General features: G+C 57.2%; 45 protein-coding genes (1 of these 45 running past the window's edge). 23 read left to right on the plus strand and 22 right to left on the minus strand.

The window, feature by feature from the left end:
* Together A9Q02_RS02675 and A9Q02_RS02680 are read left to right on the plus strand one after the other, a co-directional pair.
* A protein-coding gene (locus A9Q02_RS02675; RefSeq protein ID WP_097650820.1) for a hybrid sensor histidine kinase/response regulator crosses the window boundary here: on the plus strand, nt 1-1534 show its 3' portion. It extends 545 nt beyond the left edge of the window; the window shows 1534 of its 2079 coding nt (coding positions 546-2079); its start codon lies beyond the left edge, outside the window; the stop codon is at nt 1532-1534.
* Entirely contained in the window at nt 1531-3162 is a 1632-nt protein-coding gene (locus A9Q02_RS02680; RefSeq protein ID WP_097650821.1) for a response regulator, read from the plus strand. The genes A9Q02_RS02675 and A9Q02_RS02680 overlap by 4 nt, the downstream gene beginning before the upstream one ends.
* A gap of 8 nt (nt 3163-3170) precedes the next feature.
* Here A9Q02_RS02680 and A9Q02_RS02685 read toward each other — a convergent pair whose 3' ends face one another.
* From A9Q02_RS02685 to rpsB, 11 genes are all read right to left on the minus strand, one after another.
* A complete protein-coding gene (locus tag A9Q02_RS02685; protein WP_097650822.1) occupies nt 3171-3500 on the minus strand; it encodes a hypothetical protein in 330 nt (109 codons plus the stop codon).
* Nucleotides 3497-3748, minus strand: a complete 252-nt coding sequence (locus A9Q02_RS02690) for a hypothetical protein (RefSeq protein ID WP_097650823.1) — start codon at nt 3746-3748, stop codon at nt 3497-3499. The genes A9Q02_RS02685 and A9Q02_RS02690 overlap by 4 nt, the downstream gene beginning before the upstream one ends.
* Nucleotides 3749-3859: 111 nt before the next feature.
* Complete coding sequence (cas4, locus tag A9Q02_RS02695) at nt 3860-4378, minus strand: CRISPR-associated protein Cas4 (RefSeq protein WP_245860212.1); 519 nt, start codon at nt 4376-4378, stop codon at nt 3860-3862.
* Complete coding sequence (locus A9Q02_RS02700; protein ID WP_097650825.1) at nt 4369-4596, minus strand: hypothetical protein; 228 nt, start codon at nt 4594-4596, stop codon at nt 4369-4371. The genes cas4 and A9Q02_RS02700 overlap by 10 nt, the downstream gene beginning before the upstream one ends.
* 19 nt (nt 4597-4615) lie before the next feature.
* Nucleotides 4616-5800 carry a M50 family metallopeptidase gene (locus A9Q02_RS02705; protein WP_097650826.1) on the minus strand — a complete coding sequence of 395 codons (1185 nt, stop codon included), beginning with the start codon at nt 5798-5800 and terminating at the stop codon, nt 4616-4618.
* A gap of 80 nt (nt 5801-5880) precedes the next feature.
* Nucleotides 5881-6711, minus strand: coding sequence for a phosphatidate cytidylyltransferase (locus tag A9Q02_RS02710; RefSeq protein WP_245860214.1), 831 nt, complete (start codon nt 6709-6711; stop codon nt 5881-5883).
* A 31-nt stretch (nt 6712-6742) separates the two neighbouring features.
* The gene (locus tag A9Q02_RS02715; RefSeq protein WP_097650827.1) at nt 6743-7453 is read right to left on the minus strand and encodes an undecaprenyl pyrophosphate synthase; all 711 of its coding nucleotides are present in this window, start codon (nt 7451-7453) and stop codon (nt 6743-6745) included.
* A 71-nt stretch (nt 7454-7524) separates the two neighbouring features.
* Complete coding sequence (gene frr / locus A9Q02_RS02720) at nt 7525-8082, minus strand: ribosome recycling factor (protein ID WP_097650828.1); 558 nt, start codon at nt 8080-8082, stop codon at nt 7525-7527.
* Between the two features lie 51 nt (nt 8083-8133).
* Nucleotides 8134-8865: a UMP kinase gene (pyrH, locus tag A9Q02_RS02725; protein ID WP_097650829.1), complete on the minus strand. Its 732-nt coding sequence runs from the start codon at nt 8863-8865 to the stop codon at nt 8134-8136.
* An 81-nt stretch (nt 8866-8946) separates the two neighbouring features.
* Entirely contained in the window at nt 8947-9474 is a 528-nt protein-coding gene (gene tsf, locus A9Q02_RS02730; protein ID WP_245860217.1) for a translation elongation factor Ts, read from the minus strand.
* An 82-nt stretch (nt 9475-9556) separates the two neighbouring features.
* Nucleotides 9557-10276 carry a 30S ribosomal protein S2 gene (rpsB, locus tag A9Q02_RS02735; protein ID WP_097650831.1) on the minus strand — a complete coding sequence of 240 codons (720 nt, stop codon included), beginning with the start codon at nt 10274-10276 and terminating at the stop codon, nt 9557-9559.
* A 365-nt stretch (nt 10277-10641) separates the two neighbouring features.
* Here rpsB and A9Q02_RS02740 point away from each other — a divergent pair, with 365 nt between their 5' ends.
* The 7 genes from A9Q02_RS02740 to A9Q02_RS02770 all read left to right on the plus strand — a co-directional run bounded on the left by A9Q02_RS02740 (nt 10642) and on the right by A9Q02_RS02770 (nt 18610).
* A complete protein-coding gene (locus A9Q02_RS02740) occupies nt 10642-13065 on the plus strand; it encodes a RelA/SpoT family protein (protein WP_245860218.1) in 2424 nt (807 codons plus the stop codon).
* Nucleotides 13066-13074: 9 nt separating this feature from the next.
* Nucleotides 13075-14019, plus strand: coding sequence for an HhH-GPD family protein (locus tag A9Q02_RS02745; RefSeq protein ID WP_097650832.1), 945 nt, complete (start codon nt 13075-13077; stop codon nt 14017-14019).
* 113 nt (nt 14020-14132) lie between these two features.
* Nucleotides 14133-15338 (plus strand): class I SAM-dependent rRNA methyltransferase, encoded by a 1206-nt coding sequence (locus tag A9Q02_RS02750; protein ID WP_097650833.1) that lies wholly within the window; start codon nt 14133-14135, stop codon nt 15336-15338.
* Between the two features lie 14 nt (nt 15339-15352).
* Nucleotides 15353-16549 carry a bifunctional ornithine acetyltransferase/N-acetylglutamate synthase gene (argJ, locus tag A9Q02_RS02755; protein WP_097650834.1) on the plus strand — a complete coding sequence of 399 codons (1197 nt, stop codon included), beginning with the start codon at nt 15353-15355 and terminating at the stop codon, nt 16547-16549.
* Between the two features lie 67 nt (nt 16550-16616).
* Nucleotides 16617-17279, plus strand: coding sequence for an LON peptidase substrate-binding domain-containing protein (locus tag A9Q02_RS02760; protein ID WP_097650835.1), 663 nt, complete (start codon nt 16617-16619; stop codon nt 17277-17279).
* Between the two features lie 3 nt (nt 17280-17282).
* A complete protein-coding gene (locus A9Q02_RS02765; RefSeq protein ID WP_097650836.1) occupies nt 17283-17567 on the plus strand; it encodes a DUF503 domain-containing protein in 285 nt (94 codons plus the stop codon).
* Complete coding sequence (locus A9Q02_RS02770) at nt 17567-18610, plus strand: magnesium chelatase ATPase subunit I (RefSeq protein WP_172450549.1); 1044 nt, start codon at nt 17567-17569, stop codon at nt 18608-18610. The genes A9Q02_RS02765 and A9Q02_RS02770 overlap by 1 nt, the downstream gene beginning before the upstream one ends.
* Here the strand turns inward: A9Q02_RS02770 and A9Q02_RS02775 are convergent.
* Nucleotides 18607-19563, minus strand: a complete 957-nt coding sequence (locus tag A9Q02_RS02775) for a threonine ammonia-lyase (RefSeq protein ID WP_097650838.1) — start codon at nt 19561-19563, stop codon at nt 18607-18609. The two genes, A9Q02_RS02770 and A9Q02_RS02775, sit on opposite strands and share 4 nt — an antisense overlap.
* 251 nt (nt 19564-19814) lie before the next feature.
* On the opposite strand from A9Q02_RS02775, the gene A9Q02_RS02780 reads away from it, so the two are divergent.
* A complete protein-coding gene (locus A9Q02_RS02780) occupies nt 19815-20564 on the plus strand; it encodes a hypothetical protein (RefSeq protein WP_097650839.1) in 750 nt (249 codons plus the stop codon).
* A 24-nt stretch (nt 20565-20588) separates the two neighbouring features.
* Here the strand turns inward: A9Q02_RS02780 and A9Q02_RS02785 are convergent, their stop codons facing one another.
* The 5 genes from A9Q02_RS02785 to A9Q02_RS02805 form a co-directional block, all read right to left on the minus strand.
* Nucleotides 20589-21503 (minus strand): PH domain-containing protein, encoded by a 915-nt coding sequence (locus A9Q02_RS02785; RefSeq protein WP_097650840.1) that lies wholly within the window; start codon nt 21501-21503, stop codon nt 20589-20591.
* A complete protein-coding gene (locus A9Q02_RS02790; protein WP_097650841.1) occupies nt 21503-23020 on the minus strand; it encodes a peptidylprolyl isomerase in 1518 nt (505 codons plus the stop codon). Before A9Q02_RS02790 ends, A9Q02_RS02785 begins: the two co-directional genes overlap by 1 nt.
* 123 nt (nt 23021-23143) lie before the next feature.
* The gene (locus A9Q02_RS02795) at nt 23144-23605 is read right to left on the minus strand and encodes a single-stranded DNA-binding protein (RefSeq protein ID WP_097650842.1); all 462 of its coding nucleotides are present in this window, start codon (nt 23603-23605) and stop codon (nt 23144-23146) included.
* A gap of 42 nt (nt 23606-23647) precedes the next feature.
* Entirely contained in the window at nt 23648-24067 is a 420-nt protein-coding gene (gene rpsF / locus A9Q02_RS02800; RefSeq protein ID WP_172450552.1) for a 30S ribosomal protein S6, read from the minus strand.
* A 251-nt stretch (nt 24068-24318) separates the two neighbouring features.
* The gene (locus A9Q02_RS02805; protein ID WP_097650844.1) at nt 24319-26475 is read right to left on the minus strand and encodes a hypothetical protein; all 2157 of its coding nucleotides are present in this window, start codon (nt 26473-26475) and stop codon (nt 24319-24321) included.
* A 267-nt stretch (nt 26476-26742) separates the two neighbouring features.
* Between A9Q02_RS02805 and hrcA the strand changes: the two genes are divergently transcribed.
* The 10 genes from hrcA to A9Q02_RS02850 all read left to right on the plus strand — a co-directional run bounded on the left by hrcA (nt 26743) and on the right by A9Q02_RS02850 (nt 35917).
* Nucleotides 26743-27849, plus strand: a complete 1107-nt coding sequence (gene hrcA / locus A9Q02_RS02810) for a heat-inducible transcriptional repressor HrcA (protein ID WP_097650845.1) — start codon at nt 26743-26745, stop codon at nt 27847-27849.
* Between the two features lie 181 nt (nt 27850-28030).
* Nucleotides 28031-28558: a nucleotide exchange factor GrpE gene (grpE, locus tag A9Q02_RS02815; RefSeq protein ID WP_245860220.1), complete on the plus strand. Its 528-nt coding sequence runs from the start codon at nt 28031-28033 to the stop codon at nt 28556-28558.
* Between the two features lie 45 nt (nt 28559-28603).
* Entirely contained in the window at nt 28604-30475 is a 1872-nt protein-coding gene (gene dnaK / locus A9Q02_RS02820) for a molecular chaperone DnaK (RefSeq protein ID WP_097650847.1), read from the plus strand.
* Nucleotides 30476-30588: 113 nt separating this feature from the next.
* Entirely contained in the window at nt 30589-31716 is a 1128-nt protein-coding gene (gene dnaJ, locus A9Q02_RS02825; protein WP_097650848.1) for a molecular chaperone DnaJ, read from the plus strand.
* Nucleotides 31717-31722: 6 nt separating this feature from the next.
* Complete coding sequence (rlmB, locus tag A9Q02_RS02830) at nt 31723-32469, plus strand: 23S rRNA (guanosine(2251)-2'-O)-methyltransferase RlmB (RefSeq protein WP_097650849.1); 747 nt, start codon at nt 31723-31725, stop codon at nt 32467-32469.
* A 138-nt stretch (nt 32470-32607) separates the two neighbouring features.
* Nucleotides 32608-32769: a hypothetical protein gene (locus A9Q02_RS24060; RefSeq protein WP_167857451.1), complete on the plus strand. Its 162-nt coding sequence runs from the start codon at nt 32608-32610 to the stop codon at nt 32767-32769.
* A complete protein-coding gene (locus A9Q02_RS02835; RefSeq protein ID WP_245860225.1) occupies nt 32766-33446 on the plus strand; it encodes a GNAT family N-acetyltransferase in 681 nt (226 codons plus the stop codon). Before A9Q02_RS24060 ends, A9Q02_RS02835 begins: the two co-directional genes overlap by 4 nt.
* A 33-nt stretch (nt 33447-33479) precedes the next feature.
* Complete coding sequence (locus tag A9Q02_RS02840) at nt 33480-34742, plus strand: Glu/Leu/Phe/Val family dehydrogenase (RefSeq protein WP_097650851.1); 1263 nt, start codon at nt 33480-33482, stop codon at nt 34740-34742.
* 83 nt (nt 34743-34825) lie between these two features.
* A complete protein-coding gene (locus tag A9Q02_RS02845; RefSeq protein WP_097650852.1) occupies nt 34826-35224 on the plus strand; it encodes a response regulator in 399 nt (132 codons plus the stop codon).
* Nucleotides 35225-35230: 6 nt separating this feature from the next.
* Nucleotides 35231-35917 (plus strand): HAD family hydrolase, encoded by a 687-nt coding sequence (locus A9Q02_RS02850; RefSeq protein WP_097650853.1) that lies wholly within the window; start codon nt 35231-35233, stop codon nt 35915-35917.
* A 4-nt stretch (nt 35918-35921) separates the two neighbouring features.
* Here the strand turns inward: A9Q02_RS02850 and A9Q02_RS02855 are convergent, their stop codons facing one another.
* The 5 genes from A9Q02_RS02855 to A9Q02_RS02875 form a co-directional block, all read right to left on the minus strand.
* The gene (locus A9Q02_RS02855) at nt 35922-36797 is read right to left on the minus strand and encodes a sulfurtransferase (protein WP_097650854.1); all 876 of its coding nucleotides are present in this window, start codon (nt 36795-36797) and stop codon (nt 35922-35924) included.
* A gap of 148 nt (nt 36798-36945) precedes the next feature.
* Nucleotides 36946-39183 (minus strand): 6-phosphofructokinase, encoded by a 2238-nt coding sequence (locus A9Q02_RS02860; RefSeq protein ID WP_097650855.1) that lies wholly within the window; start codon nt 39181-39183, stop codon nt 36946-36948.
* Nucleotides 39184-39355: 172 nt separating this feature from the next.
* Nucleotides 39356-39805, minus strand: coding sequence for an RpiB/LacA/LacB family sugar-phosphate isomerase (locus tag A9Q02_RS02865; protein ID WP_097650856.1), 450 nt, complete (start codon nt 39803-39805; stop codon nt 39356-39358).
* Between the two features lie 11 nt (nt 39806-39816).
* Nucleotides 39817-41046, minus strand: a complete 1230-nt coding sequence (locus tag A9Q02_RS02870; RefSeq protein WP_097650857.1) for an MGDG synthase family glycosyltransferase — start codon at nt 41044-41046, stop codon at nt 39817-39819.
* Between the two features lie 12 nt (nt 41047-41058).
* Complete coding sequence (locus tag A9Q02_RS02875; protein WP_097650866.1) at nt 41059-42198, minus strand: MGDG synthase family glycosyltransferase; 1140 nt, start codon at nt 42196-42198, stop codon at nt 41059-41061.
* Nucleotides 42199-43014: 816 nt separating this feature from the next.
* On the opposite strand from A9Q02_RS02875, the gene A9Q02_RS02880 reads away from it, so the two are divergent.
* From A9Q02_RS02880 to A9Q02_RS02890, 3 genes are read left to right on the plus strand one after another with little or no spacing between them, the layout of a single operon-like run.
* Entirely contained in the window at nt 43015-43551 is a 537-nt protein-coding gene (locus A9Q02_RS02880; RefSeq protein ID WP_097650858.1) for a rhodanese-like domain-containing protein, read from the plus strand.
* A 5-nt stretch (nt 43552-43556) separates the two neighbouring features.
* The gene (locus tag A9Q02_RS02885; protein ID WP_097650859.1) at nt 43557-44417 is read left to right on the plus strand and encodes a DMT family transporter; all 861 of its coding nucleotides are present in this window, start codon (nt 43557-43559) and stop codon (nt 44415-44417) included.
* Nucleotides 44418-44424: 7 nt separating this feature from the next.
* The gene (locus A9Q02_RS02890; protein WP_097650860.1) at nt 44425-45267 is read left to right on the plus strand and encodes a PHP domain-containing protein; all 843 of its coding nucleotides are present in this window, start codon (nt 44425-44427) and stop codon (nt 45265-45267) included.
* Nucleotides 45268-45434 lie beyond the last annotated feature (167 nt).

Raw genomic sequence — 45434 nt, forward strand, 5'->3', positions numbered from 1 at the left:
GCATCACTTTACGACGATCCGCGCCGAGCAAGAGCGGACACGCGCCGTGATTGATGCGACGAACGATGCGATCCTGATGATTGACGAATATCGGCGTCCAATCTTGATCAATCGACGGGCGCGCTTCTTTTTCGGGGTCAAAGAACGTGAACTGATTGGCAAGAGTTTTGAACAGTTGAGCCGTTTTCTTGCCCAGATTTTTGAACAGAGTACGACTTTCAATGACTGGTTGCTACAATTACTTGGCTCACAGACAGCCCGCGATGTGCGCGAGTTTGCGCTCCACAGCCCCGAACGACGCTTGCTCCAGTGTTTTTCAGCCCCGGTCACCGATGTCCATGATCGTTACCGTGGACGCATTTTGATCTTCCGCGACATCACACGGGAACGTGAAGTTGAGCGCATGAAGAACGATTTTGTTTCGACGGTGAGCCACGAGTTGCGCACCCCGTTGACGAGCATTCAGGGATCGCTTCAGCTTGTCCTCGGCAAACCAGGCAGTCCACGGTCAACTTCGGCTGGCGAACTCTCGCCAAGGAACCTCGAGTTGCTCACTATTTCCTTGGCGAATACCGAACGCCTGATTCGTCTGATCAATGATATCCTTGATCTTGCCAAAATTGAACAGGGCCGGATTCAACTCAGGCGTGAACCAATCAGGTCTGAAGAACTTTGCCAGAGTGCGGTGCGTGATATGCATGCGCTGGCGTCAGCAAAGCAGATCAGGCTTGAAGTCGAGGCCACGTCAGTGCTGCCGGCAGTGATGGCCGACCGTGATCGCTCGTTGCAGGTCTTGATCAACCTGCTGTCGAATGCGATCAAATTTTCACCCGTTGGAGGCCGGGTGCTTTTGCGGGTGCAGCGTCATGAGAACGTGGTCTGTTTTGCTGTGCAGGATTGGGGGCGGGGTATTCCACCCGAACACCACGAGCGGGTCTTTCAGCGTTTTCAACAACTCGACAGCTCAAGTACACGTGAATTCAGCGGCACCGGGTTGGGCTTGGCGATCAGTAAAACCCTGGTGGAAGAACAGGGTGGCAACATTTGGCTTGAAAGTGTGGCGGGGCAGGGCACGACGTTTCATTTCACCTTACCGATTGTCCCTGGGAGTGAGGGTCTCGCTTTTTCTAGCGGTGAACCGGTCCAGGCGCGGCGTTCTCACATCCTGGTTGTTGAAGACGATCCGTATGTCCGTCCGGTCCTGATCCGTCTGCTGCAACGCTACGGTTTGCAAGTCACCCACGCCAACGATGGGTTTGAGGCCCTGGCGGCGATCAACTTGTTGCAACCCGATCTTGTACTGCTTGATATCAAGATGCCAGGCATTGATGGGCTTGAAGTGCTCTATCGTATGCATCAGCATCCCGAAATGGCGCACATTCCCGTTATTATTTTGACAGCCGATGATCTCAACGAGCATACCCGCACCCGTGGTATGGCACTTGGCGCTCGTGCGTATCTCGAGAAGCCCGTTGGCTCGGAACGACTGATTAACACGATCAATCGGGTACTCGCAGCAGAGGAACAGGGATGAAGGCTACGCCACCGGAACTTGACCGTCTGACGCATGCGCTGATGTCGCCCCTGACGACCCTGCAAGGGACAGTGCAGTTGTTGCAGCGACGGCTCAGCAATGGGCCTGATGAGCAGCAAGCGTTGCTGCTTGCCGCGCTGGAGCGCAATGTGCAGCGCCTGCGAACCGTATGCGACCTCCTTTTGCAACGAGCCTCGTTTGATGGCACGCACCTTCAGATGCGCGTGCTCCCAGACGACCTGGCCCATCATAGTGCGGCCAGCACCACAACAACCTACCAGGATCTGCCTGTTGCCCCTGCGCAAGCGGTACAACCACCTGTCGAAACAGTCACGTCCAGGGGTGGTCATCAGTGCGTTCTCGTGATTGCAGCCGCGACGAGCCCTGCTGCCATGCTTCTTCCGTTGCTGCACGAGCGTGGTTTTACCGTCGAACTGATCGAAGCGTCGACCAGCGGCATTGACCGTGTCCGTGAAGTTCGCCCGTCCCTTGTTCTCGTCGATCCGCATGTCGATCACGAGGCTGAAATAGCGCTCCAGATCCTGAGTGAAGACCCCGAAACCAAAGGGATTGTGCTCGCTGTGCTGAGCAACGAGTTCCACTGGACAGGAACACGCCATCCTTTCCTCATTGACCCGATGCTCGCGCCCGAGCAAGCCGTTCACTTACTCACCCAGCACCTGAGCCCCAGCGATAACCCGCTTCACTCGCGCCAACGCATTTTGATTGTTGATGACGAACCTGACATTGCCATGATGATCGCTGCCCAGTTTGAACGTGACGGCTTCCAGACGACGCAGGTTCATAGTGGCACCGAGGTGTTGCAGATCGTCCGCGAGCAACGCTTTGATCTTATTCTGCTTGACGTCATGCTGCCTGACATTGATGGCTTCACCGCCCTCGGGGGGTTGCGTGCCCAGGCCGAAACGCAATTGATCCCGATTATCCTGCTTTCGGCGATCAATTCACCCATGGAAAAGGTGCGCGGGCTAGAATTAGGGGCTGATGATTATATCACCAAGCCTTTCAGTGCTGCGGAACTGAGTGCGCGGGTGCAGGCTGCGATGCGGCGGAGTGAACGCGAAGGCGGCGCGAATCCTTCCACCCGTCTCCCTGGCAATATTGCCATTGAGCGGGCGATCAGCCAGCGCATCGACCAGGGTCTACCCTTTGCTGTGGGCTATTGCGATCTTGATAACTTCAAAGCCTACAACGACCGTTATGGCTTTCTCAAAGGTGACGCCGTCATTCTGCGCACAGCACAGATCTTGCTCGATGCGATTCGTACGATGGGCAACCCTGATGATTTTGTTGGCCACATTGGTGGGGATGATTTCGTGGTCATCAGCACGCCCGACCGCATCGAGGCCATCTGCAGCACGGCAGTCGCTCGTTTTGATGCAACTGCGCCCTTCTTCTACGATCCAGCAACGCGTCAACGAGGTTTTATCAGTGGGGTTGATCGCCAGGATCGGCCTACCAGGTTTCCCCTAGCCAGCATCACCATCACCGTCATCAGCAGCGCACGACATACGTTTCGTCATCCCGGCGAAGTCGCGCAGCGGGCTGCTGAAGGCAAAAAACGGGGCAAACAGATCCCTGGTAGCCTTTACCTGTTGCAAGAATAACCTTGGTATTAGGCCACCGAGCGTGCCGGAGTTGGCTCTTCTGAAGGTGGACTACAGACGGCGCAGACTCGGAAGGGTATGCCTGTCCCAGTTACCGTGCGAATATGCTCACGGCTGCCGCAATAGCGGCATACCGAGAGATTCTCGATATCCTCGGCACGCCAAAGTTGAGGGGCCATGGTTATCTCCATTGGCTCCTCAATCGAGAGCATGCCAACCTTGACACACACGGCAGCAGGGAAGATATCGGCAACACGGGCGAAGATCTTATGTGGATGCGAGTAGACCTCATCACCAATGAGGATCCCTGTCATCCGGGGATGTGACCGAATTTTCATAACTCGTCAAGCCGGGCGACAAGCCGTTGGAGATCAGTGTCGTCCAGCGCGAAACCTGGAGAGTCAGCGAACATCAGATCATCAAGGATTGTACGAAACAGAGGCAGATCATGTTCGTCAACCGTCAAGGCACCTTGTTCAAGCGCGTAAAAGCGATCAACGGCCCAATTGGCCAGTTGCTCAGCACTGATACGATGCGCAAGGCGCGCCTGAAGTTGAGTACGTATGTCACGACGCATTAGTATCATAGCATAAGATTCTTGTTTTTGCATTCCCCGAAAAACTTTTTTGTTCCGTTTTGGCAGCGAAGCCGCCAAAACGGAACAAAAGAACAGGCTTGACTGCCTGCGCCAAAGGCGCTAGGCAAGGGCATCCTCACACAACTCACGAAACCCACAGCCCGCACACCGTCGAGCTTCGTCGTGGCTCCGCCCAACCTCGGCTTGATCGAGCAGATCGCGCATCACGGCAAGCGTGGCAAGCAGTTCGTCGCGCACTGCCGGCGTATACGCAAGGCGAAAGGTCGTTTGTGCATAACGGAGCAGACCATAGGGTGGGGCCTGTCCGGTGGTGGCTTCCACGAGCAGACAATAGGCGGCCAGTTGCATTAGATCAGAGTCATAGGGTGTGCTGGCCTGGCGACCTGGTTTGACCTCAACCGGAATCGTATATCCACCTCGTTCAAGCAGGTAATCGGGCTTGCCCGTCAGCCCATATGCTGCTGCAAAGAGGGGGCGTTGCAGGCGACGGCCTTCGCCGACATCATCGGCCACCACCCGACCCCAGGGTAACCCAGTACGCCGACGCAGGAGCACAGCGCTTGCCAGGACGAGCAAGGCCAACCCGATCAAACCAGCAGCGAGGGTCTCTATTGCCACGCTACCACCAGCAGCAGCACTCCGCCGATCAGCAGAGCAACACCAAGCCACCATGCGCCCTGACTGAGGGCGACCGCCCGTCCGTGGCGAGCGTGGCGCACCATACCGGCGGCCCGGCGCTCGTGCCCAGCAGGTTCCTGACCGGCGACCCGTCGGAGCCACCAGGCACGAGCGCAAAAGACAAACTCACCTACTTCACTCGCACGAATAACCGACATACGTCACCCTATCCCACGGCTACGAACCACCGAGGATCGGATTGCCTCGGATCGCATTCATAACATCATTGACCGTAATCAACAACATCAGGCCCATCAGCGCGACAAACCCAATTGCATGGACAAGGGCTTCCTTTTCGGGGGGGACTTTCTTGCCACCACGGAGCAACTCGATCACCGAGAAGACAATATGGCTGCCGTCGAGCGCGGGGATGGGCAACAGATTGAGCAAGAAGAGATTCAGGCTCAACACGGCGGTCAGATTCCAGAACGCAATGAAGCCACCGGGTTGCTGGATCACCTCACCCGTCGCACGTGCAATGCCAACCGGTCCAATTGGTTCACCATCGGGTGATGGTGTTGACGAGATAATGCCAAAGATTGCGCCAGGCAAGCCTGCCAGGGCATTAAGCATCCGTCCGAGCAAATCGAGGCTATGGGTCACCCCCGTCCAGGCTGCCTGGATGGGGCCTGCCTCAACCATCTCGATATCCTGCCCATAACTAAAACCAAAGCCCGACTCAATCTGGGCCCCACTCGGTGATGTCCAGGGGCCAGGGGTAACGATCAGCGTCACCTCGCGGTCATCACGGAGGACGACGGCCTCGACCGACTGGCCGAGATTATTGCGTCCGACGTCACCGATGACCGTCGCGTCGATGGCTGGGCGACCATCGAGGCTTACCAGTTCATCACCGGCCTGAAACCCAGCGACGGCTGCGGGGGTAGCATCAAAGACCTCACCAATCAACTGGCGCCCGGTAGGGGTTGGTACCCCCATAAAGAAAAAGAGCACCGCAAAGATGAGCATAGCCAGCAGAAGATTCATCAACGGGCCAGCGACCATCACCGCGATTTTGCGCAGTGGTGGTGCAGCCGCAAGGGTGCCTGACCCACCACTATAGATATTATCTTCGGCGCCTTCGTGGCCAGCAAAGCGCACAAAGCCACCAATAGGCAGCCAGTTCAGCGTATACTTCACGCCATTGCGTTCAAAGAGCACCATAGCCCTGGGGGGGAAGCCGACGCCAAATTCTTCGACTTTAATGCCCATCCAGATAGCCGTCAGAAAATGACCAAGCTCGTGGACAACCACCAGCAAACCAAGCATCAGCAAAAAAGCAACAATCGCCACAATCGGATTGCTGCTTGCTTGCTCGACTGCCTGTTGAAGCGGGGCTGCCGCCGCAGTAAGTAACTCCATCTTCTTGCTCCCTCGGGGTACCTATCACTCCACATAAGATCGATGTACTCAAAGTAGTGTAGCGAGTCTGAGGGGCAGCGTCAAGACGAAGTGAAAGCCATCGCCAACACCACACCATAATAGACCACTGGCCCGGTAAAGAGCAGGCTATCCATCCGGTCAAGGATGCCCCCATGACCAGGTATCAACGTACCGGAGTCTTTGACGCCAATCTGGCGTTTGATCAAAGACTCACAGAGGTCACCAAGTGGACCGGCGATCCCGGTTGCAAAGCCAATCAAGACAGCCCCGGCATATGAGATCGGCAAACCCATCAAATAGACAGCGACAAGAGCGGTAAGGATCGAAGCGACCATCCCCCCGGCAAAGCCTTCCCATGACTTTTTCGGACTGAGCACGGGGGCCATTTTATGCCGACCGATTGATCGACCAACAAAAAAAGCGGCACTATCTTGAATCCAAGTAATCGCCAGCACAAGAAAGAGCCAGGCCGTCCCAGGAGGAATCCCGAGGCCAGCGAGAGGAGCGGGGCGCAAAGGGGTCGAGAGTTGGGTCAGCAGAATAAACGCGCTGAGCAACCAGCCAATATAGATGGCCCCTGCGAGGGTCAGCGCCCAATTTTGAATGCTATTGGTACGATCACCGGGCAACAACTCATAGATCAGGGTCAGGCTCACAGCGAGGGCGAGGAACAAGCCGGTGACATCAAAGGGGGTCAAAGGGCGCACAGCGGCGGCGAGGCAGAAGGCGAGGCCGACAGCGATGCCTGGGCCAGAGCGGGGCGCGAAGCCGCCCTGGCGAAAGATCGCAAACAACTCACGGATCGCGAGCACCACACACACACCAACGACCAGGATCGTAGCGAGGGGCCACCAGCCTGCTGCCACAATCAGGGGGATGAGAATTGCCACACTGACCAGTCGTCGTGTCAGCGAGCCAGCCTTACTCGGAGAGTCCGCCGAAGCGGCGTTCGCGCCGTCCATATTCACTAACTGCCTGATGAAGATGTTCTGGGCGAAAATCGGGCCAGAACACCGGCGTTACCCAGTACTCACTATAAGCGGCCTGCCAGATCAAAAAATTCGAAATCCGGCGTTCACCGCTGGTACGAATCACCAGATCGGGATCAGGCATACCGGCGGTCGAGAGCCGCGCACTGATGGCCTCTTCGGTAATCTGGTCAGCCCCAACGCCCTGCGCAACGAGGTCACGCACAGCATCCACAATATCAAGGCGTCCGCCATAATTGAAGGCGATCGCCAGGGTCAACCCTGTATTTTCACCGGTCAGGTCAACGGCCTGTTGCACCTTGCGTGCAAGCAATGGAGTCAAGCCCTGGAGTCGTCCAAGGTGGCGCAAGCGCACATTCTGCCGGTGCAAATTTTGTGTTTCGCGATCAATAAAATCGCTCAAGATCTGCATCAACCCCTGCACTTCAAGTGAGGGCCGATTCCAATTTTCGGTTGAAAACGCATACAGGGTCAGAAAGCGCACCCCGATCTGATGGGCTTCGTTGACAATCGCACGAATATTCTCTGTTCCGGCGCGATGACCAGCAAGGCGCGGCAAACCACGCTGGCGTGCCCATCGCCCATTGCCGTCCATAATCACCGCGATATGGTTCGGGATGCGTCCGCCGTCTGGGGTGGTCATACAGGACGCCTCTTTGTTAGCGAGGGGAACCGGAGATCCAGCCCCGGCGCTCCTGAGAACCTGGGTCATCTTCAGACCGCCAGAACCTCAGCCTCTTTCTCTTTGCCAATGTGTTCCAGTTCAGCGATGCACTTATCGGTCAACTGCTGGATACGCTCCTGGCCGCGGTGCAAATCGTCCTCGCTAATCATCTTCTCGTGTTCAAACTCTTTGAGTTGATCAATTGCATCACGACGCTGATTGCGTACCGAGACCTTCACCTCTTCGACGCGATGGCGCACACCTTTGACCAGTTCGCGGCGACGTTCTTCGGTCAACTGAGGCACAGCGAGTCGAATAACGCGCCCATCATTACTGGGATTAATGCCAAGATCAGAATTTTGAATAGCCTTCTCGATCGTTTTAATCATACCATTATCAAACGGTTGAATCACGATCAAACGGGCTTCGGGGACAACAATCGTGGCAATCTGATTCAGCGGCATCGGTGCGCCATAGGCCTCGACGGGCATATGCTCGACCAGAGCAGACGAAGCACGCCCGGTTCTGACGGTTGCCAGTTGATGGCGCAAGGCTTCAAGTGCTTTCTTCAGTTGGCCTTCATACTCACTGGTGACGTCATTGACCATCACACCCTCCTCACACTACCAGAACTCGATACGCACAAATTTCGCCGACCGTCAGCGTTCAGTTGCCTGACTGCTAACCAGGGTGCCTACCCGTTCACCGAGTACAATGCGTTCAATCATCCCTGCTTCCAGGGCATTGAACACAATGATCGGAATATTATTATCCATACAGAAGGTCAGGGCCGTTGAGTCCATCACAGCGAGACCACGGTTCAGGGCATCCATATAGGTCACGTGATCAAGTTTGACGGCATCGCGATGGCGGCGCGGATCAGCCGTATAGATCCCGTCCACACCATTTTTTGCCATCAAGATGACATCAGCGTGGAGTTCAGCGGCGCGCAGGGCTGCGGCCGAGTCAGTGGTAAAGTAGGGATTACCGGTGCCACCGGCGAGGATGACCACCCGGCCTTTCGCCATATGGCGGGTTGCCCGTCGCCTGATATATGGCTCAGCGACCTCATTCATCTGGATGGCCGTCATCGCTCGCGTATCGAGCCCATGCCGTTCCAGGGCATCCTGGAGGGCCAGGGAATTGATGATCGTACCGAGCATGCCCATATAATGCGACTGGGCAGCGTCCATCCCACGGGCAATTGACTGATTGCCGCGCCAGATATTGCCCCCACCAATCACAACGGCTACATCTACCTTGTACTGATGCAGCGCGCCGATTTCACGCGCCAGGTAGTCAAGCATATCATAGCTTACCACCTCATCTGTCCCTTTGATCTGCTCACCACTGAGCTTAATCAAGACCCGGCGATACTTTGGCTGTTGCATAGAGCCTCTATCCCAACGGGATATGAAACCCAGGTGCAGGACTGGGGATACCTGTCGTCCACCTGGGTTTCACGGCCCTGATTAGGCACCAATCTCATAACGAACAAACCGGCGCACGACAATATTTTCACCAAGCTTGGCGATTGCTTCGGTCAGCATCTCCTGGATCGTCCGCGACGGATCTTTGACGAAGGGCTGAGCCAGCAGCACCTGCTCTTCAATCAGTTTCTCGCGGGACAAACCGCTCTCATGCACAATCGCCTCGGTGATGTCGGCTTCACTCAGGTAGAGCGGATTGAGCGCGACGACGTGCTGAGCAAGGCTATTAGCGAGCGTCACAAACGCCTCGGTACGCGCAACAAAATCGGTCTCACAATTCAATTCAACCATAGCGGCGACCCGCGAGCCATAGTGTACATAGACCCCCACGAGGCCTTCGAGGGCCTCGCGGCTCGTCTTTTTGGCGGCGGCTTCAATCCCACGCTCGCGCAGAATATCGATGGCCTTGTTTATATCGCCGTTGACCTGCTCCAGAATATCTTTGCACTCTTTGATGCCGGCACCGGTGCGCTCACGGAGCTCTTTCACCAGTTCAATCGAAACAGCCACAGATTCGCTCCTTGTATCGCTAAGCCTGCGCGGAGCATGCCCCCGCGCAGGATACTTGCTGATCAATCGCAACCACTCCAACCTAGCCCTGGTGAGCGGACTCACGCCGATGGAGGCCCTCGAGGGCTGCATCAGCGATTTTGCTCGTCAACAGACGAATGCTACGAATGGCATCGTCGTTGCACGGAATCACATACTCAATCGGATCGGGATTGCAGTTCGTATCAACCATTGCCACGACTGGTACACCGACAACAGCAGCCTCTTTAATCGCCAGATCCTCCTTATGGGGATCGACCACAAAGATCGCAGCTGGCAGGCGTTCCATTGTCTTGATGCCACCAAAGACGCGGTTAAGTTTCCCGATCTCTTCTTCGAGTTTCAGCCCTTCGGCTTTGGTCAACTTATTGAAATCACCGCGATCGCGTTGGGCTTCAAGATCGGCGAGCCGTTTGAGGCGGCCTTTAATCGTCGCAAAGTTCGTCAGCGTACCACCGAGCCAGCGCTGGGTAATATAGTACTGACCGGCGCGGGTTGCCTCTTCCGCAATTGCTTCCTGGGCCTGCTTTTTAGTGCCAACAAACAGGATCTTTTCACCCCTGGCGGTCATATCAGCCACAAAACGATACGCCGTCGTCAGGCTATGTACCGTCTTTTGTAGGTCAATGATATGAATGCCATTGCGCGCCGTAAAGATATACGGACGCATCTTCGGGTTCCAACGGTTGGTCTGGTGACCAAAGTGTGCACCAGCCTCTAGCAAGGCCTTGATCGAGACAACACGTGGGGTTGTCTGGGTCATTGCTCCATCCTCCTTGAACATCCTGGAATTTCCAGCCGCCACCCCAGGCCTCTTGCGATCTGAACCAGCCCGAGCTGGCAGGAGATGATCGCAACGCTGAGATGTGTGTATTGGCGCTTGCACACGCCGCCGATCAGTATAGCATAAGCATTACAGTGGGGCAAATTTTTCTTGACAACGCTATAAGCCGGTGTTATCCTAGTGGATACTACTACAAAAGCATAGTTTTGATCGCAGACGATCGAAGGATATAGAGGCGCGGTCAGGCGAAAGTCGCCGACCGCGTTTGTGTTCTACAACATCTGGCCTGCGATCACCTGGCAATTGCCTATGTGCCGCGCAGCCGTGAGAGGATACGGTGACCAATGGATACTCCTGTTGCTGTTGGTGATCATACGGCGAGTGAGGCCCGTGTGAAACCCTCGCTGTCAGGCAAGGCTGTGGCTCTTAGTCGTAGCCAGCAACCACCTGCGCTGTACCTCCAACCAGATCACTTCTCTCCTCATCCTATCCTTCAGTTGCCTATGATTCAATCCATCGCTGAACAACTCACGAAAAAAGAGCAGGCCGAGATTACAGCAGAGATGATACGGGCTCGTTATCTTGATGCCTACCGCAGCCCTACGGTTGAGGCGCTGATTGCCCGCCTGGGGGAATATCTTCCCGATGCTGACACCGAATTGCTCCGGCGGGCTTATGCGCTGGCCTTGATTGCCCACGCTGGTCAGTATCGCCAGAGCGGTGAGCCATATATTGATCATCCTGTTGCGGTGGCCTCGATCTTGCTCGAATTGCGGCTTGATGCCGAGTCGGTCGCCGCCGCGCTCTTGCACGATGTGGTCGAAGATACCGGGGTTGATCTCGAGGTCATTAAAACCTATTTTAGCGCGACCCTTGCCCATCTTGTTGACGGGGTGACCAAGCTTTCAGGCCTTGAACATAAGACCAAAGAAGAGATGCAGGCTGGCTCGTATCGCAAGATGTTTATTGCGACGGCTGATGATCCGCGCGTGATTTTGATCAAGCTCGCTGACCGCCTGCACAATATGCGTACCCTTGGCTCAACCTCGCCTGAAAAACAACGCCGCGTTGCGCGTGAAACCCTCGATATCTATGCCCCCCTTGCACATCGCCTCGGGATGTGGCAGGTCAAGTCTGAACTCGAAGATCTGGCGTTTAAGGCGATCCATCCTGAACATTATCACGAGATTGAGAATGGCTTGAGCCTCCGCGAAGATGCTCGTCAGCGCATGATTCAGCGCGTGATTAAGAAGATGCGCGAAGCTCTTGAGAAAGAGGGCATTCGTGCCCAGGTGAATGGACGCCCGAAACATATCTATTCGATCTGGCGCAAGATGGAGCGCAAGGGTGTCCCGCTTGAGCAGATCTATGACCAGCTCGCGATCCGGATTATTGTCCAAGAGAGTGACGTGAATCAGTCCAAGGGCCTCTGTTATCGGGTGCTTGGGCTTGTGCATAGTATGTGGACACCGGTGCTCAGCGAGTTTGATGATTATATCGCGGTTCCCAAAGAGAGTAGCTATCAGTCACTTCACACAACGGTGATTATCGGCGGTGGGCATCCCTGCGAGATCCAGATTCGCACCGAGGGTATGCATACGGTGGCTGAACACGGTATTGCCGCACACTGGCGCTATAAAGAGGGCTTTGCTAATCGCAGTGATCAGAATTACGAGGCTAAGATCAAGTGGCTGCGCGAATTGATTTCGTGGCGGATCGAGTTGACTGATGCCCGTGAATTTGTCGAGAGCCTCAAGCCCGAACTGGAAGAGATGGTCTATGTCTTTACCCCGCGTGGCAAGATCATCGATCTCCCCGAAGGTAGTACGCCGGTTGATTTCGCCTATCATATTCACTCAGAGGTTGGCAATCGGTGCATTGGCTCTCGGGTTAATGGGCGGATGGTGCCGCTGGACTATCATCTGCAAAATGGCGAGATAGTTGATATTATGACCGCCAAGGCGAATCGTGGCCCGAGCCGCGATTGGCTTAATTTTGTGAAGACGCCGAGTGCCCGCAACCATATTCGACGTTACTTCCGCCGTGCTGAACGCGAAGAAAATATTTCAGCAGGCCGTGATCTTCTGGAGAAGGAGCTCAAGCGGCTGGGGTTGACGATGAGTTTCGATTATCTGGTCGATCTGGTTGGTGCGCGGTCAAACGATGATCTCTTCAATCAGATTGGTTCGGGTGAATTGACGGCCCGTACGGTTGCCCAGAAGGCGCTGGCTCAGCAGGTCGAGCAACAGCAACCGTCGGAAACCCTCCCCATGGTGCTACCCAAAGGCACACCAGCCAATCTGAATCAGTCGGTTGGTGTACAGGTCATTGGTGTCGGTGCCATCCATAATCGCCTGGCTCGTTGTTGCAATCCGGTTGTCGGTGAACCAGTCGTTGGCTTTGTGACCCGTGGACGTGGGGTAACGGTGCATCGGGCTGATTGTCGTACGATTCTGAATGAACCCGACCGTGCTCGCTTGATCGATCTCAGTTGGGGCGGCCAATCTCCCAAGGGCTATTCGGTGCCGATCCGGATCGAGTCGTGGGATCGGGTCGGTCTCTGGCGGGATATTTCGGTTGTGGTTGCTGATGCGGGGATCAATATCGAGAAGGTTGAACAAGGCCACACCCGTCATGCTGGGCGTGCCGTGTTGCATCTGCTCGTGACGGTGCAGACAATTACCCAGCTTTCTAGTTTGCTTGATAAGTTGAACCGCATCGCCGATGTGATCGAGGCCCGTCGCGAAAGCGGCACAGGCAAAGGGTGACCACCAGCAATGCAGACGGCTCTGCTTGATTGGTTTGCCCAGCATGCTCGTGATTTGCCCTGGCGGCGTACCCGCGATCCGTATCGCATTCTCGTGGCCGAGTTGATGCTCCAGCAAACCCAGGTGGCACGGGTGTTGCCAAAGTACGAGGCGTTTCTGACGGCCTTCCCCGATCTTGCCACGCTGGCTGCGGCCCCCACGGCCGAGGTGATTCGTTGCTGGGCGGGTCTTGGCTATAATCGGCGTGCGGTGAACCTGCAGCGTGCAGTCCAGATGGTTTTGCAGGAGCATGGCGGGGTCTTTCCCCGTGATGTGGCGCTGCTGCGCCAGTTGCCCGGGGTTGGTCCGTATACGGCGGGGGCCGTGGCTTGCTTTGCCTTTGAGCAGGATGTTGCCTTCATGGATACGAACATCCGTCGGGTGTTGCTGCGGACACACTATGGGGCCGCGCAACTCGATGTGCCCGGCGAGCGTGCGTTGCTCGCGGTGGCCGAGCGGTTGGTGCCTGCTGGTCAGGGATGGGCATGGAACCAGGCCTTGATGGAGCTTGGGGCGCTTATTTGTACTGCTACGACCCCGGCGTGTCAGCGTTGCCCTGTGCGGCCTATGTGCCGGGCCTACGCTGAGTGGCAGGTGGCTGATGCCGCGACCATCCTGGCGATGGGGGCGCCCCTGCGTACGCAGGTTGCTCAACCCCGACAGCGGGCCGCCGAGCGGCGAGCTGATTACCGGTCTGAAACACCCTTTGTCGGTTCACGGCGCTGGTACCGGGGACGGATTGTTGACCTGCTGCGCACCTTGCCCCCCGAGCGTTCGCTTCCGCTTGACGAACTTGGCGCGCAACTCAAACCAACTTTCACGCCTGATGAGATGGTATGGCTTGATGAACTGCTGCAAGGTCTCGTTCGTGATGGGTTGGTGGTGATGGAGGATGGGGCCGTTCGACTGCCGTGAGCAGCCGAACAGCCCCATCCTCGAGCCTAAAACTTTGTACGTATGCAGGAGGCTTGACCTCTCTCTGTCGCTCTGCTACACTATGCATCCACAGAGATACGGTCAGGACGCTGATGCCAAGCATACTTTTACGTTCAGGGCGCGAGCGCTCGTTACAACAGCGGCACCCTTGGGTCTTCTCAGGGGCAATTGCGGCTGTGCGTGGCAACGCGAACAATGGGCAATCCATTGATGTGTATGCTGCCAACGGTGAATGGCTGGCCCGCGGATTCTACAGTGCCAACTCACAGATCCAGGTACGGCTTGCCACCTGGGAGGCCGAGCAACCCCTTGATGAAGCCTGGCTGCAGTCACGGCTAACCAGGGCGCTTGCCGGTCGTGCCCACCTTGCCTCGCAACCCCACCATGCGTGTCGCCTCGTGTTTAGCGAAGCCGACGGGTTGCCAGGGCTTATTGTTGATCGTTATGGTCAATATCTGAGCATCCAGTGCTTGATCCCGGCGATGGTCGAGCGCCGTGATACGCTCATCGCGCTGCTAGTCGAGATGCTGGCACCCGAGGGTATCTATGAGCATAGTGATGCTGAGATATGCACCAGAGAAGGACTGACCCCGCACGAGGGCTTGCTCTGGGGGCGCCCGCCAGAGGGACATGTGCTGGTCGAGCCACTTACGCGGGCTTCAGCGCAGGGTTCCCCCACAGTGCTACGAGTTGATCTGGCGGGTGGGCAGAAGACCGGGCACTATCTCGATCAGGCGTATAACCATGAACGGGTGGCCGTATACTGTCACCAAGCTGAGGTACTCGACGGTTTCTGTTATAGCGGGGGTTTCAGCGTCGCTGCGGCGCGGGCGGGGGCCAGCCGGATGACCTTGATTGACAGTTCAGCGGCAGCGCTGGACCTAGCGCGGGCGAATGTGGGGGCCAATGCCCCCGGAGCGGATGTCGAACTGGTCGACGGTGATATGTTTCAGATTTTGCGCCAGTATCGTGAGCAAGCGCGTCGCTTTGATGTCGTGATCCTTGATCCACCAAAATTCGCGCATAGTCAGCGTCACCTTGAACGGGCCGCCCGTGGCTACAAGGACATTAACTTGCTGGCGATGCAGTTGCTGCGGCCAGGCGGCATCCTGGCAACCTTCAGTTGCTCGGGGTTGGTTGCGCCAGATCTCTTCCAGAAAATTGTCGCCGGAGCGGCGCGTGATGCCCGGCGCGAGGTGCAACTGATCGAGCGTCTCACGCAGAGTTCTGATCATCCGGTGTTGCTGACTTTTCCCGAGAGCGAATACCTCAAAGGGTTGCTCTGTCGCGTCTGGTAACCTGCGGTCTGCTTATGAGTTACACCATTTTTGAAGATGGACATATTGCCAGCCCACTCGGTTTTCGTGCCACGGGCGTCTCGTGTGGCTTAAAAGAGGGGAGCAAAGCGCGGGATCTGGCGCTTATCGCTTCGAGCCGCCCAGCGCGGGTGGCAGCGGTGTTTACTACGAGCCTGACCAAAGCGGCCCCGATCTTTTTGAGTCAGGCGATCTTTGCGCGGAATCGCGAAGCGATCCAGGCAATCTTGATCAATTCGGGTCAAGCGAATGCAGGCACAGGGCAACCTGGCTTGAATGATGCCGTTGAGTGTGCCAAAATCCTGGCTGATGAACTGGAAGTTTCGCGGGATGCGGTTTTGCTGCTCTCGACCGGCCTGATCGGGATACCGTTGCCGATGCCGCGCATGCGTGAGGGGATCAAGCGGGCGGTGAGTGAACTGGATAGCGGCGGCGGGCGGCGAGCGGCGGTGGCGATGTTGACGACTGATACGCGACCCAAAGAACGGGTCTATCGGTTACAGATCCGTGAAGGGCAACGCGGCATTCTGGCCGGGATGGCCAAAGGTACGCGGCAGATCAATCCACGTCTTGCCACGATGCTTGTCGTCATTACGACCGACTTGCCGATTGAGCAGCGCCTGATGCAACAGGCGCTGCAACAGAGCGTACGGCACAGCTTCCATCGGCTGAATCTTGATGGCGAGATGAGTCCCAACGATGCGGTGATTATGATGGCCAATGGTGCTGCCGAGGGTCCGCCAATGACCAATAGCAACTCGCGAGAATTTGCCACGTTCCAGACAGCCCTCGATGCACTTTGTGGGGATCTGGCCCAGCAGATCGTGCGCGATGCAGCAGGTAGTGGTAAGATCATGCATATACGTGTGCGCGGGGCGTCGAGTGAAGAGACAGCTCGGTCAGTTGCCGAGCGCATCGCGGCTTCCCGTTCGTTCCGTGAAGCACTGAGGCGCGGCCTGCCCAACTGGGGGCCAGTGCTTGCCGCCGTCGGCGCTAGTCCGAGCCGACTGCGGCCCGAGTTACTTGATCTACGCATTGGCGGTGTGCCCGTTCTCCATGCTGGCATGGTGGCAAGGTATGATCCCGCCGCGTTGATCCAGGCTTTCTCTAGCCCTGAACTTGAGTTGATTATTGATCTCCATACAGGACCGGTGGACGTAACCATGACGTCGTGTACGTGGCATGAAGACTAGACCGCGCGCTCTGCACCTGAGGGCGGGTAGCCGCCGCCAGAGACGCACCAGCATGGCAAGGGAATTTATGAGTCGTCAGTTACCTCTCTTTCCTCTTGGAACAATCCTCTTTCCGGGGATGACAATCAACCTTCATATCTTTGAAGAACGCTATCGTTCGATGATCGCTACATGTATCGAACAACGGATGCCCTTTGGGATTGTCCTCATTCGTGCGGGTGACGAAGTCGAAGAAGGGCGTCTAGGCGCTGCTCCGGCGGAACCACATCTGGTTGGGACAACGGCGGAGATCAGTGCGAACGTGCGGCTTGAGGATGGGCGCTTTCTGCTGACAGCGGTTGGGCGCGAGCGTTTTACCATCCGTCAGATTACGCAGCGGCATCCTTATCTTGTTGCGTCGGTGCAAGTGCTCGAAGAGGACGTTGCCCCCGGGGTGACGAAGGCTGCCGAAGAGCTACGGGCAATGTATCTGCGCTACTGGAAGGCTGTCGAGGTTGCGACGGGTGTCCCGGTCGAACCTGACGAATTGCCGAGCGATCCGGCCACGATGGCCTATCAGCTGGCGGATCGTTTGCAAGTTCCACTCGCGCGCAAACAGCACTGGCTTGAAGCGCCACTGCTGGCGCGACTGTACGAAATGGCGTCTGATCTTCGTGCTGAGCTCGCTCTGATGCCGGGGAGTCAGGATGGCGCAGGGCAAGGGTTTGCTGGTCTTGGCAGCCTAAATTAACCTATGATTATTGGTGTCTGTACCCTGCACATCTCAATTCCGATGGCCTTGTCGCTCAAAGAGAAGCGCCGGGTAGTCAAATCACTGTTGACGCGTGTGCGCAACGAGTTCAACGTCTCGATTGCCGAGGTTGATGATCAGGACATCTGGCAGAGCGCGGTCTTTGGCATTGCGTGTGTGGCGACGTCACAGGCGTATGCGCATGGTCAACTCGAAGCGGTGATCCGTTTTCTTGATCGCCAGCGCCCCGATTGCCCGATCGGGGCCTACGAGATTGAGATGCTTTGATGGAAGCAATCCTGCCCTTCCCCTTCATTGCGCTGGTTGGTCAGGTCGAATTAAAGACGGCGTTGGTGCTTGGCCTGATCAACCCTGGCATTGGAGGGGTCTTGCTCAGCGGTCCGTATGGAGTGGGCAAAACAACGGCGGTGCGTGGTTTGCTTGATGTGATGCCGATCGTTGCGCACACCTCCGCAGCGGGCGAAGAGCAACCGAGCCCTGAGCGGATGCGGCTGGTTGAATTACCGCTCAATGCGCGGATAGAAGATGTCGTCGGGGGCATCAACGAGCGGGTGGCCTTGGAACAGGGCCAGGTTCTGCTTGAGCCAGGCGTGCTTGCGCGAGCGCATGGCAACCTGCTGTACGTTGATGAAATCAACCTGCTCGATGCGCATGTGGTTGATGCCATCCTTGACGCGGCAGCGCAGGGGCGTACCCTGGTGCGGCGGGGGCCAATGACGCGCCTCTTTCCAACGCGCTTTGTCATGGTTGGTTCGATGAATCCGGAAGAGGGGAGCCTGCGCCCACAGATCCTGGATCGGTTTGGCTTGCGGGTCTGGGTGGGGCCACTCGATGATCGGCAGCAGCGCCTGGAGGTTTACCGACGGGCTCAGGCGTTTCGGCTTGATCCCGAAGCTTTTCGGGCTGCCTATGCCACGCAGACGACCGCGCTTGCTGCGGAGATCGAGGCAGCGAGGGCGATTTTGCCGCATGTGGTGGTGCCACCTCAACTCGAAGAGCAGGCGCTTGCGCTGGTGCAGGCGCTGAAGGTTCCATCGCATCGGGCCGAGATCGCCCTGCTCGAAGGCGCACGGGCACGGGCGGCCGCTGATTTCCGTAGCCTTGTCACAACCGAAGACCTGCGTCGGGTTGCGCCACTTGCCCTGCATCAACGCCAGAGTGAGCAACTCGAAGCGCATGCGCGTTGGCATCATGCCGAGCGCACTCTGATCGAACAAGCGATCGACGTGATCATGCCATCTGATGAAACGCTACCACGTGAGGCGGACAACCAGAGCACGCTGCGCCAGTTTGAGCAAGAGGGCGTCTAATTACGATGCTGCATCACAGCACATACAGTCTCGGTGGTAACATTGCGTCCGCAGAGCAGCGCAACCACACGCTGACGCGCTAGTCCGGGGATCAAGCCTTCGAGCAGGGCGGCGACAGTTACGGCGGCACTTCCTTCGACGAGCAGATGGTGTTCATCGAGCAGCCAGCGCATAGCCGCAGCGATTTGCGGCTCGCTGACGAGCACAATGCGTTCGACCAGTTGCTGGACGAGGGGAAACGTCATCGCGCCAGCTTCGAGATTGCCGGCGAGGCTATCGGCAAGCGTGGGGCGATGCTGGATCTGCACAAGGTGTCCTGCTTGCAACGACGCATGCATCGCTGCGGAATGTTCAGCCTGCACCCCGATAAGGCGCAGTTTGGGATTGATAGCCTTGGCCCAGATCCCGATGCCACTGATCAAGCCACCGCCGCCAACACTGACAATCAGCACCTCGGCATTGGGCAACTGATCCAGGATCTCGCGACCAAGGGTTCCCTGGCCTGCAACCACATCGGGGTGATTATAGGGTGAAATGAAGCGCTGGCCTTCTTCATGGGCGAGGCGCATCGCGGCGGCCTCGGCTTCATCATAATCTTTGCCAAGGAAGACCATGTTCACGGGATAGCGTTGCAAAGCCTGGATTTTGGCGGGGGACGCATTTTCAGGCAAGACGAGGGTTGCGTCAATACCGGCGTGGGTGGCAGCATAGGCGATGCCGAGGGCGTGATTGCCGGCAGAGCAGGCGACGACCGGCCAGCGACCTTCGCCTGAAAGGAGGGCATTGGCGGCCCCCCGGATTTTGAAGCTACCGGTGACCTGCGCACACTCGAGTTTGAGAAAGACCTCGGCCCCGGCCACCCTCGTCAACGGTCGGCTAAATTCGAGGGGGGTCGGATAGACGATTCCAGCCATCCGGCGGTGCGCCGCGAGGATATGAGCAGGCGTAAGCATAGGTTTAGTCTTTCTGGAAGGGTATCAAAGCGAATAAGATGACGACACCCTGTGTCCACTTCTATAATACACGGTGCTGGATACACTTACCACCATTGCTGTTGGCGCATCTGACTAGGTTGCAACCCGCGAAGGCTTGACACAGGTGACAACTGTCTCATCATAATGTTCAGGTTTTCGTTATGTACGATTGCTGCACATCAGTGTATAATGGAAAATCACACATCTTTACGAGCGAGCGAGGCGGAAGAATGAAAGTGTGCCCATATCCCTGCCCCATCATTGCGCGTGATCGCAATGACATTACTGCATTACGGCAACATTTGCTTGAAGGCCATCAATGCCTAGATACCTGGTTGTCGTTGAGTCGCCTCGTGGATGATCCACGTCAGCGACGTGACTGCCTGGAACGAGCGGCTGTTCTTGCGCCGGAAGATCAGAAGATCCGTGAAGAATGGCTGAAAGCAGTGCTGGTGGTCGAACCAGACAATACCAGTGCTGAGTCGCTTCTGCGTGAGATCGAAACGCTCCGCTTGCTTTCTGATGTAAAAACGAACTACTTTCACGAACAACCCCGGGCCCGACTGCTTGGCGATATTCTGCTTGATATGCAAGTAATCACGCCTTCAGAACTGCAAGAAGTGCTGAAGATGCAGAGTGATGGCATGGCTATTATCACGGATCGTCGTCTGGGCCAGATCTTGCTGCGGCAGAAACTCATCACGCCGAGCAAACTAGCCCGTGCGCTGATCATTCAGCAGCAAGAGCGCAGTAGTCTGCGGATTGCGCCTCAGGTGCTCGGCGAATATTTAGTTGAACAACAACTGATTACCCCTGAACAACTCGAAAAAGTCCTGATCGAGCAGATCCGACTTGATCAAAAGGGCCAGCGCCTCAGCCTTGGTCAGATCCTTATTCGGCTGCGTATTTTGCCGCCAAAAGTAATCGAGAAAGCCGTGACCGATCATCAACGTGCTTTCTGGGCCAAGCTTGACAAGTGAGCGAAAGTAGGCGAACGCTAAGTTCTACAGAAGAATAGTTGCCGCTGCGATCAGAAAAAGGATCTGCAAACCTACCGTTGTAAGCTGGAGCAACCTTGCGCCGACGGATGTGCGTTGGTAGAGGGCAAGCCCGAGTCCAAGGTTGAGCAAGCCAAGCAACGCGCCGGCGAGCGGCAAAAAGAGGATCTGGTAACGGGGGACACTGCTGAGGGCCTGACCGCTGGGATCGGTTTGCATCTCGATCAGCGCGGGCAAGGATGGATAGAGCGCCATCAGCGTCCCGAGCAGGACGAGATGAAGCAACACGGCCAGCACCAGAGCGCGTTGCACCACCTTATCAGTCCAGAAGGCATAGAAAAAGATTGAACCAGCCTCAATGCCAGGCGTGAGTTGCTGGATCGGGCCAATCCGTCGCCGCTGTTCCAACTCTTGGATAAAGGCAGCACTCTCGCGGGGTGAAATAAGATAGATCTCGGTAGGTGTTTGAATGCCAAGGGCGCGCTTTGGGTTCACCGTGCTAAAACGTTGCACCGTCTGACCATTGGCAAGCCGTCCAGCGCCATAGAAATAGCCAATTTGTTGCAACAGATGGCCGTTGGCGCCGCGCTCGGTCACACCACTAGCGACATGTTCGATCATTTGCATCGGCACCACCGTACGATGGCCGAGCCAGTAAATATAGAGGCCATCACGATCGAGGCCATACCAGAGCGTCGCAGTAGCAACGATCTGATAGCCAAATGAGCCGGCCAGGCTCAGCAGCGCCAGGCCGAGCAACCCTTGGGCAAAGAGTTGCGCATTGATCGGCCATGCTTCCGGTGGCAGAGCGAGGGCTCTGCCAACCGGAATGAGCGTATAGACTGCTGCTGCTGCGATGAGCAGAAAGAGCACACTTGCCGCCCAGAAACGCCATGAAGGCTGTGGTTTCCAGCGTCGCATTACGGTACGACAGGCGTGAGTGTGGGGAGTACCCCAGGTGCTTCGCCCGCATCCTCATCTGGCACTTCGGGCTCCAATGGCACCTCAGTGGGGAGCGCCGTTGGCGGGCCAGGCTGAAAAGCGGGAACCACAGTTGGAACCGGTGGTGCTGGTTCAGTCGTCGGCGTTGGCGTTTGCGGCGGCACGCGGGTGGAGCCAAGGGCCTCACGTTGTTCACCCACCCAGACATCAAGTGCGGCGGTGCGCGCCTCGCGTAACTGGGTTTCGGGATCAGGGATCTCGAGGAACGTCACCTCAAGAATATGCCAGCCGAACTCAGTCCGAATCGGATCGCTGATCGCCCCAACAGCAAGGGCAAAAGCCTGAGCGACCAATTCTGGGGGATAGGTGACACCAGTATCAGCCAGGCCATTGCGATCGAAGCGACCGAGGCTTCCTTCGCGCTCACGTGAACCAGGGTCAGTGGAGTAGGCCGCGACGAGGGAGGCAAAATCGGCCCCGGCCTGCAACTCGGCAAGCACAGCCTCAACTTCGGGCCGTTTCTCAGCAAAAGCTGCTTCAACCTCAGTTGGCGAAGCCCCTTCGGGGACAGTAACGCCGATCAAAATCTGGCGAGCCTCGACGCGGTCAGGTTCTTCCTGAAAAGCAAACGTAGCTTCGGGGACGAGGTAGGCCTGCAGTTGCTGATTGAGCACCCGCTCGGTGTACTGTTGATCAAGGGCGGCGCGAAAATCAGCGGGCGACAACTCGGGCGAACGTCCTACGGCTGACAACTCGAGCTCATAGCGACGAAAAAGCTCGGCGACAATCTGGTCTTGTTGTTCAGTGGCGACTGCTGGAGGCAGCGGCGTAGGACTGAGGGCCGGATCATCAGTCAGTTCAGGGGCAGGTGCAGACTCATCAGCGGGTTCCTCTTCAGCCGGATCCAGAGGGGATGAAGGGGGTGGCAAGAAGGCAAAGCCCAGTTCTTGCACCATGGTTTGCTTCACCTCATCCGGGTCGACGACGATGCCGAGGGGCGCGGAACCCTGGAGTTTGACCTGGCGATCCTGCCATCCTGCCACGACGGTATCATCAACAGGCGCATTCGAGATCGCCGCAATCTGCTGGTCAATCTGCGGGCTCTGGCCTTCAAACTGCTGGGTAAACTGAGGATTACCAGCAAAGAGGGCGAGCAACTGAAAATTCTGGATAATCTGCTGCGTATAGCCGAGCCTGAGCTCTTGCCAGTAGTCGCTCCGCGAGAGGGTTACCTCACCGACGCGAGCGACGGGGCGGCTCGGCAACCAGAGGCGATCATAGAGCAGGCCACCGAGCACAGCCACAAGGGCGAGGCCAAGGGCAATACTGGTCACAAGAATCACCATGCGTTGCTGGCGTTGCTCACGCAACTTATGTGCGGCAACGCGGCGTGATGGTGGGCGTTCTGGAGATGGTTGGGCTGTTTGTTGGTCAGGCGGTTGCTGCCTGGTTACAGGTTTGCCCTGTGCTTGCGGTTTTTTTGGTGTCTCTGCCATGGTAGAGGTGGGGGCATCTGGCTCATTTGGTTGCTACGCAAGACTGCAAGCGCAAGGAACTCGCCTGAGCGAGCAGCCTTCGACGTGCATCTGCCGTACGTAGCAACCGGAGGTGACCAGTGCTTAGAAGGGAATATCCTCGTCACCGATATCAGGCGATGGCGGCGGCGGCGGCGGGCCCGAGCGACCGCTTCGCGGGAGATCACGGGGAGGGTGATACTCATCACTTTCGCGATGGGCGCGACCCTCACGGCTATCGAGCATGATCATATCATTGGCAATCAACTCGGTCTTATAACGAGTCTGACCGCTCTGCTGATCTTCCCATGAACGCGTCTGAAGGCGTCCTTCGAGATAGACACGGGCACCTTTATTGAGATACTGGTTACAGGTCTCAGCCAGTTTATTCCAGGCAACAACGCTAAACCACTCAGTCTCTTCGTGGGTCTCGCCATTGCTATCGCGCCACTGACGCCCGACGGCAACCCGAAAGGTTGTCACAGGGCTACCTGAGGGAGTAAAACGCATTTCTGGATCGCCGCCCAGCCGACCAATAATCATCACTTTATTGAGGTCACGTGCCATTACTGCTACTCCGCTCGCACGCCATCAAGGTTTATCCAGGGCTCAGGCTTCTGTCTCTTCAACAACCTCATCGCTGCCCTCATCGCTCGCATCAGGACTATCAGGCACGGGTTTCACACCCTTCGGCTCAATGACGGTCATGAGATGGCGCAGGATCGCATCGGTGAGCTTAATTGTACGCTCGAGCTCAATCACTTTGGAAGCACTGAGCGTCAAATTAATCAAGACGTAGTAGCCCTCACTAAAATTCCGTCGGCTCGCTTCACCGCTGACATACTCACGAATCGTATAGGCGAGTTTGCGGCGGCCCCAGGGGGGTGACTGATTAATGCCCGTGATTTCACCACCGGCTGTTTCAATGGTATCGCGCAAGCGATCAAGGGTTGCATTCACCCCTTCTTCGTTTGCACTCAGCGGACTAATCACAACCATAAGTTCATATTCACGACGACGTTCGCGCACACCTTCCTCCTCTGGTGATGTCCCACTCGTCTCTGCTCTGGGGTTGCGCGACCCGGAGGTGCGGTGGAACCGAAAGATAGTGAGCAGTAGTAATGCACCATACATTCCAGAAGACTGCTCATACCAACGGTGGATTATAGCATGGCTAGCACGACAACGCAATGCGCATTGTCGTGCTAGCATGGCTGCTGCAAAGTCCGCCTTCGGCGGTGGGGTTTGGGGCGCAACCCCCACGATTCCAATTGGTATTACTAGGGCGACAGGCCTACCTCAATCCTGGTGAGCACGATGCTGAGGGGGCCATTGTAACGCGGATCATCGTCAGCCGGGGTACGCAGGTAAAGGTTATGTTCACCTGGGGGCACGACAAGCCTCAGCGTGATCGTAGTCTGCACTGGTTGCGCGGGAACCTGCCATGTGCCAAGCGCTTGGGCATTGAGCAAGAGTTGAACCTGGCGTGCGACCTGATAACTTTCGGCTTGCATCTGCACCTGGATCATGGCAGGTTCGCTGGAGGGATTCACGAGCGCCAGCACTCCTTCCTGGCTCATCCAGCGCCAACTCCGCTCGCCGGCCTGTTCTTCAGGGTACCATCCTTCAGCGAAATAACCAAAGGGGTGCTGTTGGGTCGCAGGGATCTGGTAGAGGCTATACGTGGTGGTGGTTGAAGCTGGTTCCAAGCCAGGCAGAGCTTGTTGCAGGGCGGCAGCAACGGTCGGGTGCGCTTGTGGGGGCAACTGATCCCAGTGGACGAGCACCTGACGAATGCCGTAGACATCGAGGATCATAGGGCCTTGATCGCCGGACGCAAGCAAGCGATCTGGTTCTGGTTCCATCCGCCAGAGTTGGCGGATCGCGGGGCGGCGTTCAGCCCAGCGGTTGGGAGGATTGCGGGCGAGATACCCACCGAGCATGGGCTGTTGATGGACGAGTTGGGCGCGGAGCGAAAAACTATCCTGGCGAACAGGCAGCACCAACAAGGCGCCTGGTTGCGTGGCGAGTTCCTGATAGACTGGCGGCACATCAGAGCGTTGCAGGGGCAGCGGTGGCGTGACATATTCAAAGGCGATCAAAGCGGTCACCAGGAAGAGCGACGCAGAGGCTGCGCGGGGGCCATGGTGCCGCGTCAGCAACGAGGTGAGCCAGGTAAGCCCATAGGCGGTCAAGGGAATCAGGGCGAGACTAGTGATAAGCACAAAATGGCCAGGGCGCTGGGCAATGCCGAGACCAGGGAGATTGAGCAAGAGCAGATAGGGCATCGGGATGCCTGTAGCGAACTCGCCCACCATCAAGACAGGGCCAAAAGCAAACAGGAGGCCAAGCAAGCCAAGGCAGAACCAGCGCCAGGCTGTGCGCCAGGCAACGAACGTACCAAGGCTTGCCAGGACAAGGGTGGTATACCCAAGCGCAACATTCCAGGCGGCAATATCGGGATGCCAGCGTTGCCCCAGCGCGTGGACGGTTGGCCCCCAGATTGGATGGAGATTGCTGGGCAGGAACGGATCAAGCAAGTTTGCCGAACGGCTAACGAGAAACGCATCACGCTGAATTTGCCCGACGCTCTCGCGGGGGCCGTCGAGCATTGGCGCAAGGACTGGCCAGAGCAGCGGGAAGAGCAAGGCGAGGGCGAGGCTGCCAACGAGCGCCATACGACCGGTCAGGATCGCCCGATGGAAGGGGAGCGGTTGTGGCTGCGGCGCTGTTGGTACAAGGCCAGCCCGAGCCGACGCAAGTTGCGTCCCGTCAAGCAGCAAACTGCGCGGTGCAACAAGCGCGAGCAGGGCAAAAGCAAGGCTATAGATCGCGATAAAGAGCAGATAATAGAGGCTTGTATAGCCAATGAGCGCAAGAAAAAGCGCAGCGAGCAGCGGATCGCGATACCCAGGGCGAGTCACGGTGCGCAAGAGAAAGAGGGCATAGAGAGGGAGCCATTGAACCGCGATCAATTCTAGCTGCCCGTCCCAGACCTTGGTCATATGGTATGGTGACCAGGTAAAGATCAGGCCTGCCACAAAAGCGACCCCTGGTTGGGCCCCGAGCTGACGGGCAAACCAGAACGCAGCGAGGCCAGCAAGCGTGAGTGCCAGCAGAACGGCCGCATTGAAGCCCGCCAGTGGACCAGCAAGCGCCGTCACCGGGAAGACGAGCAACCCATTGCTCAGGTTCAACGGATGCAGGGCAAGGTCAACCCCCTCGGGATAATAGAGGAGGGGTGTAAAGAGAGGATGCATGCCCTGGGTGAGGGCATAGTGAACCCACCACACGTGCCAGACATGCTGCCACCCATCAATCGCGGCCACCGCACCGCCTGGGATAGCCTGATCGACAGAGGGCAACACAGGAGCCATGAGGATCAAGCCAAAGAGCGCATAGGCAAGAATTACGAGGATATGTTTACGCAAGGTCATGCTGCTTTACCGCTAGCATTGTATCGCTGCTCACGGCTCCTTCGAACGGATTCACCAGATCCAAAGTATACCATTTTGAGGGTTCGGTGACTTTTTTGGCAGAGCGGGGAAGATCGTGGTAAAATACGTCATGGCGTGCATCCAATGCACGCCAATCATTTAACTTTTGACTTTAGCACTCTCGAAAAGAGAGTGCCAGACCTGGGATCAAACAGTGGGTCAACAGGCGCGGCGGATCTCCACGCGACCCTGATAGGGTAGATGGCTATGTCGTCGGGGCTTACTGAACGTAGACAGACGATCTTAAAGCTCGTCATCCAGGAATTTGTTGAGACGGCGCAGCCAGTTGCCTCAGAGACATTGGTACGCAAATACCGGTTAAATGTCTCACCTGCGACCGTGCGGAACGAACTAGCCGCGCTTGAGGAGCTAGGGTATCTGATGCATCTCCACACATCGGCGGGACGTGTTCCGACCGATATAGGATACCGCTTCTTTGTCGAGAATCTCATGGATCGCACGACCCTTTCGCTGCCTGAGCAGCGAATGATCCGGCATCAGTTTTACCAGGTACGCGGCGAACTGGATCAATGGATTCAGCTTGCGGGTTCAGTGCTAGCGCGTACTGCCCAGAATGCCTCGGTAGTGACGCCGCTGCGTTCGGCGGATCGGCTGCGCTTTCGCCAGGTTGAACTCGTAGCGATTCATGATACGATGGCCCTTGCGGTGCTCGTCTTTCATGGCGGGGTCGTGAAGCAGCAGACCTTGGCGCTTGATGCGGTGCGTTCACCCGACGATCTGCGTCGTTGTGCTGCGCGGATCAGCAGTGTGCTTGCCGATCTTGAATTGAGCGATGTTGAAGATCTATTGACACGAGATCAACAACAAGAAGGGTCTGAATTTGGTGACTTCGAGCGTCAGGTGCTTGATCTCGTTGCCAGGGCAATGGATGCATTTGAAGCGCAGGCTCAGGAGCAGATCTATAGTGATGGCTTGATCGAGATGCTCAGCCAACCCGAATTCATCCCTGCGCTAGCGCGAGAGGATGCCGAACGAGCGGTTGAGCGGATGCGTCGAGCGCTTGACATTTTGAAGAGCGGTCGTGGCCTCGGGTCATTGATACCGCAGGCACTGGCCTCTGATGGAGTACAAGTGATCATTGGTGGTGAAAACAGTGCCGACGAGATGCGAGAATACAGTGTTATTTTAGCACGGTATGGAGTTGAACGGGCCGTGACAGGCGTGTTGGGGGTCATCGGGCCTACCCGTATGGCCTATCCACGTTCAATTTCGAGTGTGCGGTATATTTCATCACTGATGAGTGATCTCTTGGCTGAGCTCTATCAGGCCGATCAACGTTCACCCGAGAGCTAAGAGCGTTGCGCCAAGGCTTTAGGAGAGAGCAAAGAGGAACTAGCCGAGCGCATCAGAAAGAGATGTACGCCTCTGAACGGTACAATAGCCTGAAACCACGGCTTAGGGATGCCATCAGGTAGCGCCGACATGTTTATACGCTTGCATACAAGTAGTCGAGATGCAAGAAGTGAGGAGGATCATGAGCGAGAATCAGCATATTGTGGAACCAGCGGCTGACGCGAGCGAAGAGCAGGTGCAGAAACCGCAAGAGGATCTGGAAGCCCGTCTGGCTGATATGCAAGAACAGGCTAACGAATTTCGTGATCAGTGGCTGCGAGCGGCAGCTGATTATAAAAATTTCAAGCGACGAACTGAAATTGAACGTTCCGAATTGATTCGGAGCGCCAGTTCGGCGTTATTGCTCAAATTGTTGCCGATTATGGACGATTTTGAGCGAGCGATAGAGAACATTCCGCCTGAAATTGCCGAGACGTCCTGGTGGGGAGGGACGCAGTTGATTGCCCACAAACTGCGTACGGTGCTTGAGAGTGAAGGGGTCAAAGTAATTGACGCCGTTGGTCAGGATTTTGACCCTAATCTGCACGAAGCTGTCATTTATGAAGATGCCGAAGGGCAAGATGGCAAAGTGACTAGTGAGTTGCAAAAAGGGTACAAATTAGGCGACCGTGTCCTTCGTGCTAGTATGGTCAAAGTAGGCCGTGGCTAGGCGAAGTACGAGCTACGATCTTTGTAAGGAGCAACAGACAAGCATATGCCCAAAGTCATCGGCATTGATCTTGGAACAACCAACTCGGTTATCGCCGTCGTGGAAGCAGGCGAAGCGGTCGTAATCCCGAACGCTGAAGGTGCGCGTTTGACCCCTTCAGTTGTTTCGATGAATAAAGTTGGCGAGCGTCTCGTCGGCCAGGTAGCGCGACGCCAGGCGGTCACGAATCCTGAGAATACGATCTTCTCGGTCAAGCGGTTCATCGGGCGTAAATTCAGCGAACCCGTCGTCCAGAAGGACACGGTGCTCGTGCCCTATAAATTGAGTGCCGCCTCCAATGGTGATGTGCGGGTGACGATGAATGGCAAAGAGTATGCGCCACCCGAAGTTTCGGCCATGGTTTTACAGAAACTGAAGGCTGATGCGGAAGCATACCTTGGTGAGTCGGTGACCCAGGCGGTCATTACCGTGCCAGCCTACTTCAACGATAGTCAACGCCAGGCGACGAAAGATGCCGGCAAGATTGCCGGGTTGGAAGTGCTGCGTATCGTCAATGAGCCGACGGCCTCGGCGTTGGCCTATGGCCTCGATAAAAAAGGCCACGACGAGGTCGTGGTGGTCTATGATATGGGTGGTGGAACCTTCGACGTTTCGATCCTTGAATTGAGCGATGGGGTGGTTGAGGTCAAAGCGACCAGTGGTGATACACACCTGGGGGGTGATGACTTTGACCAGCGCATTATTGACTGGCTTGCCAGCGAGTTCCAGAAAGATCAGGGCGTTGATCTCCGTCAGGATCGGATGGCGTTGCAACGGCTCAAAGAGGCAGCCGAGAAGGCCAAGATGGAACTATCGAGCGTAGGGCAGTCCGAGATCAATCTGCCGTTCATTACGGCTGATGCGAATGGACCCAAGCATCTGAGTCAGACCATGACACGGGCGCGTCTCGAGCAATTGACGAGCGATCTCATCGAACGCAGCATGGCACCGGTACGGCAGTCCCTGAATGATGCCGGGTTGAAGCCGTCGCAGATCGATGAAGTCATTCTGGTTGGTGGGCAGACGCGGATGCCTGCGATCCAAGACGCGGTGCGCAAGTTTTTTGGCAAAGAACCGAACAAGACGGTGAATCCTGATGAGGTCGTTGCCATCGGTGCGGCCATTCAGGCAGGTGTGCTTGGCGGTGAAGTCAAAGATGTATTGCTACTTGACGTTACGCCATTGACGCTGGGGATCGAGACCGTAGGGAAGGTCATGACGCCGCTGATCGCACGCAATACGACCATCCCGACCCGCAAGAGTCAGATCTTCTCAACGGCGAGTGACCATCAAAATAGCGTCGAAATTCATGTTTTGCAGGGCGAGCGAGCCGAGGCGCGGTACAACAAGAGTCTCGGCAAATTTGAACTAGCTGGCATCCCACCGGCACCGCGTGGGGTACCGCAGATCGAAGTCACGTTTGATATTGATGCCAACGGCATTGTCAATGTGACCGCCCGTGATAAAATGACAGGCACCGAACAACGCATCACCATTACGGCGTCGTCGGGGTTGAGTGACAGCGAGATTGATCAGATGGTGCAAGAAGCTGAATTGCACGCTGAAGAAGATCGTCTGCGCCTTTTGTTGATTGAGGCACGCAACGCGGGTGATAGCATGATCTACACTGCCGAGCGTACGCTCCGCGAGGCGGGTGACAAGGTCGATGGCCCGACGCGTACCGAGGTCGAGGACAAAATCCGCGTGTTGCGTGAGACGCTGGCGGCGGAAGACGAACAGGCTATTCGCAACCGAACCGCTGAACTGAGCGTCGTCATCCAGCGCGTTGGTCAGGCGATGTATGCTGGTGATGCGACAGGCGCAGAGGGCAAGCCTGAACGTGACGACGTTGTTGAGGGCGAATATAAAGTAGATTGAGCGTACGGCTGCGAGGAAGAGAGCGGTTTACTGGTACACTTTTGTTGACAAAGGCGCACCAGTGAACCGCGCTGCCAGGGCAAGCAAAGCATACGCATCAAGTGAGGAAGAGTATGACGACGGGTGCAAAGCGTGACTACTACGAAGTCCTCGGGATTGGCCGCACCGCTGAACCAGACGAAATAAAAAAAGCCTTTCGTCGTCTGGCACGCCAGTATCACCCTGATGTCAGCAAAGAACCAGATGCCGAGGCTAAATTCAAAGAGATCAACGAAGCCTATGAGGTGCTCTCGGATGAGCAGAAACGGGCCATGTATGATCGCTTTGGGCATAATGTTCCGGGCGGGCCTGGCGGTGGTTATGGTGATCCTTTTGCGAATGGCGATCCATTCAGTACTATTTTTGACGCCTTTTTTGGTGGTGCAGCTGCAGGGCAGCGCACGCAGCGCGGGCCACAGCGCGGGGCTGATCTGCGTTACAGCTTGCGGTTGACGTTTGAAGAGGCCATCTTTGGGGTGGAGCGCGAGATCGAATATCGCCGTCTCGAGACGTGCCCGAGTTGCAAAGGCAATGGAGCTGAACCGGGAACTGATCCTGTACGTTGTCCGAAATGCAATGGCACAGGTGAAATGCGGCAGCGTGCCCCCTTCATCAACATGGTCACGGTGAGTGCATGTGACAACTGCAATGGCACGGGCACGGTGATTCCAATTCCGTGTCGTGAGTGCCGGGGTGAAGGTCGGATACGTCAGACGCGGCACATCACGGTGAAAGTGCCTGCCGGGGTTGATGGTAACCAGCAGATTCGCATCAGCGGCGAAGGTGAAGCAGGGCCGCGGGGCGGTTCGTTTGGCAACCTCTATGTAGCCCTGGATGTGCAGCCGCACCCCCTCTTCTTGCGCGAAGGCAACGATATCATCCTGGAATTGAAGCTCAATGTTGCGCAGGCCGCCCTGGGTGAAGAGCTCAACGTGCCAACGATTGACGGCACCGAACGCCTGCGTATTCCAGCGGGGACGCAGACTGGTCAGACCTTTCGGATGCGTGGCAAAGGTGTCCCCTTCTTGCGTCAGCAGGGGCGAGGGGATCAGATCGTCGTGACGCGGGTGGTCGTCCCCCAGAAACTGAATGACCAGCAACGGCGTCTCTTTCAGGAACTGGCCCGGACTTTTGATCCGGAAGACCAGAGTGATCATGATGAGGGCTTCTTCGGGCGCATTAAAGATGCGTTCCGTCGCTAAAACAGTATGACAGAACAGCTTTATGGGCGGAATGCGGTACGGGAAGCTTTGCGTGCTCGCCGACGAACGTTGCACCGGCTCTATGTTTCGAGTGGCGTGCAAGAGACCGGCGTGATGGCCGAGATCATCCGGCTGGCCGGCGAGGCGAAGGTCAACGTTGAACGGGTCGATCGCCAGGTGTTGGATCGTCAACTACGTGAGGTCAACCACCAGGGCGTCATGCTCCAGGCCGAAGCTTATCCATATGTCGAGCTAGAGGCATGCATGGATCTTGCCGAGCAACGGCAGGAGCCGGTCATGCTCTTGCTGCTCGATCATCTACAAGATCCGCAAAATGTGGGTACATTGCTGCGCACAGCCGAGGTTGTCGGGGTGCATGGGGTCTGCTTGCCAGGGCGAAGAGCGGTGGAAATCACACCGGCGGTCGTGAATGCGTCAAGCGGGGCCACCGAGCATCTGAACATTGCCATGATTGGCAATCTGGCTCAGACGATCGTTGAACTGCAGAAGGGTGGGGTGTGGATTGTTGGGTTGGAAGATGACGCGAACGCAGAGGATCTGGATCGCGCTGATCTGAACATGCCGCTCGGCCTGGTGGTTGGGGCCGAAGGTGCAGGGCTTGCGCGACTGACCCGTGAGCGGTGCGACTTTCTGGTTCGGTTGCCCATGCGCGGCCAGATTGCCTCGCTGAATGCAGCGGTCGCGGGGAGCATTGCCTTGTATAGTGCCTGGCGTCAACGAGTTGAACGCTGAAAAGCATCAGATCCGTGTCATTCAAGTACGATGGATAGGGCATTGCCCTATCCATCGTACTTGAAGAGTATGCCTTGCTGCGCTAAAATAGGGTAGGACGAGCAAATCGGTTCGTAGTATAGGCTCAAAGAGGTACGCATGAAACTGAACGTCATTCTTTTGATCGCCATTGCCGGTGCGGCGGCATATATTTTCACCTTGCGGCGTCAACTGCAAGCTGCGCAGATGCGTGGCGACATGTACCGTGATATTTCGGCACGGCTCGATCGTCGCGTTGCGGAGTTGACGACGAAAGCATGACGGCTTCTTCGCACGCACTTGGATCATCACGTCTGCAGGCCCCGATACGGGTTATGCCTGCGCTTGATGGTGTCGCCGTGCGTCCGGCCCGGATGCCTGATGTCAGTGCCATTCTTGGGCTGCATCGTGAGGCCTTTGCGGACAAGTTTGGTGGTGCCTTCGGGGTTGATGCAACGGAACGTGGTGCCGCCGCGCTGGCGGCCACCTGGGAGCACCAGGGTGCCGTGGCGATGCGGGGTATGTTTGTTGCGGAGTACCAGGGACAGATTGTTGGAACAACCACGATCCGTACCTGGGAGATGATCAGCGATCAGAGTGCTTCGGTTGAGGTTGTGTTCCACGAGGAACTTGGCTTCTGGCGAACCATTCGGTCGCTGTTTGTTTTATCGCTGCTCGATCATCAAATTGGCCGTCGTGAAGGCTTTATTACCGATGTGGCCGTCTTGCCCACGTACCGGCGCAGCGGGATTGCACAGATGCTGCTCGCACGTGCCGAGCAAGAGGCGTTGCTGCGGGGCAAGCATCACCTTGGTCTGTATGTCAGCCAGCGCAACGAAGCCGCCCGAGCCCTCTACCAGCGGCTCGGTTTTTATCAGCACCGTTCGCGGCGTTCACTGCTCACCTGGTTCTTCTTTGGGCAGGGGCACTGGCTCTATTTGCGCAAAAATCTTGTGTAAGCCCCTTTGTAATTGAGAAGGTAAAAGACAACGATGTCTGATCAGGCTAATCCCTTTCGGATCGCCCAGCAGCAATTCGACACTGCCGCCGAATTGCTCAACCTCCATCCCGATATTCGGGCTGTCCTGCGCGTACCCCAGCGTGAACTGACGGTCAATTTCCCGGTTCGGCTTGATGATGGTAGCGTGCAGATGTTTACGGGCTACCGTGTGCAACACAACCTGGGCCGTGGGCCAGTCAAAGGCGGGATTCGTTATCATCCCAGCGTTGATCTGGATGAAGTCCGGGCGTTGGCGATGTGGATGACGTGGAAGTGTGCCCTGGTCAATATTCCGTACGGTGGGGCTAAAGGTGGGGTCATTGTTGATCCACGTCAACTTTCACTGGCTGAACTGGAACGCCTGACGCGTCGGTTTGCCTCGGATGTGAGTATTTTGCTTGGCCCCGAGAAGGATATTCCGGCCCCGGATGTGAACACGAATGCACAGATCATGGCGTGGATCATGGATACGATTTCGATGCACCGCGGGTATACGGTACCTGCGGTCATTACGGGCAAACCGATCCAGGTTGGCGGGTCACTGGGGCGGATCGAGGCAACCGGGCGTGGGGTGAGCCTGATGGTTCGTGAGGCGGTGCATAAACAGGGGCGCTCGCTTGAGGGGCTGAGGGTGGTTGTACAGGGTTTTGGCAATGTGGGGAGCACAGCGGCGCTGCTGTTGCACGAAATGGGCTGTCAGGTGATTGGTGTGGCTGATGCTGCCGGGGCCTATTACTGTGCCAGCGGGCTTGACATTCCTGCGATGCGTACCTACAGTGAACGGCATACGTTTCGGTTGCTGCAGGGATATGAGGCCCCGCATATGGTACCGATCACCGGAACCGAGTTGCTTGAGTTGGAGTGTGACGTATTGATCCCGGCCGCACTAGAAAATCAGTTGACGGGCGAGAATGCCGCACGGGTACGGGCGGGCATGATTGTTGAAGGGGCGAATGGCCCGACAACGCCCGGTGCCGATGCGATCCTGACGGCACGGGGCATTCCAGTGGTGCCTGATATTCTCGCCAATGCGGGCGGGGTGATTGTCAGCTACTTCGAGTGGGTGCAGGGTCTGCAGGAATTTTTCTGGGATGAGCACGATATCAACAGCAAACTCGAGCGCATCCTGGTGAACGCTTTTGAAGAGGTATGGCAACTGGCGGCGAGTCGCGCCTTACCGTTACGCACCGCAGCCTATCTGCTGGCAGTCCAGCGGGTTGCCGAAGCAAATGCGACCCGTGGCGTTTATCCATAGGTGAGTAGGCAAAGATGCCAGCATAAGGTATAATCCAGGTTAAAGAGGGCCTGTTGCGTTGAGACAGCGAGAAAGGGTCCCGGATGCAGATCTTGCTGGTAGATGATAACCCGCTGATGCAGCAGGTGATCAACAGTTTTCTCGTGAGTCACGGATACAGTGTGGCGATTGCCGCGACCGGTCAGGATGCGCTTGCGGTCGTCAGTGATGAAGTATGTCGTCTCTTGATGATCGACATGCGCCTACCTGACCAGGATGGGCCAGATCTGCTCGTCATGTTGCGCCAGTTGCCAGGGATGGCTCATTGTCCAGCGATTGCGGTGAGTGGCCTGGGCGAAGAGGATCGCGAACGGACGGTGGCGGCGGGGTTTGATATGTTTCTGGCGAAACCTATTGATCTTGATGAATTGCTTGCGACAGTGCAACGCTATGTAGATCAGCAGACGAGCCATACGAACGGCACGCAGGATTGCATACGGTAAGAGGATATGGATCGTCTGGTTTTGTGGGATGTTGACGGAACTTTGTTGAGCACGGATGGTATTGCGGCTGAGGCGATGCGGGCCACCATGCGCGAGGTCGTCGGGCCAACGGCACCAATGGCGCGCACGGCTTATGCAGGCAAGACCGACTGGCAGATCATACGCGAGAGTTTCCCGACGCTGGCGCCCGAGGCGATTGCCGAGCAGTTGCATGCCTTTACCGTGAGCTATGCGCGTCGGCTAGAGGCGCAGCGCGACGAATTGGCGCGACGTTCACGGCTCTTTCCGGGGGTGCAGGCAGCCCTAGAAGCGTTGGCGGGCAGGGTGCGCCAGGCCCCGTTGACCGGCAATATCGCTGCGGTCGCACGCCTCAAGCTTGCTGCAGTTGGCCTAGTGGCGCATCTTGATCTGGCGGCGGGGGCTTATGGTGATGATCATCACCATAGGCCTGAGCTTGTTCCGCTTGCGGCAGCACGAGCGGCGGCACGGTACGGACGACCCTTTGCCGGTCATGAGATTATTATTGTTGGTGATACGCCGCATGACATTGCCTGTGGCAAGGCCAATGGAACCCGCACGGTGGCGGTTGCCACTGGCCCGTACCCCTTTGATGAACTCGTGCGGTGTGAGCCGGATGTTGCGCTAACCGACCTGCGTGATACCGAAGCTGTCGTACGGGCCGTTCTTGGGTAACAGCTTATTGGGCGAGTGGTTTGCTGAGATCGTTGCCCCATTCATTCCAGGAGCCATCGTAGATCGCGGCGCGGCGTCCGGTGATCAGTTCATAGGCGAGGGCGGTAGGTGTCGCGGAGACACCGCCGTTGCAATAGGCGACTACCTCGCGATCCTCTTGCGCGTCGAGGTCGATCCCAGCGGCGGTAAAACGCTCGCGGAGCACTTCAGGGGGGCTGAAGGTATGATCCTCGGCACTGAGAAGGCTCTGATAAAAGACATGCGCGGCATTGGGGATATGTCCACCGCGCACCGCGCGTGACTCGTGGCCCTGATACTCAGCGAGGCTACGGGCATCAATGAGCAACGTCGCAGCGGAGTCAAGGTTCGCGAGGATCTGGTCAGCGGTCTTCCGCAGGGCGGGCTGGGGCTGCGGGGTGAAGGTTGCGGGCGGATAGTGCGGTACGACGGTCGTCAGCGGGCGGGCTTCAGCCTGCCATTTGAGCAACCCACCGTTGAGAATGCGTGCCTGTTCAAAGCCATAGTAGCGCAGCACCCAGAGCACGCGTCCGGCAAACATTGAAAACCAGTCATCGTAGATAACGACGATGCTATCGTCGCCAATGCCGCGCTCGCTGAGCACACGCGCAAGTTTGTCGGGCGGGGCAATCTGGGTAGGCACCGGATCATCGAGATCCACAATATCTTCGAGCCAGTTGAGATAGAGCGCACCGGGGATATGTCCGGCGGCATAATCGTCGTGGCGGGCAAAATAGTGTGGTTTCGGCTCGGTGGGGGGCAACACCTTGCCCCGCGCATCAACAATGCGTAGGGTCGGCTCGTCCAGATGCTCGGCGAGCCAGGCAGTCGTAACAAGCGGACCAGTGGGCAACTCAAGCATTGGGTTACTCTCTTCTTGCTAACAGAATCAGTAGTCTGGCAACTACATTTTCTGACTTGCTCGCGACCGTGTCATACTGTGAGACCTCACAGGTCTTCAAGACCTGTGAAGTCTGACGGGCGCTCAGAAACGTCCTTCACAAACGAAATCAATCGGTGAGTTCACGGGGGGGTTGGTTCAACACCCGCGTCAGATCGCGGAGATCCATCCACCACTGTTGTTTAGGGCGGGCGTGTTCAGCATCAACACGACGGGGAAACTCTTCGAGGTCAATAATCTGGACACGGCCATCCTGATAGCCAATAAAGGCACTATCAGCCGAGCCTTGCAAGGCACGGTCGATCAGGAAATCGATACATCTGACGGCCAAGCGCGTGGCCTGAATACGGTCAAAGGGCGACGGTGAACCACCCTGTTGAAGGTGACCAAGGATAGACTGGCGCACCTCAAAGAGATCGGCGCCTTCCTCTTCAAAGAGCGAGCACATAAAGCTTGTGGTATAGATCGGATTCGACTTCTCATTGCGAATCACGAGGCTCAAGCGCTTGCCGTGCTGGAACCAGTAGCTCATCTCATCGATATCTTTTTGCATATCGTTGAGCGTAACACCTTCTTCGGGCAGATAGACGCGTTCTGCACCAGAAGCGAGGCCACTCATCAAGGCGAGGTAGCCACAGCCACGGCCCATGACCTCGACGACAAAACAGCGGCGCGAGGCGACGGCTGACTGCTTGATGCGATCGATGGCATCAACAATATTATTGAGCGCCGTATCAGAACCAATGCTCAATTCTGAGCCAGGGAGATTATTATTAATCGTCGCGGGCAAGCAGATCATCGGAATATTAAAAGCCGGATAATTATAGCGTTCGCTATGGAGTTTATAGCAAATATCATAGCCCGTCCAGCCACCGATCATCAAGATACCATTGATATCAAACTCTTCGAGGCGGCGGGCGAGTTGATAGATCTCGGGGCCACGGGGGATCTTGCGATTGGTTCCGAGTTCAGCGCCACCGGTTGTAGCCCAGCCACTGACGCTCATCCAATCCATTTCGTGGACATCGCCATCGATGAGCCCCTGGAACCCGTGGCGAACACCGAGCATCGTATGGCCGTGGTCAATGCCGAGGCGGACGGCCACGCGAACAGCGGTATTCATCCCAGGAGCGGGGCCGCCGGCGTGAAGGATCGCAAGGCGCAGGGGGCGAGGGGCAGTACCGGCCTGGGGCGGACGTGACTGGACGAGGGTACGGAGGGTACGGAAGGCCTCGGTGAAACTACCGCCACGGAGGCTCATGGCACGCTCATACTCTTGGGCCTTAATGGCCTCGGCAACGGTGCGTGTTTCGGCGACACACTGCAGGAGAGGGGTCATGGTCACACGGTTCTCACGAATCCCGATCACCTGCGAGTCGCGTTCAGGCTTAGCTTGGATCAACTCGCGTGCTGCAGTATAGCCCATCAACGTACTCATCCAGCGATCGAAGGCACTGGGGGCACCGCCACGTTGCACATGCCCAAGGATGGTCACCCGGGTATCTTCGCCGAGGCGTTCTTCGATCAAATGCTTGATAAAATCAGCCGTAATCGCATTGCCTGCGCGGTCACGAGAGCCTTCGGCGAGAATGATAAGGCTATCGCGGCGGCCACTGGCACGCCCAGCGCGCATGGCCTCACACATACGTTCGGGCCAATCATCGTCCTCGGGCGGATTCTCGGGAATAAAGACCCAGTCGGCACTTCCGGCAATTGCCCCCATCAACGCGAGGTAGCCACAATGCCGGCCCATAACCTCGATCACAAACGTGCGCTGATGGCTAGCGGCGGTCGAGGTAATTGCATCAAGAGCTTCGGTAATGCGATGGAGCGCCGAGTCGGCCCCGATGGTCATATCAGTGCCCGAGAAATCATTATCAATTGAACCGACGAGACCCACGATGCCGAGGTGGGGATGGCGTGCCGCGACGGACTTGCTCAATTGCCCAGCCTCAACGAGCTCCTTCAGGAGTCCGGGCCACTCTTCGCGAAACTCTTGTGCGCCACGGAGGCTGCCATCGCCACCAATCACGACGAGGCGATCAATACCGTGGATGAGCAAATTAGCGACACTCTGGCGCAGCCCTTCGCGGGTACGAAAGCCGGGGCTACGGGCAGTACCGATGGCCGTGCCACCGCGATGCAGGATGCCCCCGACGCTATCCCAATCCATCTTGCGGATGAAATCGCCACCCCTGATCAGCCCCTCATAGCCTTCATAGATGGCGTAGACTTCACAGCCTTCCGTGATTCCGGTACGAACGATGGCGCGCACAGCAGCATTCATGCCCTGGGCGTCACCGCCGCTTGTCAAGACGCCAATCTTGATCTTTTTGGCGGCAGACATGGTGTTCTCCTTCTCCAGTTTGCCGATCGATCTTTTTTGTTGTGGGTTGGCGGCGAAGTCGCCAACCCACAACAAAAAAGGACGCGGGTAACGTCTAATCCACACGTGTACACTTTAAAGCACCTCTCTGTGACTATAGTATAGCACGCTACTGAAAGCTTCCCGGAAGCTTTCAGGTTGAGGTGCGATAGTCTCGATCGATGGCGTCTACAGCGGCAAGGGCATCGTGTTCTGATGGAGGGCATGCGGTCGCAAACCAGGCATCTAAGATTTCGCGGGCGAGTTCGGGGGTCGTCGTACGCAGGCTCAAGGCGAGCACATTGGCATCATTCCACTTGCGGGCGCCGACGGCGGTCTGGGCATCGTGGCAGAGGGCGGCCCGAATACCAGGGACTTTATTGGCCGCAATGCTGACGCCGGTACCGGTATAACAGCAGACGATGCCCTGGTCGGCGTGGCCGGTGGCGACCGTTTCGCCGACGGCCCGACCGACATCAGGCCAGATCGCCTGGGTTCCGGCGAGGGGCCCGACGAGGATGAAGTCATGACCACGTCGGGTCAACTCTTCGCGCAGGACATCAGTGAGGTAGGTTTGTTCATCGCTTCCGAGCACAATGTTCATTGGTGATCTCCTTAGCGGGAACGTCGCCCACGCAGTAGTGAGCGACCAGCGCGGGGAAAGCCGAGCAAACCTGCGCGGCGGCGGGTAGTCGGCATCCCCGAGGTTGCATTCACGAGCGTAAGTTGTTCCATCATGATGCGGGCGATCTGGGCTGAGCCATCGCGTGGCACGGCCCCAGCGAGGCGTGCGACGGTTGCAGCGTGGCGCGGTGGCTCACGGAGCTCGCTGACGGCGTTGACGATGCGTTCGGTGGTTGGGCAGAAGAGGCCGAGCTCGTAGTTGAGGACAAAGTCGATATTGCCCTGCTCTTGCATACCGACGGCTTCGGTGACAATGACCGGCTTCCGCATGACCAGGGCCTCCATGAGGGTCCCGGGGCCGGCTTTGGTCACCACCAGATCGCTCGCGGCCATCAGCGCCTCCATGTTATCCACAAAGCCATAGATATGGCTCAAGGGAGGGCGTTGGCGGTCGTGCAAATCCTGATAGACGGCGCGATTTTTGCCGGTAATGACGAGCAGTTGGGTTGAGGGAAAGGCCTGTTCGAGCGCGAGCACGAGTTCAGCGAGGCGTCCCGAGCCGACGCCACCGGCGGTAACGAGCAGGGTAAAGGCATCGGGATCGAGGCCGAGGGCCTGGCGCGACTGACGTTCATCGAGCGTATAGGCCACAAATTTGGGATGCACGGGAAAGCCGGTGCGTTTGAGTTGTGACGGGTACATCCCCCGGCGATACATAATCTGGAAGGCTTCGTCGGTCGGTACGACCGCGAGGTCAACCCCTGGATAGGTCCATGAGGCGTGCAAACTGACGAGGTCAGTGACACAGGTAATCACACGAAAGGGCATCCGGCGAGCGCTGCGTGCCCAGACGACGAGGCGATTAACGAGGGGATGGGTTGAGACGACGAGGCGGGGTTGGCGTGCTTCGATGGCCCTGATCAGATTGCGGCGCGCACTCAGAAAGACCAGGCGTGAGAGCATATCCACGGTACGGGTTGCATTGGTCAATTGAAAGGTCAGATCGTAGAGGCGCAGCCAGCGGGTCGAGAGCTTATCGTAGTGTTCGGGGGCACCACGCACGCCGGGCAAATCGGTGAGGCGGAGAATATCTTCGATGGCCCAGGTAAGCGACGTATTGCTGATCTGATCGAGGGCAGCGCTAATAGCGACGGCAGCACTGCGATGGCCGCCGCCAGTATCAGAGATCGCAAAGAGGACATCAACTGGCCCTGAAGTCATAGATGCTATCCTTCATTTATGGCGTCGGTTCAAAAAATCAGCAAGCACCCGTTCCGCAATATCGAGCGCAGCGCGTGGTCGTCCGGCTGATGCAGCTGCCGAGCGCATAAGGGCGAGGGTATCGGGATGCTGCAACATATGGAGGGCCGTGCGAGCGACTGAAGCGGGAATGCGAAGTTGCACCCCAGCGCCGCAACTCACCACATAATCGGCATTCCACTCTTCGTGACCGGGGATTGGTTCAATCACAACGAGGGGTACCGAGCGAGCGAGCACCTCACTAACGATCAAGCCGCCGGCTTTGGTGATGACCAGATCAGTGGCAGCGATCAGATCATCAACGTAGTTAACGAACCCGAGGATGCGCAACTGCACATGCGTTGAAGCCGTGAGATCACTGAGGCTCTCGACGAGGGTCGGATTGCGTCCGGCGACCACAACAAGAGTCATGTCAAGGGAACTTTGCAAGAAATGCTCAACCATCAAGCGGATATGCTCATCGTCTAACCCACCACCAAAGAGCGTTATGAGCGGGTACGTTGTTGACAGGCCATGACGGAGACGGATCGCCTCAACTTCTTTCGGCTCGTTCACCACGGGATCAACCGGAATGCCGCTGACACTAATTTGATTGGCGGCGACACCGCGGGCGATCAATTGATCGCGGGTCTGTTCATCGCCGACAAAATAACCATCAATCTCGGTATAGGTCCAGAAGGTATGGGCGACATAGTCTGTCACCACACAATAGACGGGCTGACTGAGCATCGCATTGCGCTTGTAACGAACGAGCAACTCCATGGGCAGGAAATGGGTACAGATAATCAGTTCGGGCTGAAAGGCACGCAGCAGATCTTTGAGCCCGGTGGTGCCGATGCTTTCGACAAGCTTACGGAGATTATTGGTAAACTCCGAGAGGGTCGGATCGGCATTTGTCTGGGTATAGAAATAGCCCCAGACCATCGGGGCGCGGTCGGTTAATTCGAGATATGAGCGTGCATAGGCAACCCGAAAGAGGCGGGTCGTATGATCGAGCACATCTTCGATCCGAACCTCACCAGGTTGGCGTTGTAGAAAAGCGGTGGCAAGGGCCTCAGCTGCACGTTTATGTCCAGCCCCAACCGAGGCATAGAGCAGCAACACTCGCGGCATGGGTGCTCCCGAGATGAGAATGATCATGTGGCAGGCGCAAGATCTGCCTGTTATGGGGTATCCTACCACAAACGTAGGTTCCTGGGGGGCTGCGGCGCAGAGGGATTAGTTTTACGCATGAACTTTCGTGGTCACGGTCAAGCGCCTACGAACCTTGGCTTACGTGATATGCGCAGCGTTAGGGATTGGCTAGGGCGATTGCATCATACGAAACCGGATACAACGGGGCACCCGCAAGGGGTGCCCGTACCGGGGCGGGGCACCCGCAAGGGGTGCCCGTACCGGGGCGGGGCACCCGCAAGGGGTGCCCGTACCGGGGCGAGGCCGCATCCGATGTAGGGGCACCCGCAAGGGGTGCCGCCCGTACCGGGGCGAGGCCGCATCCGGTGTAGGGGCACCCCTGGCGGGTACCCTGGCGGGTGCCTTGGCGGGGTGCCTACACGGAAGATGCAATCGCCCTAGAGGTCTGTGTTACAATAAATCGACCCTGCGGAAGGGACGACCTTGATTCTAGGCTTGTCTGTTCCCCCACATGTGAGCAGTTACGCGGTCGCTTTGGTCAGGCTGAGTGCAGCAAAGCATCTCGGGCGGATGGCACGCCAGGGATTCTTCGCTTTGATCCTTAGGCATGGTTTCAGAAGGGCCAGATCAGCTTGATCCTCGACTCGTAGTGCCGACTTATGAATATTTAATATTAAATCGGGTATATGGTAGTGCCGACTTCATTCGGCTGAGCCGGAAGCCGACTGAAGTTGGCACTACCGGATTATTTGAGGTACTTGGTATAATTCGGGATGAGGATTGAAGTGAGAATGTATGACAACATACAATGATGATGAGCAGCGCGAAACACCTGGGTGGTTGATGCCTGCTGTGGTTGGTCTTTTGCTGATGCTAGCTGCGATTGTGGCGGTTGTGTTGACGATACGGCCAGCGGCGGTGGAGCAGAGTATGCCTGCTACGCCAGAGACGGCTGTCGCGGCGGGATCGGTTGAGTCGCCGGGGGTCGTTCATGGTTCAGTTGACCCGACTGGTCCTGCGGTGCAGGTGATCAGTCATACTGAGGCACGGGCCTATTTTGATGCCGGCCAGTCGATCTTTATTGATGTGCGTTCTGGTTCGGCGTATGGCGAGGGGCATATCCCCGGGGCCTTGACGATTACCTCGCGTGAACTAGAAGAACGCTTGCGTACGTTGCCCGAGGGGGCGGTCATTATTGCGTATGGAGATGCTGCGCGTCCTGATTCGGGGCAGCGTGGGGCGCAAATCTTTATGGAACAGGGCTTTCCCCAGGTGATTGCGCTTGAGGGTGGGTTTCAGGCGTGGCGCGATGCCGGCCATCCTGTTGAGTAGGGTGTATGGTCGCAAAACAATTGGCTCCTCCTAGTGCGATGGTGGTGGCGGCCCTCTGGATGAGTGGGGCGCTCTTTTCGTTTACGGCGATGGCTGTCGGTGGGCGTGAGCTTGCCGGGGCGTTGAGTACCTTTCAGATCCTCTTTTTCCGCAGCTTGATCGGGCTCTTTGTGGTGAGCCTGCTGATGTGGCGAACGGGTTGGCATCAGGTGCGCACGTCGCACCTGGGGCTGCATTTCGTGCGCAATCTGGCTCATTTCGGGGGACAGTTTGGCTGGTTCTACGGGCTGGCCTTTATTCCCCTGGCCGAGGTCTTTGCGCTTGAGTTTACCGTGCCGATCTGGACGGCGCTCTTGGCGGCGCTGATTCTCCGGGAACGGATTACGGTTCAACGGGTGACGGCGATTGGGTTTGGGATGGTCGGGCTGATCATTATCCTGCGGCCTGGCTTTCAGGTGATCCATCCTGCGGCCCTGGCTGTGCTGGCAGGGGCCGTGGGCTATGCGCTCTCGCATACGTTGACGCGCAAGCTTGCACTGCACGATACGCCGCTGACGATCCTCTTTTATATGACGGTGCTTCAGTTGCCAATGGGCTTGATCCCGGCCCTGTCCAGTTGGCAGATCCCTGCGCTTGAACTCTGGCCGTGGCTGGGGGTCGTGGGGGTTGCGGCGCTGACGGCCCACTACTGTATGGCGCGTGCGCTGAAGGTTGCGGAAGCGACGGTTGTTGTCACGCTTGATTTTCTCCGGCTGCCCCTGGTGGCGATCGTCGGGGCGTTGCTCTATCAGGAACCGCTTGATCTGCTGGTGCTGGTCGGTGCGGCGGTGATGCTCTTTGGGAACTGGATTAACTTGCGTAAGTAGATCTGACATGATTGATTTGCATCTTCATACGACGGCCACGCCGCACCATGCAACGTGGACGCCCGACGTGCTGGCGGCGACGGCGGTAGCCCGGGGATTGACGGTGATTGCGGCCACTGACCATAATACGATGGTGGGCGTGGCCCCGTTGATTGCGGCGGGCCGGCAGCACGGGGTGCGGGTTATCCCCGGGGTGGAATTGGACAGCGCGTATGGGGGCAAGCTTTGGCATACGCTAGTCTATGGGGTTGATCCCGAGGCTCCGGCACTGGTGGCGTTGTGTGGGGCGGTCTTTGAACGCAATCTGGCTGATGCTGCACGCCTGCGGCGCGAGTTGCCTGCCGAGGGGTTTCGTCTGGAGGGGCTGGAAGAGCTCGGACGCGCCCCCAATGTAGCTGAGGTTGCGACGGCGTTGGCCCGTGGCAACGCCTTGCCCGGGCGTGTGGCGGGCGACGATGACGAAGCCGCCGGGATGCGCTTCTTGCTCCAGGAACGCCCTGGTTCGTATCAGCCGTTGCGTGTGGCCGAGATCATCGAAGTGGCGCATACGCTGCAAGGGCTGGTTGTGCTGGCGCACCCCGGACGCAGCAAAGGGGTATATGCGATCCCGGCGGATGAGGCAGATATTGCCGCGCTGGTGGAGGCGGGCCTGGATGGGCTTGAAGTCTATTATCCGACGCACACCCCGGCGCAGGAGCAGTTCTACCGAACGCTTGCTGCGAAATATGGCCTGCTGGTTAGTGGCGGATCAGACTCGCACCATCCGTCGCAGGACTTGGCGGCGTTGGATCCTGCCCTGGTGACGTTGCTTGAGGGGGACGGCCTGGCTGGCCGAAGCACCTGTCCGTGAATATGGCGGGGGGCACGGCGTAGGGGCACGGGCACGGCGGGGGCACGGGCACGGCGGGGGCACGGCACGGCGTGGGGGCACGGGTGGGGCCTTTCACGTATAGAGTTTTTGAGACATTTCGAGCCATGTGTAAAGGGTTTTGCAGGCGGGTCGGCCTTCTGGTACGA

The organism is Candidatus Chloroploca asiatica, from assembly GCF_002532075.1.
GTDB classification, from domain to species: Bacteria; Chloroflexota; Chloroflexia; order Chloroflexales; family Chloroflexaceae; genus Chloroploca; species Chloroploca asiatica.

Excerpts from the sequence above, each read along its gene's own strand:
- A9Q02_RS02765 (WP_097650836.1), top strand. The coding sequence starts at position 17,283 with ATGATTATTGGTGTCTGTACCCTGCACATCTCAATTCCGATGGCCTTG.
- hrcA (WP_097650845.1), top strand. The coding sequence starts at position 26,743 with ATGTCGTCGGGGCTTACTGAACGTAGACAGACGATCTTAAAGCTCGTC.
- A9Q02_RS02870 (WP_097650857.1), bottom strand. The coding sequence starts at position 41,046 with ATGACTTCAGGGCCAGTTGATGTCCTCTTTGCGATCTCTGATACTGGC.
- A9Q02_RS02705 (WP_097650826.1), bottom strand. The coding sequence starts at position 5,800 with ATGGAGTTACTTACTGCGGCGGCAGCCCCGCTTCAACAGGCAGTCGAG.
- A9Q02_RS02890 (WP_097650860.1), top strand. The coding sequence starts at position 44,425 with ATGATTGATTTGCATCTTCATACGACGGCCACGCCGCACCATGCAACG.
- A9Q02_RS02860 (WP_097650855.1), bottom strand. The coding sequence starts at position 39,183 with ATGTCTGCCGCCAAAAAGATCAAGATTGGCGTCTTGACAAGCGGCGGT.
- A9Q02_RS02880 (WP_097650858.1), top strand. The coding sequence starts at position 43,015 with ATGACAACATACAATGATGATGAGCAGCGCGAAACACCTGGGTGGTTG.
- A9Q02_RS02840 (WP_097650851.1), top strand. The coding sequence starts at position 33,480 with ATGTCTGATCAGGCTAATCCCTTTCGGATCGCCCAGCAGCAATTCGAC.
- grpE (WP_245860220.1), top strand. The coding sequence starts at position 28,031 with ATGAGCGAGAATCAGCATATTGTGGAACCAGCGGCTGACGCGAGCGAA.
- rpsB (WP_097650831.1), bottom strand. The coding sequence starts at position 10,276 with ATGACCCAGACAACCCCACGTGTTGTCTCGATCAAGGCCTTGCTAGAG.
- A9Q02_RS02685 (WP_097650822.1), bottom strand. The coding sequence starts at position 3,500 with ATGAAAATTCGGTCACATCCCCGGATGACAGGGATCCTCATTGGTGAT.
- A9Q02_RS02875 (WP_097650866.1), bottom strand. The coding sequence starts at position 42,198 with ATGCCGCGAGTGTTGCTGCTCTATGCCTCGGTTGGGGCTGGACATAAA.
- A9Q02_RS02865 (WP_097650856.1), bottom strand. The coding sequence starts at position 39,805 with ATGAACATTGTGCTCGGAAGCGATGAACAAACCTACCTCACTGATGTC.
- A9Q02_RS02795 (WP_097650842.1), bottom strand. The coding sequence starts at position 23,605 with ATGGCACGTGACCTCAATAAAGTGATGATTATTGGTCGGCTGGGCGGC.
- argJ (WP_097650834.1), top strand. The coding sequence starts at position 15,353 with ATGAGTTACACCATTTTTGAAGATGGACATATTGCCAGCCCACTCGGT.
- A9Q02_RS02775 (WP_097650838.1), bottom strand. The coding sequence starts at position 19,563 with ATGCTTACGCCTGCTCATATCCTCGCGGCGCACCGCCGGATGGCTGGA.
- A9Q02_RS02885 (WP_097650859.1), top strand. The coding sequence starts at position 43,557 with ATGGTCGCAAAACAATTGGCTCCTCCTAGTGCGATGGTGGTGGCGGCC.
- A9Q02_RS02805 (WP_097650844.1), bottom strand. The coding sequence starts at position 26,475 with ATGACCTTGCGTAAACATATCCTCGTAATTCTTGCCTATGCGCTCTTT.
- A9Q02_RS02740 (WP_245860218.1), top strand. The coding sequence starts at position 10,642 with ATGGATACTCCTGTTGCTGTTGGTGATCATACGGCGAGTGAGGCCCGT.
- rlmB (WP_097650849.1), top strand. The coding sequence starts at position 31,723 with ATGACAGAACAGCTTTATGGGCGGAATGCGGTACGGGAAGCTTTGCGT.
- A9Q02_RS02850 (WP_097650853.1), top strand. The coding sequence starts at position 35,231 with ATGGATCGTCTGGTTTTGTGGGATGTTGACGGAACTTTGTTGAGCACG.
- A9Q02_RS02680 (WP_097650821.1), top strand. The coding sequence starts at position 1,531 with ATGAAGGCTACGCCACCGGAACTTGACCGTCTGACGCATGCGCTGATG.
- A9Q02_RS02785 (WP_097650840.1), bottom strand. The coding sequence starts at position 21,503 with ATGCGACGCTGGAAACCACAGCCTTCATGGCGTTTCTGGGCGGCAAGT.
- A9Q02_RS02845 (WP_097650852.1), top strand. The coding sequence starts at position 34,826 with ATGCAGATCTTGCTGGTAGATGATAACCCGCTGATGCAGCAGGTGATC.
- frr (WP_097650828.1), bottom strand. The coding sequence starts at position 8,082 with ATGGTCAATGACGTCACCAGTGAGTATGAAGGCCAACTGAAGAAAGCA.
- A9Q02_RS02790 (WP_097650841.1), bottom strand. The coding sequence starts at position 23,020 with ATGGCAGAGACACCAAAAAAACCGCAAGCACAGGGCAAACCTGTAACC.
- A9Q02_RS02715 (WP_097650827.1), bottom strand. The coding sequence starts at position 7,453 with ATGACCACCCCAGACGGCGGACGCATCCCGAACCATATCGCGGTGATT.
- A9Q02_RS02835 (WP_245860225.1), top strand. The coding sequence starts at position 32,766 with ATGACGGCTTCTTCGCACGCACTTGGATCATCACGTCTGCAGGCCCCG.
- pyrH (WP_097650829.1), bottom strand. The coding sequence starts at position 8,865 with ATGCAACAGCCAAAGTATCGCCGGGTCTTGATTAAGCTCAGTGGTGAG.
- A9Q02_RS02750 (WP_097650833.1), top strand. The coding sequence starts at position 14,133 with ATGCCAAGCATACTTTTACGTTCAGGGCGCGAGCGCTCGTTACAACAG.
- A9Q02_RS02780 (WP_097650839.1), top strand. The coding sequence starts at position 19,815 with ATGAAAGTGTGCCCATATCCCTGCCCCATCATTGCGCGTGATCGCAAT.
- A9Q02_RS02745 (WP_097650832.1), top strand. The coding sequence starts at position 13,075 with ATGCAGACGGCTCTGCTTGATTGGTTTGCCCAGCATGCTCGTGATTTG.
- A9Q02_RS02690 (WP_097650823.1), bottom strand. The coding sequence starts at position 3,748 with ATGATACTAATGCGTCGTGACATACGTACTCAACTTCAGGCGCGCCTT.
- dnaK (WP_097650847.1), top strand. The coding sequence starts at position 28,604 with ATGCCCAAAGTCATCGGCATTGATCTTGGAACAACCAACTCGGTTATC.
- A9Q02_RS02770 (WP_172450549.1), top strand. The coding sequence starts at position 17,567 with ATGGAAGCAATCCTGCCCTTCCCCTTCATTGCGCTGGTTGGTCAGGTC.
- dnaJ (WP_097650848.1), top strand. The coding sequence starts at position 30,589 with ATGACGACGGGTGCAAAGCGTGACTACTACGAAGTCCTCGGGATTGGC.
- A9Q02_RS24060 (WP_167857451.1), top strand. The coding sequence starts at position 32,608 with ATGAAACTGAACGTCATTCTTTTGATCGCCATTGCCGGTGCGGCGGCA.
- A9Q02_RS02760 (WP_097650835.1), top strand. The coding sequence starts at position 16,617 with ATGAGTCGTCAGTTACCTCTCTTTCCTCTTGGAACAATCCTCTTTCCG.
- A9Q02_RS02700 (WP_097650825.1), bottom strand. The coding sequence starts at position 4,596 with ATGTCGGTTATTCGTGCGAGTGAAGTAGGTGAGTTTGTCTTTTGCGCT.
- A9Q02_RS02855 (WP_097650854.1), bottom strand. The coding sequence starts at position 36,797 with ATGCTTGAGTTGCCCACTGGTCCGCTTGTTACGACTGCCTGGCTCGCC.